Origin of the sequence: Citrobacter sp. Cpo148 (assembly GCF_030332375.1) — a bacterium.
Lineage (GTDB): Bacteria > Pseudomonadota > Gammaproteobacteria > Enterobacterales > Enterobacteriaceae > Citrobacter > Citrobacter portucalensis.
The window spans coordinates 1-54,964 of record NZ_JAOWHY010000034.1; the positions used below are offsets into that span (position 1 = coordinate 1).

Below are 54,964 nucleotides of genomic sequence, written 5' to 3' on the forward strand. Positions count from 1 at the left end.
TCCTCGTATTTTTATACCCGCGAAAAATGAAATTTAACCAGGAGTGTCGCTTATGGCTGGAACGGCGGGGCGTTCCGGGCGTCGTCCCAAGCCAACGGCGCGCAAGGAGCTGGCAGGAAACCCCGGCAAACGAGCCCTGAATAAAGAGGAACCTGTATTCACACCGATTAAAGGTGTGGCACCACCTGACTGGTTTTCTGAGGATGAAGGTTTGCCAATGGCAGCCATCATGTGGGAACTGACCACGAAAGAATTATGTGGACAGGGACTACTCTGTGTTACCGATCTTGCCGTACTTGAGCGCTGGTGTGTTGCCTATGAGTTCTGGCGCAGAGCGGTTAAAAATATCGCCAGAGAGGGGCTGTCTATCACTGGTGCTATGGGGGGGAAGATAAAAAACCCTGAGTTAACCGCAAAGAAAGAGCAGGAATCGGAGATGAGTTCTACCGGATCCATGCTTGGCCTTGACCCCAGCAGTCGTCAACGACTGATCGGCCTTGCCGGACAGAAGAAAACCTCTAACCCCTTCCTGAAGATGATCAACTCATGAGCCGGAAATCGTACCCCAACGTAAACGCCGCGAATCAATACGCCCGCAACGTTGTGCGGGGGAAAATTCCGGCGTGCCAGTTTGTCATTCAGGCCTGCCAGCGTCATATCGATGACATGGCGGCTGAAAAGAGTAAGAAATTTCGTTACCGCTTCGATAAAGACATGGCAGAAAAGGCCGCGAAATTTATCCAGTTGTTGCCACATACAAAAGGAGAGTGGGCATTCAAGCGGATGCCGATCACTCTGGAGGCATGGCAACTGTTTATTGTGTGCTGCGCCTTTGGCTGGGTCCAGAAAGGGTCGAAGCTTCGACGATTTCGCGAGGTTTACACGGAAATACCGCGTAAAAACGGGAAATCAGCTATTTCGGCGGGTGTGGCGCTGTACTGTTTTACCTGTGATAACGAGTTTGGCGCTGAAGTATATTCCGGGGCCACAACAGAAAAGCAGGCTTGGGAAGTATTCAGACCAGCTCGCCTGATGTGTAAGCGCACACCGCTGCTGGTGGAAGCATTCGGGATCGAGGTTAATGCGTCCAACCTGAACCGACCAGAAGATGGCGCGCGTTTTGAGCCGCTGATTGGTAATCCAGGGGACGGCGCTTCACCGCACTGTGCAATTGTTGACGAGTATCACGAACATCCCACAGATTCGCTCTACACCACAATGCTGACTGGTATGGGGGCGCGGCGACAGCCGCTGATGTGGGCGATAACGACGGCGGGTTACAACATTGAGGGGCCATGCTACGACAAACGGCGTGAAGTGATTGAGATGCTTAACGGCACGGTACCGAATGAGGAATTGTTCGGAGTGATATACACCGTCGACGAGGGGGATGACTGGACCGATCCTAAAGTGCTGGAAAAGGCTAACCCGAATATGGGCGTGTCGGTCTATCGTGATTTTCTCCTCAGCCAGCAACAGCGGGCTATTAATAACGCCCGTCAGGCAGGTGTGTTTAAAACTAAACACCTCAATATATGGGTTGCAGCCCGTGCCGCTTTCTACAACCTGGTTTCCTGGCAGAACTGCGAGGATAAGACACTTACGCTGGAGCAATTCGAAGGACAGCCATGTGTTCTGTCTTTCGACCTGGCGCGTAAGCTGGATATGAACAGTATGGCGCGGTTGTTCACCAGGGAAATTGACGGCAAGACACATTACTACAGCGTTGCACCCCGCTTCTGGGTTCCCTACGACACAGTATTCAGCGTTGAAAAGAATGAAGATCGTCGTACTGCGGAGCGATTTCAGAAATGGGTTGAAATGGAACTGCTTACAGTTACTGATGGCGCTGAAGTGGATTACCGCTACATCCTTGAAGAGGCCAAAGCGGCAAACAAACTCAACCCGGTCAGTGAGTCACCGATTGACCCATTCGGCGCGACGGGGCTTTCACATGATCTGGCTGATGAAAGTCTTAATCCGATCACTATCGTTCAGAACTACACCAATATGTCAGACCCAATGAAAGAGCTGGAAGCAGCCATTGAGTCTGGGCGTTTTCATCACGACGGTAACCCGATCATGAGCTGGTGTATCAGCAACGTGGTCGGGAAGTATCTGCCGGGTAATGACGACGTTGTAAAACCCATTAAAGAGCAGAACGAAAACAAAATTGACGGCGCTGTAGCGCTGATTATGGCGATTGGGCGGGCAATGTTGAAAGAGCCTGGCGATTTCCTCTCATCTCTAGATCCGGACGATGACCTCTTAATCCTATGAAATCACTTATAACCGATCTTATTGGGCTTGCCGGTTTCGGTTTGCTCACGTCAGGGGTTTATCTGCGTTTTGGCCTTGCCCCTGCGCTTATGTTCGCGGGCGGCTTGATGTTGCTGGGCGCCCTGGCGATGGCCAGAAGGGGGAAGCGTGCTGCTTGATGCCTTATTCAGAAGCGAATCACTGGAGAATCCGACCACACCGATAACGGGTGATGCGATAGATACCGATGGCCTGTTCAGGGCTGATGTATATGTGAGCCCTGAAACGGCTATGAAATTGGCCGCGGTATACGCCTGCATTTATGTACTGTCCTCAAATCTTGCCCAGATGCCGCTGCACGTCATGCGAAAGCACAACGGCAAGGTTGAGCCTGCGCGTGATCATCCGGCGTTTTACCTGGTTCACGATGAGCCAAACACCTGGCAAACCAGCTACAAATGGCGAGAGCTAAAACAGCGCCACATCCTCGGCTGGGGTAATGGATACACCTGGGTTAAACGTAATCGCCGCGGGGAGGTTACCACCCTTGACTGCTGCATGCCCTGGGAAACCACGCTGATTAATACCGGTGGCCGATACACCTACGGTCTGTATAACGAGGAGGGCGCGTTTGCCATCAGTCCAGATGACATGATTCACATCCGTGCGCTGGGCAATAACCAGAAGATGGGCCTGAGTCCAGTGATGCAGCATGCCGAAACAATTGGCATGGGCATGAGTGGGCAGAAATACACCGAGAGCTTCTTTAGCGGTAACGCGCGCCCTGCCGGGATTGTTACTGTTAAAGGCGAGATTAAATCTGAAGGATGGGAAAGGCTCAAGAAGGTCTGGCAGAAAGCGGCGCTTGCACTGCGTAGCCAGGAAAATAAAACGATGCTGCTTCCTGCGGACCTGGACTACAAAGCGCTGACCGTATCACCGATCGACGCTCAAATAATCGATATGTCCAAGCTCAATCGCTCGATGATCGCCGGAATATTTAACGTGCCGGCACACATGATCAACGACCTCGAAAAAGCCACCTTCAGCAACATCACGCAGCAGGCGATTCAGTTCGTTCGCTACTCAATGATGCCGTGGGTGACGAACTGGGAGCAGGAGCTAAACCGACGCCTGTTTACTCGGGCGGAGTTAGCCGCAGGCTACTACGCCCGCTTTAACCTGACGGGCCTGCTGCGCGGCACCCCACAGGAGCGTGCGCAGTTCTATCACTTCGCCATTACTGATGGCTGGATGAGTCGCAACGAAGCCCGCGCTTTCGAAGACATGAATCCGGTCGATGGCCTGGACGAAATGCTTGTCAGCGTCAACGCCGCCAACCCGGCAGACAGTTTCAAAACCACCAAAACCGAAGAGGAAAAAACCGATGAGTGATCGCGAGACTCGCTGTTACAGCGGTGAGGTCCGTGCCGAACAGCAGGGGGAGCAGCCCACGCGCATTATCGGTTACGGATCGGTGTTTAACAGCCGATCAGAACCCCTCTGGGGTTTCCGCGAAATTATTAAGCCCGGCGCTTTCGATGACGTGCTGGGTGACGATATCCGCGGGCTGTTTAACCATGATCCGAACTTTATCCTCGGGCGCAGCGCTTCCGGTACGCTGAGCGTCAGCGTCGATGATAAAGGGCTTCGCTACGACATCGCGGCCCCTGACACCCAGACCATTCGTGACCTGGTGCTGGCGCCTATGATGCGCGGTGATATCAACCAGTCATCTTTCGCATTCCGTATCGCCCATGACGGCGAGAACTGGTACCAGGACGATGAGGGGATCGTCATTCGCGAAATTAACCGTTTTTCACGCCTTTTTGATGTCAGCCCGGTGACCTATCCGGCGTATCAGGAGGCTGATTCTGGCATCCGATCCATGAAAGCCTGGCAGGAGGCGCGCGACAGCGGCGCGCTGGCGCAAGCCATTAACCAACGAATGGCGCGCGAGCGCCTGCTGACTCTTCTTAACGCGTAAGGAAAAACCATGAAATTGCACGAACTGAAGCAGAAACGTAACACCATCGCCACCGACATGCGTGCGCTGCACGACAAGATTGGCGATGCCAACTGGACTGATGAACAGCGTACCCAGTGGAACGCTTCAAAATCTGAACTGGACTCGCTCGATGAGCGTATCACCCGTGAGGAAGAGCTGCGCCGTCACGATCAGACTTTTGTTAATGAGCAGGAGCCTGAACAGCGCCAGCATCAGGAAAGCCCGGAGATGCAGGCCGAAGGGCGCCGCGCCGCTGCATTTGATCGCCTTCTGCGCCACGGCTTCAGCGAGCTGACCGCCGAAGAACGCCAGGCTGTTAAAGAGCTGCGTGCTCAGGGCACCACCCCTGATGATAAGGGTGGCTATACCGTACCTACCCAGATGCGTAACACCATCATCGATGCGATGAAGGCTTACGGCGGGATCGCGAGTGTTGCCCAGATTCTCAATACATCGAACGGTCAGGATATTACCTGGTCCACTTCTGACGGTACCGCTGAAGAAGGCGAACTGCTCGCTGAAAATTCTGCAGCCACTGAAGGTGATGTGACGTTCGGCACGGCGACCCTGGGTGCCAAAAAGCTGTCATCCAAAATCATCCGCGTTTCTAACGAACTGCTGCAGGACAGTGGCGTTGACATCGAAGCATACCTGGCTGGCCGTATTGCACAGCGTATTGGCCGCGGCGAGGCTAAATATCTCGTTCAGGGAACTGGTGCCGGCGCACCACTTCAGCCTAAGGGCCTGGCTGCTTCAGTAACGGGCACCACTCCGTCTTCAGCTGCGGCGGCGTTCAACTGGAAGGATATGAATTCGCTGATTCACTCCCTCGATCCGGCGTATCGTGGCGGTCCATCTTTCCGCTGGGCATTCAATGACGCGACGCTGCAGAGCATCGAACAAATGGAAGATACACAGGGCCGTCCACTGTGGCTGCCAGATATTACCGGCGGCTCTCCGGCGACCGTTCTGGGTATTCCGTATGTTATCGATCAGGCCATCGACAATGCGGCCGCCAGCAAAAAATTCATCTACCTGGGGGACTTCAACCGCTTCGTGGTGCGCCGCGTTGCCTACATGACGCTGAAGCGTCTGGTTGAACGCTACGCCGAATATGATCAGACCGCGTTCCTTGCCTTCCACCGCTTCGACTGTGTGCTGGAAGATACCGCAGCCATTAAAGCGCTGGTGGGTAAAGCGCCGTAATAAAGACCACCAGGGAAAGATGCCGCGTAAGCGGTTTTTTTATGCCCGTCATCCGGCGGGCATGGAGATTTATATGTTGCTCAAACTGAGTGAAATTAAGCTCCAGCTGCGGCTTGAGGACGATTACACGGAAGAGGATGAGTTGCTGACGGTGATAGGGAATGCGGTTCAGGCCAGAACGGTGAGCTTTCTTAATCGGACTCTGTATGCAGCAGATGCTGGCGTCCCGGATACCGATCCTGACGGGCTTGTTATGACGGACGATATCCGGCTGGGGATGCTGCTGCTGGCCACCCACTTTTACGAAAACCGCTCATCTGTTTCAGAAGTCGAAAAAACAGAGATGCCGCAGTCATTCACCTGGCTTGTCGGCCCCTACCGGTTCATACCGCTATGAAACTTCGCCAGGCGCAAACCAGCGCGACCTACCTGCTGCCCGATCCGGGTGAGCTGGATAAACGGGTGCTGCTCCGGAAAAGGGTCGATGTACCAGCGGCTGATCTCGGTACCCGTCCTGATTACCCCGAGTCTTTTCCGGTCTGGGCAAAGGTTGTCCAGACCAGTGCAACCACTTACCAGGAAACGGCTCAGACCGACAACGCGATCACTCATTACATCACTGTCCGCTGGCGCCGCGGGATCACCACCGACTTCGAGGTTGTGCTTAACGATCTGGTGTACCGGGTCAAGCGGGCGCGGGACCTGAACAGTAAGAGGCGATATCTGCTGCTTGAGTGTACAGAACTGGGCACGGAACCAGCCTCAACAGGAGGGAACGGTAATGGCAACTCCCTTTTTACACGTTGATTTTCAGCAGCCGACCGAAATGCGCTTCAACCGCGCGCGCGTTCGGCGTGCTTTTGTCACCATCGGCCAGCGCCATATGCGCGACGCGCGCCGTCTGGTGATGCGCCGTGGTCGTTCTGAACCTGGTGAAAACCCCGGTTACCAGACAGGCCGCCTGGCTAAATCCATCGGTTACATGGTGCCTAAAGCAAGCGGGCGGAGGCCGGGGTTTATGGCACGTATTGCACCGAACCAGAGGAATGGGCAGGGGAATCGGCTCATCACCGGCGATTTTTACCCGGCATTTCTCTTCTACGGTGTCCGCGGTGGAGCAAAACGTCGGCGTAGTCATCACCGTGGCGCTTCTGGTGGTAGCGGCTGGCGTCTGGTACCGCGTAATAATTTTATGGTTGAGACACTCAACAAAAACAACCCGTGGACGCGTTACTACCTGACGCGTGAACTGCGGCTATCACTCAAACCGGAGAGGCGACGCTGATGAAACTGGCCCCGATTATTGCAGCACTACGGGCGCGTTGCCCGGATTTTCAGAATCGTGTGGCGGGTGCTGCGCAGTTTAAGGATCTGCCCGACGTCGGGAAGATGATTTTGCCCGCCGCGTATGTCGTGCCGGGTGACGATTCACCGGGTGAGCAGAAAAGCATGACGGATTACTGGCAAGCGATACGTGAAGGTTTTTCCGTCATCGTGTTTGTCAGCAACAGCCGTGATGAACGCGGCCAGTTTGCATCATTCGATGTTGTTCACGATGTTCGTCAGGCGCTCTTTAAAGCGCTGCTGGGCTGGAACCCGGAAGAGGGATGTAATCCGATAGTGTATGACGGCGGCACACTCCTTGATGTGAACCGCCACGAGCTCAGTTATCAGTTTGATTTTGTTGTTGAGACTGAACTTGGTGAAGAGGATACACGCCAGTTCGACGAGCTGAACGCGCTTGACGAGTTCAAAACATTGTCCATTGATGTCGACTTTATCGATCCCGGCACCGGGCCAGACGGTAAGATCGAGCACCACACCGAAATCACTCTCCCCACCTGAGGAAACCATGTTTGTACAACCCATGAAAGGGCGGGCTGTTCATGACCCGGCCCGCGGCGACCTTTTACCCGAAGAGGGGCGAAATGTCGACGAAAGCCAGTACTGGTACCGTCGGGAGATTGACGGTGATATCAAAATTGTTCAGCCAGACACCGACGCTGAACCGGTAAAAAAGGCGATCGCTAAATGACTGTCTCCATGAATACTATTCCCTCCGATCTCCGCGTTCCGCTGTTTTACGCTGAGATGGACAACAGCGCGGCGAATACTGCGCAAACCAACGCGCCATCGCTGCTGATTGGCCACGCTAATACTGGCGCCAGCATCGCAACGAACCAGTTGATCATCATGCCGTCGAAAGACTACGCCATTCAGCAGTGTGGCGCTGGCAGTCAGCTGGCGCGGATGGTCGAGGCATACCGTGCAACCGACCCATTTGGTGAACTCTGGGTGATTGCTGTTCCGGATACGGGTACGGCGGCAACATTTAAAATGGCGGTGACAGGGGCGGCCACTGAATCAGGTGTGGTCAGTCTTTATGTCGGCCCCCGACTTATTAAGACCGTGGTGACTGCTGGCGATACTGTGTCTGATGTAGCTACTGCGATTGCAGCGGCTATTACAGCGGATGGGCAGACCCCATTCACTGCGGCCGCAGCTGCCGGGGTGGTGACTCTGACGGCGCGGCACAAGGGGACCTGGGCAAACGACATTCCTGTCAGTATCAACTATCGCGGTTTCAGTGGTGGTGAAAAACTGCCTACTGGTGTGCAAATCGCTGTTGACCTGGATACGCCGGGGGCAGGAGCACCGACGCTGACTGGTGCTATTGCAGCAATGGGGGATGAGCCCTTCGACTATATCGGACACCCGTTCAACGATACGGCTTCAATTAATACCTTCACGCAGGAAATGAACGATACCAGCGGTCGCTGGAGCTGGTTGCGGCAAATCTATGGACACGTTTACACCGCAAAAATTGCGGGACTCAGCGACCTGATCACTGTTGGTGACATGCTTAACGATCAGCATCTCACCCTGGCGGGTTATGAAAAAACTGTACAGTCGAATCCTGATGAACTGGCGGCCAGTCGTACGGCGAGGGCGGCGGTGTTCCTGCGCATCGATCCGGCCCGACCAACGCAGACTGGCGAACTGATTGGTATGCTGCCACCGCCGACAGGCAAGCGCTTCATCACCTCAGAGCAACAGTCTCTGCTGACGCATGGTATCGCCACGTCGTACACCGAAAGCGGCACTCTACGCATCCAGCGTGATATCACCACTTATAAGAAAAACGCTTATGGTGTGACGGATAACAGCTATCTCGACAGTGAAACGTTGCACACCAGCGCCTATGTTCTGCGCCGCCTGAAGTCGATCATCACCAGTAAGTACGGTCGCCATAAGCTGGCGAACGATGGTACCCGCTTCGGCCCCGGTCAGGCGATTGTTACTCCAGCGGTAATTAAGGGTGAACTGCTGGCGACTTACCGCCAGATGGAGCGTGAAGGCATTGTTGAAAATTACGATCTGTTCAAGAAGTATCTGATCGTAGAGCGAGACGCCAACACCCCGACGCGCATCAATGTGCTGTATCCGCCTGATTATATCAACCAGCTCCGCGTGTTTGCTGTGCTTAACCAGTTCCGCCTTCAGTATCAAGAGGAGTCCGCATAATGCCGCGCATTGCAGGTACTTGTTATTTCAAAATTGATGGTCAGCAATTATCCATGACCGGCGGTATTGAGGTACCGATGAACACTAAGGTCAATGATGATGTTATTGGCCTTGACGGCTCGGTGGATCGTAAAGAAACGCACCGCGCGCCGTATATCAAAGGCACCTTCAAAGTGCCGAAAGATTTTCCGGTCAGCAAGGTCACTACATCAGACCAGATGACCATTACCGCCGAACTTGCAAACGGTCAGATTTACGTTCTGTCCTCAGCCTGGCTGCACGGCGAAGCAAACCATAACGCCGAAGAAGGTACGGCAGATCTTGAATTCCACGGTGAAGAAGGGGATTACCAGTAATGAAAGAGCTTGAACTGAAGCATCCAGTAACTGCGCATGGTGAAACGATCAGCGTCCTGGAGTTTAACGAACCGACTGGTAAAGACGTTCGCGAACTTGGTTATCCATACCAGATGAATCAGGACGAATCCATCAAACTGCAGGCGCATATTATCGCGAAGTACATAGTCCGTCTGGCAAATGTACCACTGAGTACGGTAGATCAGATGAAACCCGGCGATCTGAATAGTGCAGGCTGGCTTGTTGCAGGTTTTTTCCTCCAGGACTGACAGCCGATTATCTCACTGACCGTTTTTTTGACTGCGCCAGTTACTGGCGCATTAATCCATTTGAACTGCTGAAAATGCCAATCAGTGAGATTCCTCTGCTGGTCAGTCAGGCTAACAGGATAGAACAGGAGAAGAAACGTAATGGCTGAGTTTGAGCTTAAAGCGCTAATCACTGGTGTGGATAAATTATCTCCAGCACTTTCACGGATGCAGAAAAACATCCGTGGTTTCAAGCGTCAGGCAGAGGAAGCTTCAAAGGGTGGATTAGCATTGGCTGGTGGTTTGGCTGCTGGATTGACTGTATCGCTGAAAGCCTATGCGGATCAGGAGAATGCGGCTACTGGGCTGAAGGTCGCGATGATGCAGGCCAACGGAGAAGTCGGCAATAGTTTTGAAAAAATAAACAAACTGGCTGTTGGACTTGGGAATCAGTTACCTGGCACGACTGCTGATTTTCAGAACATGATGCAGATGTTGGTTCGCCAGGGTATTCCGGCAGAAAATATTCTGGGTGGAGTGGGCAAAGCGACAGCATACCTTGCTGTACAGCTTAAAAAAACACCTGAAGCTGCAGCTGAGTTCGCCGCTAAAATGCAGGACGCAACTGGAACTGCGTCAGATGACATGATGGGATTATTCGATACTATCCAGAAGGCATTCTATCTGGGGGTTGATGATACTAACATGCTGTCGTTCTTCACAAAGACCAGCTCAGTTCTGAAGATGGTTAATAAGGATGGATTGAAAGCTGCTCAGGGACTTGCTCCGATCAGCGTAATGATGGATCAGATGGGCATGCAGGGCGAGTCAGCCGGTAACGCCCTTCGCAAAGTTATACAGTCCGGTTTAGACATCAAGAAAGTTAATGGCGTCAATAAAGTACTGCAACGTCAAAAGCTCGGCGTGAATCTTGATTTTACCGATGGTAAAGGCAGTTTCGGCGGTATTGATAAAATGTTTATGCAGTTATCGAAACTCAGAAAATTAACTGATGTGAAGCGAACTGGGGTGTTAAAAGCTCTGTTTGGTGATGATGCGGAAACACTCCAAGTAGTTAACGCCCTTATAGATAAGGGAAAAGACGGCTATGACCAGGTTCAACAGAAAATGAACCAGCAGGCCAGCCTTAATAAGCGCGTCGAAGCGCAGCTTGGAACCCTAGCTAACCTCTGGGAAGCGATGACCGGTACAGCAACTAATGGCCTCGCTGCCATTGGAAGCGCTTTCTCAGGTGACACAAAAAATCTGACGGTCTGGCTTGGTGACTTAGGTGAAAGATTCACAACCTTTGCAGACCAGAACCCTAGAGTTATTCGTAGTGTGGCTGGTCTTGCTGCTGGGCTTGCTGTGCTTAAGTTGGGAATTATGGGGGTTGGTCAGGCTATTACTCTCGCCAGTAGACTGGCAGCGATGACGCCTCTTGGTATGATCCTTACCGGGATCGCGCTGGCAGCGGGCTTAATTATTTCTAATTGGGATAGTGTTGGACCATACTTCAAATCCTTCTGGGAGACTATCTCACCTTATTTCGAAATGGGATGGGAGTTACTTAAAACAGTGTTCGGATGGACCCCATTAGGACTCGTTATTAACAACTGGGGGCCAGTTGTTCAGTGGTTTCAGGATATGTGGGCAAAATTGAAACCCATAATTGAATGGTTCTCTGATGGCGCGAGCGATACGGTTGCAGCTGCGAATGCAGCTCAATGGGGGGCTGGCGGTTACGGTGCTTATGGTTCCGGAGTGGCAAGTACAGGATATAACCCTTACCAGATAAAACAGGGGGTAAATACTAAACCTCAGGCCGCCGTCACGGTTCAGTTTGAGAACGCACCACAGGGAATGAAAGTGACTGAGACACATGCTTCCGGTATAGACGTAAATCATGATGTCGGCTATACCCGCATTGGGCGTACTGGAATAGGTGGGTAAGAGTTGAGTATTTTGGTATATGCTAACTTCCAGATGTTAATGGGAGGAAAGGATGAAAAAGGCACTATTAATTATTGGAATTCTCGGCGGTTTTACTTCAAATGCCGTGTTAGCGCTAAATAATGAGCAAAGTCATTACATAGCAGAGTTCAATAAACTTGTTGCTAATAATGGCAAGGACAGTGAAAACAAACCGGTTACTTCTACGTTATTTTTACTTTGTGATGAGATCAAGCAGAAGCTAACTATTGATGGTGTTTCAGGGAAGGTTATAACGGAAGTTAATGGCGTTAAATATAGTACAATTATGAGTAGCCCATCATTCCCTGATGATATGGTTTTACCTGACGATGTGAGCGATGCTGATGGTTGGGACTATTATTTTCAGAGTGCAAGCGGATATTTGACAATACTCACTAAAAATAATGGCAGTGTCAGAATGAGGGTAAAAACTTACAGTAATGGGAAAGAGACTGAAATAGAAAGGCCTTGTAAAGGTATTTCTAAAAGTTAGCCAAACCTCATCAACCCGCTTCGGCGGGTTTTTTTATGCCCGGAGTTACTATGGCGTGGAAAGATCGGCTGGTGGATGCCTCGTTTCGTGGCGTTCCGTTTAAAACTCAAGATGAGAGCGCAACAGCGGGGCGACGTGTAGAAACACACGAATTTGTGAACCGTGATAAACCCTATACAGAAGATTTAGGCAAGATCACGCTTCGTCCGAAGATTACAGCATATGTCATCGGCGATGACTGCTATGAACAACGAGACAGATTGATAGAAGCGCTTAATAAACCGGGGCCGGGGACACTTGTTCATCCGGCATATGGTGAGATGAGCGTCTGTGTTGACGGTGAGATCAACGTAAGCACATCAAGCAGTGAAGGGCGCATGGTGCGCTTTGATCTTCGTTTCGTTGAGGCTGGTGAACTTACTTATCCGACATCAGGAGCCGCGACGGCCAACACGCTTGTTTCCTCCTGTTCTGCCCTTGATGACTGTATTAGCGATAACTTTGAGAAGTTCGGTATGGATGGCATGCCTGATTTTGTTCAGAACGGTGTGATTGACGATGCAACCAACATGCTTGGCTATGTCTCTGACAAAATGGCGATGGTCGATTCTGGTATTTCCGCCGCCGCACGTCTCATGCAGGGGGATATCTCTGTTTTGCTCCCGCCGCCATCTTCAGGCAAAGGCTTTGTTGACCAGTTGCAGACAATGTGGCGTTCAGGGAATCGGCTCTCAGGTAATGCCAGCGACTTGTTCACAATGATTAAAAATTTTTCCGGCATATCTCTGGGCAGCGATCTGGCTCCGCGTGGAGTATGGAAAACAGACAGCAGGACGACGCAGAACCAGAAGCAGCAAAGTAATTATGTTGCCAGTGCTATTCGCACAACAGCAATAAGCGAAGCGGCTTATGCTGTCACAACGTTACCCGCGCCAGTTATCACCACAAGCGAACAAAGCCAGCAGTCCACTGGCTGGCCTTCTGTTACTCATCCTGAGCTGAATAACGCACCAGATGAAACGGCGGCGGTTGATGTGCCTACGTGGGATGACCTCGTTGATATCCGCGACACGCTGAATACTGCTATTGATAAAGAACTATCCCGCACGACCGATGACCGTTTGTTTCTGGCTTTGCGCCGGATGAAATCTGACCTTAACAACGACATAAAACACCGCCTGGTACAGACCCAAAAGACCGTTGTCAGAACGCCTGATGAGGTAACTCCGGCACTGGTTCTGGCAGCAACCTGGTTCGATAATGCTGCACGGGAGTCTGACATTGTCAGGCGCAATGCTGTGGCTCACCCGGGCTTTGTGCCGGTAGCTCCGCTGAGGGTTCCTGTACGATGAACGATAACGTGACTCTCCGTGTTAACGGTCGAGAGTGGGGGGGCTGGACGTCAATTCGTATTGGTGCCGGGATTGAGCGTTTGGCCCGAGATTTTAGTGTAGAGATCACCCGCCAGTGGCCAGGTGGTGATGGTGTTTCGTCACTTCAGCCCAGGGTTAAAAACGGCGACAAGGTTGAGGTTCTAATCGGTGATGACCTGGTGGTTACCGGTTGGGTTGAAGCAACGCCAGTTCGCTATGATGCGCGATCAATTAGTGTCGGAATTAGCGGTCGCAGTCTGACCGCCGATCTGATTGATTGTGCTGCGGAGCCGACTCAATTCAATGGACAATCACTCGTTCAGGTAGCCTCGGCGCTTGCCAGACCTTTTGGCGTTACGGTGATAAACGCTGGCGCGCCGGGTGGTGTTATTCCAGGCGTGCAACCCGATCACGGTGAAACGGTTATTGAAGTCCTGAACAAGATGCTTGGACAGCAGCAAGCGCTTGCCTACGACGATCCGCTCGGAAGGCTGGTTATCGGCGGCATTGGTACCACGCGCGCGCATACAGCTCTGGTGCTGGGGAAAAACGTTATTTCCTGCGATACCGAGAAAAGCATCCGTGAACGTTTTTCAACGTACCAGGTATCGGGGCAGCGAGCCGGAAATGATGATGATTTTGGTGCTGCTACCACAACGGCTCTTCGTGCAAAAACAACAGATGCCTCAATTGGCCGTTACCGCCCTATGGCAGTACAACAAACAGGGCAGTCCACTGGCGCCAGTTGCATTGCGCGCGCTGAATTCGAGGCGCGGCAACGCGCTGCACGTACCGATGAAGCCACGTACACGGTGTGGGGCTGGCGACAGGGGGATGGTTCTCTGTGGCAGCCCAACCAGCGGGTTATTGTTTTCGATCCGATCTGCGGCTTCAACAACCGCGAACTCCTCATTTCTGAAGTCTCATTAACTAAAGACAATAAAGGAACCCTGACAGAGTTACGTGTCGGGCCGCCGGATGCCTATCTTCCTGAGCCCGGAGAGAGCAGTCAGAAGCGTGCTAAAAAGCGCAAAGTCAAAGAGGACCCGTTCTGATGGGAGTAATGCAAAGCCTTCAGAGGCAAGTTCTGGGACTCATTGGGCGCGCTGTTGTGAAGAGTATCAACGCGGCTTCTAAGTGCCAGCTGATAGATGTTGAGTTACTGGCCGGGCAGCAAAAAGCGGGTATTGAGCACCTTGAACCCTATGGCTTCACTTCTCGTGCACAAGCGGGGGCTGAGGCTGTTGTTCTGTTTCCTGATGGTGACCGTTCTCACGCCGTTGCGATCACCGTGTCTGATCGTCGCTATCGGATGAAGGGGCTCAAAACGGGGGAGGTTGCTCTCTACGATGACCAGGGGCAGTCAGTCACGCTGACACGCGCCGGTATTGTTGTTGATGGTGGTGGCAAGGTGATTACGTTCAAAAACGCGCCTAAAGCCCGCTTTGAAATGCCCATCGAATCGACAGGACAGATAACGGATCTCTGTGACTCAACAGGCCAGACGATGGCCGCGATGCGTGTTGCCTACAACGGGCACAAGCATAAAGAGAACGGCAACACCACTGATGTGCCTGATACGAAAATGGAGGCGTGATGGAACTCTGGCTTACGGTAAACGGAAAACAGGTTAGCGCCAGTTCTCAACTTGACCCACTTACGCGCGCAGTGGTGATTTCGATCTTCACTCATCGGCGCGCAGACCCTGACGACAATGCTGATGTACCTATGGGGTGGTGGGGAGATACCTGGCCGATGGTGGCCAACGATCGCTATGGGTCAAAGCTATGGCTTTTACAACGGAGCAAGCTCACAAATGCGCTGGTGAATACGGTGCGAACGTATCTCCGGGAATCCCTTCAGTGGATGCTCGATGACGGTGTTGTGTCCAGGATAGATATCGATATACAGCGAACCGGTATTAACGAACTGGGAAACAGCATTGCTCTGTGGCGCCGGGATGGTCCGGTAACAATTTCTTTTAACGATTTCTGGAGCGTGATTGCAAATGGCGGACAGTGAATTTCAGCGGCCAACGCTGGCCGAAAACATCAGCATGATCCGCACAGACCTTTTTGCACGCCTTGACATCAATGATGAACTTCGCCGCATGGATGAAGATGTCAGGGCCAAGGTTTATGCGGGGGCGCTGCATACGGTTTATGGCTATATCGATTATCTGGCGATGAATATGCTGCCTGACCTGTGCGATGAGTCATGGCTTTATCGGCATGCGGCGATGAAACGCTGTCCGAGAAAAGATGCCGTGGCCGCATCAGGTTTTATGCGATGGGATGGCGTAACGAACGGACTGAAGGTGAGTGCTGGCTCGGTCATCCAGCGTGACGACCTTGTCCAGTACATCGTTCAGGCAGACGTAACGAGTGCCGGTGGCGTGCTTCGCGTTCCCGTCGCCTGCAGCGTGACAGGCACGACCGGAAATATGGATGATGGTGAGGCGCTCTCACTGGTTACGCCGGTTAACGGACTTCCTTCTGGTGGCATGGCCGATACGATCGCTGGCGGTTTTGATACTGAAGACCTTGAGGTCTGGCGTGCCCGTGTTATGGAGCGCTACTACTGGACCCCGCAAGGTGGCGCTGACGGAGATTATGTTGTCTGGGCAAAAGAAGTACCCGGCGTAACGCGCGCGTGGACTTACCGTCACTGGATGGGAACGGGAACCGTTGGCGTTTTGATTGCCAGTAGTGACCTGATTAACCCGATTCTTGATGATGCAACAGTGGCTGCAGCTCAGGCACATATTGAACCGTTGGCACCCGTAGCGGGTTCAGACCTCTATGTATTTAAGGGAACGCCAAAAACAGTCAACTACACCATTGACCTGACCCCGGATACTCCTGAAATACGTGCCGCAGTTGAGGCCGAGCTTCGTTCATTCCTGCAGCGTGACGGCTATCCGGAAGGGGCGCTTGAGCTGTCCCGTACAAACGAGGCGATTTCTATAGCTGCAGGTGAGCACAGCCATAAGCTACTATCTCCAACAGTTGATACGCCAGTTGCAAAAAATGAACTGGCTGTACTGGGGGTAATAACGTGGGCGTGAGTAATGACGATTATGTCCAGTTACTGAGTGCGCTGCTTCCACCAGGGCCTGCATGGTCAGTTGACGATGTTGCAATAAGTGGCGTAGCTCCTTCTTTGTTCTGGGCGCATCAGCGTGTTGATGAACTCATGCTGGAACTTGATCCGCGTACCACAGCAGAACTTATTGACCGATGGGAGCGGTGCTGCGGTCTGCCTGATGAATGCATTCCTTCAGGAACCCAGACGTTACGGCAGAGACAGCAGCGGCTGGACGCAAAAGTTAATCTTACCGGAGGAATCAACGAAGATTTCTATCTTCGTCAGCTGGCTGCACTGGGCAAGCCTGGCGCCACCATCACACGCTATAACAAGGGAACTTTCAAGTGTACGTCGTCGTGTACGGATGCGACTCATTCAACTGAATGGCGTTATTACTGGCAGGTTAATATGCCTGCTTCAACGGATGCCTACTGGATGACCTGCTCGGACAATTGTGAAACACCGATTCGTTACTGGGGTGATACGGTAGCTGAATGCGTGATCAATAAACTCTGTCCGTCCCATACCTACGTAATCTTCAAATATCCGTAACCGGAGACATTATGCATCGTATTGACACACCTACTGCGCAGAAAGATAAATTCGGCGCGGGCAAGAACGGCTTTACCCGTGGAAACCCGCAAACAGGAACGCCTGCCACTGATTTGGATGACGACTATTTCGACATGTTGCAGGAAGAACTGGCGGGAGTGGTCGAATCAAGCGGCGTTAACCTGGAAAAATCAAAACATAACCAGTTACTTACTGCCCTGAAAGCACTGCTGCTAAGCCGCGCACATCCTTTTGCAGATATTAAAGCAGACGGAGCTGCAGCAATTGCAGAGGCTCTCTCAAACCTTGGTTTGTCTGACCGTCTTGTTTTTGATATTTCGGGAACATCTATCCAGTCTCCGAATGGGCGATATACTGTTTTTGCTAATGATGATGGTACATGGGGTGCATGGGATAATGTAGGTAAGCGCCAGGTTCCGCTTGATTTAACCAGAGGGGGATTTGGAGGTATTAATGCAGCGGAAGCCAGAACTAACTTAGGACTGAAAGCGGCGGCGCAAAGAGATGTGGGAACCGGCGCGGGTCAGATACCCGATATGTCGTCGTTTGGAGCCACTAAGAATGGCACTGGTACGTTCTATTTGCCTAACGGAATTATTGTTAAATGGGGAACGGCTCAGTCAACAGGCACCAAAGGAAACGCGCCATATCCAACACCATTCCCTAACGATACGTATGCAGCAATAATTTGCCACGCGTCAGCCAGTGATTCCGCTCACTACACTGCCGGGGTAATGAACCCATCGAGACTAGGCTTTGATTTCAGCACTGCGCCGACACAATCCACGGGTGCCAGCTTTTACTACATTGCGATAGGGTATTAATATGAAATTATGGTTATGGAGTGCTTCCAATAACGCTTTTTTTGAGCCTGAGCAACGTGAACGATTTGAGCAGGCGAAGTGGGATTTAAGTGATGTCGTTGAGGTGCAGGAGTCGCTGTTCGCAGAATTTACAACCCCTCCAGCAGGGAAAGTGCGGGTGGTGGTAAATGGGATGCCTGCATGGGCTGACATACCTCCTCCCAGTGCTGACGAGTTAGCGGCTGCGGCAACAAGAAATATAGCGTCATTGCGTGCAGAGGCGGATGCTTTTATTGCACCTCTGAAAGATGCGCTGGATGGCGGCTATATCGCTGATGAAGACAAACTGGTATTAGCGGAGTGGCAGAAGTATCGCTATGCGCTGACGAAAGTTAACCCGGCTAAACCTGTTTGGCCCGTCAAGCCAGAATAGGAACGTTTACGAAAATGAATATCCGCCACAGCGTAATCAATACGTAACTGTGGCGGGCATTGAAAATCTTTACTCACTCACTAACCAGAATTCAGCCTCTTCAAACATTTCCTGAACAGTACGGCTTATCTGTTCCTTCTCATGCTTGCTGGCGTCAGTGTTGATCGCCGGCAGTGTCATCATCGGTTTAACCCGAACATCAGCATCAGGGAAGATACGGTGAACCCTCTTGGTCAACTCGCCCAGAATGATATCTTTTGCACCGGGCAGACCATCAAAATTCCTTTTGTCATAAACGAGTTCCACGAACATTGCTTATTGCCTCTTTACTGGATGTATATACAGTATTTATACTGTGTTTTTATCCGGTATTCAAGAGAGGGCGTGATGATGCCACGACGCAGCGATATTGAAATAGCCTGGTATGCTTCGATACAGCAGGAACCAAATGGCCGGAAGACCGTCACCACGCAACGGTTTGTCCAGGAACTGAGCAAGGTTAACTGGAACTGGACGATGAAGCAGGCCAACGAATGGATCGAGTGGTATGTGACAACATTCCGCGATGTATCAACGCAGGAAGGCGAGAACCGTACCTTCCAGCTGTTCAATCCAAACGGAGGACTCTAGCCATGGGCTTTCCTTCACCTGCGGCAGATTACGTTGAAACACGGATATCCCTCGACCAGCAGCTAATCAGTCAGCCCGCAGCGACTTATTTCATGCGGGCATCGCGTTCACATTTCAGGGAAGGGATAATTCAGGGGGCGCTGCTTGTTGTTGATGCGTCACTTTCTCCCTGTGATGGCTCGCTGCTGATATGCGCGATAGACGGGGAATTCAGGATCAAGCGATATCGGACTCATCCTCAGCCCCACCTGGTTAATCTGGAGAACGGGAGAAGGGAGGCTCTGCCAGCAGATGATGACGGTTACAGTTCTGCACCCGCTATATTCGGAGTGATCACGTACATCATTAATGATGCCAGGAACGCGGAGTTTGATGACTGCCCGGTGATGTAACGATTTTAATGAGCCAAGGAATGGCCTCAAAAGTATGTGTACATATATGAGTACATAAAAATCATTTTAATTTCAAATAAACTTATATTTTTTAGCGAGTTACGATTTTACATAACTATATCCATTTAACTAAGGGGACGAAGCGGCACGAGTATAGCGTTTTTTACTCACAACGGTAAGTCTCAGGCCGCCCGACTGCTCAAACAGTCACCATTCAGGCCTGTTTTTTCTGCGTTTGCTCATCACGCTTTGCTTGCAACCTGGCTTCTTCCTTGCGTTTGTTGCTCATATCATTGCGGATCTGCGCATGGCTCATCAGCGCGAAAATAAACGTTCCGCCACAGATATTCCCGGCGAGCGTTGGTAGCGCAAAGGGCCAGAAAAAATCACTCCAGTGCAGCGTGCCATTAAAGACCAAATAGAGAATTTCCACCGAGCCGACGACGATATGCGTGGTATCACCTAACGCAATCAGCCAGGTCATCAGAATAATGACCACAATTTTTGCCGCTCCGGCGGCGGGGAACATCCACACCATGGTGGCAATTAACCAGCCGGAAATGATGGCGTTGGAAAACATCTCTGTTGGCGTATTTTTCATCACATCCATACCAATTTTCACGAAGGCATCGCGGGTCTCTTCATCAAAAATCGGCATATGTTCAAACGCCCATGCTGCAACCCCGGTGCCAATAATATTACCCAGCAGAACCACGCTCCACAGGCGCATCAACAGGCCAAAATTGCCGAGGGTAGGGTTTTGCATCACCGGCAGTACGGCGGTGACGGTATTTTCGGTAAAAAGTTGCTGGCGGGCCATAATGACAATAATAAAGCCGAAGGTATAACCGAGGTTCTCGAGTAAAAATCCCCCTGGCACCCCTTCCAGCTGTACGTGAAAAATCCCTTTTGCCAGTAGCGAGGCGCCCATCGATAGTCCTGCTGCGATGGCTGACCACAGTAGGGCCATCGCGTCGCGCTCCATCTCCTTCTCCCCATCCTGGCGAATATGTTCATGGATTGCCATGGCGCGGGAGGGGAGTCTGTCCTCATCAAGCTCTATCTTTTTTCCTGTTAGCTTTTCATCGCTTTCCACCTCGAGTTCGTCGCTGTGTCGATCAATCTTATCTTTCTTGATGTCATTCATGGCCGAATCCTGAATAAGCACGTATTGCTAAAGCGTAGCGGCTTTTGTCTGAAAATCAGCGGGAGAAAGTCTGAGATAGCAAAAATAGTAACGTTTGTTTTTATCGGGTTAGTTAGAATAGAACCGCCGCGGAGTGCGCATTACCAGGCTATGATCAAATCAGTAAGACAGGGTATATAGACATCATTTGACGTGCTGTTACAATCGCTCACATCTAAACAGGCGGATACGTCATCGTTCCGTCATGGATGGCAATCAGCGATAGCCATAAAACACAGGGAGACACTTATGAAGCTTCGCCTGTCGGCGCTTGCGCTGGGAACCACACTTTTGGTGGGGTGTGCGAGCTCCGGTACTGAACAGCAGGGGCGTTCCGACCCATTTGAAGGGTTCAACCGCACCATGTACAACTTCAACTTTAATGTTTTAGATCCATACGTTGTTAGACCCGTAGCTGTTGCCTGGCGTGACTATGTTCCGCAGCCGGCGCGTAATGGTTTAAGCAACTTTACGGGGAACCTTGAAGAGCCGGCCGTCATGGTCAACTATTTCCTGCAAGGCGATCCTTATCAGGGGATGGTGCACTTTACCCGTTTCTTCCTGAATACCCTGTTAGGTATGGGCGGCTTTATCGATGTGGCAGGTATGGCTAATCCGAAGTTGCAGCGCGTTGAACCACACCGCTTTGGCAGTACGTTAGGCCACTATGATGTTGGTTACGGGCCGTATATGCAGCTTCCGTTCTACGGTAGTTTCACGCTGCGTGATGACGGTGGTGATATGGTCGATACACTGTATCCGGTACTGTCCTGGCTGACCTGGCCGTTGTCGATAGGCAAATGGACGGTTGAAGGGATTGAAACTCGCGCGCAATTGCTCGACTCTGACGGTCTGCTGCGTCAGTCTTCCGATCCTTACATCATGGTGCGTGAAGCTTACTTCCAGCGTCATGACTTTATTGCGAACGGCGGGAAACTCAAACCAGAAGAAAACCCGAACGCGAAAGATATTCAGGATGATTTAAAAGAGATCGATTCTGAGTAAGGAATTGGGCAAATAAAAAGGTGAGCTAAAAAGCTCACCTTTTTTACGTCTGAAGAAAATCAGAATGCGTAGTTCAAGTTCATACCGTACAACCAGGCTTTCCCTTCAGATTCAAAGGAGTATGGGCCTTCTTCGAATTTCACTTTCTGACCGTGCATATAAGAGATGCCAACATCCAACGATGCATCCTTATTAAAGGCGTAGGTTGTACCCGCACTCAGCCAGAAGCGGTCCTGATCCGGAATAGAGATGGAACGACGGTTTGCCGGAACCGGGCTATCATCAAAGGCGATACCGGTACGGAACGTCCAGGTATCATCATAGTAATAGGTAGTACCGAGCGCGATGCGATAAGAGTCTTTGAAGCCTTCTTCTTTATAGAACAAGGTTTGGCCGTTGTTGCCTTTTGCTTTCAGCTCCTGGAACTGACTCCAGCTGGTATAAGCCATGCTGTAGTGAACCGCCCACTGTGGTGCAACGCGGTTATAGCCTGAAAACTCCCACATTTCTGGCAGGTTCAGATCAAGTGAACCATCGATCGTACTGCCGTTGGTTCCTGCTGGCAGGCTGGCGAACACCGGACGCAACTGCGCAGGAATACGGTCCATTGATGGCAGATTGCTGCGGTAATCACCGTTGAAGTCAATTTTTACTTCAGAACGGTAGGTGAAACCGTAGCGGTTATCTTTATCTACTTCATAAAGAAGGCCAGCATTCCAACCGAAGCCCCACTCGTCACCTTTCAGGCGCGCAATCTGTGTATCTGCCGGATATTGCGCGGCCAGTGATGGAGGAATTCTGCCCCCGGAGCCTGCAACGATCTGCTGTGGTAAATCGCCAGCATAGCGTTCAAGCTTCGCTTTTGCATAGACGGCGTTTAAACCGAGACCGAAGCTAAAATGATTGTTCAGGCGATAAGCACCGCTCAGGTTTAGATTGAGCGTTTCCAGATCGGTTTTTCCGCCCATCGAGCCTGCTGTGTAATTATTGTTAAACTCCGTAGCCAGGCCGTAGTTAGAGGTGACTGAGGCCCCCCAACCAAACTGATCGTTAATCGGAGCAACAAAATGCACGTTTGGTATCCAGGCTGTTGGGGCGATATTATCCTGGCTGGCGTCATTGCCAATACGCGAGCGACCGGAAATATCTACATCTGGGTCAACGAAAATTGCACCTGCTGAGAAAGTAGGGCGATCGAACATCATAATTAGTGCCGGGTTACGACTGGCGTTACCTGCATCATCTGCAATTGCGCCTTCACCCGAATATGCCCGGCCAAGGCCAGAGGAAGAAAATTCGTTTAACTGAAAGCCTGCAGACCAGGCCTGTGTGGAGATAATTGCCACTGCGACTGCGAGAGCAGACTTTGTAAACAGGGTTTTCTGGCTCATGACCATAACCTCATAGATTTATTTTTATACAAACAATGTTACATGCCGTAACAGGAGCGCGAAGTGTAGGGTCTGAGGTACGACTTAGAAATCAGACCAGTGGCGTGAGTATAGGTCGGACCAGCTGGAATGTTGCAAGTATGTTTATAAATATTTTCAAATTTGATCAGAGAAACGCGATCCAGCTGGCAAAATTGCGGGGGTGCGCACTCACCTGTTTGGGCGATTTTTGTTTTAGATCATTTTTAAGTGTGATTTCGGTCACTTATCGCATTTCATACAATTAACGACTGGAGAGGCGAATAATGGGAGCGTAAAATATCCCTATCGTTTATCTGGCACCTCAGGTGCGAATACAGAGGAAATCTACAATGAGTAAATGCAGTGCTGATGAAACCCCGGTTTGCTGCTGTATGGATGTTGGCACCATCATGGACAACTCCGATTGCACCGCGTCCTACAGCCGTGTGTTCGCGAACCGCGCAGAGGCAGAAGAAACGCTGGCCGCTCTGACCGAAAAGGCGCGTGGCGTGGAATCTGAGCCTTGCCAAATCACCTCGACCTTTACTGAAGAGTCAGAAGGTGTGCGTCTGGATATCGACTTTGTTTTTGCTTGTGAAGCTGAAACGCTGATCTTCCAGCTGGGCCTGCGTTAATCCCCCTCTGCAAAAGCCCTTGCTATCAGATAGCAAGGGCTTTTTCGTAACTGTCAGTGATTATTCACTGTGTCTTAGCTCCCACTTTCTTTTCTCTCCGCTTGGCTAAATGTAAAAAATTGGTTAAGACTATGATCAGGTCAGACCACTTATTTTATTTTTTTACAGGGGAGTGTTATGAGTCAGGCTTTACCGCTGGTTACCCGCCAGGGCGACCGTATTGCCATTGTAAGTGGGTTGCGTACGCCATTTGCTCGTCAGGCTACCGCGTTTCATGGCATTCCCGCCGTTGATTTAGGAAAAATGGTCGTCGGTGAGCTGCTGGCGCGCAGCGAAATACCTGCTGATGTGATTGAGCAACTGGTTTTTGGTCAGGTGGTGCAAATGCCTGAAGCGCCAAATATTGCTCGTGAAATCGTGCTGGGAACCGGCATGAATGTGCATACGGATGCCTATAGCGTAAGCCGAGCCTGCGCGACCAGTTTTCAGGCAGTGGCGAATGTCGCGGAAAGCCTGATGGCGGGGTCTATTCGTGCGGGAATTGCGGGTGGTGCGGACTCCTCGTCAGTCTTGCCTATTGGCGTTAGTAAAAAGCTGGCGCGGGTGCTGGTGGATGTCAATAAGGCCCGGACTACCGGTCAACGCCTTAAACTCTTTTCCCGACTGCGTTTACGTGACCTGATGCCTGTGCCGCCAGCCGTCGCTGAGTATTCCACCGGTTTGCGTATGGGGGATACGGCTGAGCAAATGGCCAAAACCTATGGTATTACCCGAGAACAGCAGGACGCTCTGGCGCACCGCTCTCATCAGCGTGCCGCTCAGGCGTGGGCTGAAGGAAAGCTGGCAGATGAGGTAATGACTACCTACGCGCCACCGTTTAAAGATCCTTTTTCAGAAGATAACAATATTCGCGGTAACTCTACGCTGGCCGATTACGCCAAACTACGTCCGGCGTTTGACCGCAAGCACGGCACTGTCACCGCAGCAAACAGTACCCCGCTAACGGACGGTGCAGCCGCCGTGATCATGATGACGGAGTCGCGTGCGAAAGAGTTGGGGCTGGTGCCGCTGGGATACTTGCGTAGTTTTGCTTTTACCGCCATCGATGTCTGGCAGGACATGCTGCTGGGACCAGCGTGGTCAACGCCGCTAGCCCTGGAGAGAGCGGGTCTGACCATGGCAGATTTAACGCTAATCGATATGCATGAAGCCTTTGCCGCACAAACGCTGGCGAATCTTCAGTTGTTGGGTAGCGAACGTTTTGCCCGCGACGTGCTGGGCAGAGCACATGCCACTGGCGAAGTTGATGACAGTAAATTTAACGTGCTGGGTGGATCGATTGCCTATGGACACCCCTTCGCCGCTACCGGTGCGCGCATGATTACCCAAACCCTGCATGAGTTACGACGTCGTGGCGGTGGTTTTGGTTTAGTGACCGCCTGTGCAGCTGGTGGTTTGGGTGCAGCCATGGTTCTGGAGGCGGAATAATGGAAATGGCATCGGCTTTTACACTAAACGTACGTCTGGATAACGTTGCTGTTGTCACCATTGATGTGCCCGGAGAGAAAATGAACACCCTGAAAGCGGAGTTTGCTTCTCAGGTACGGGCCATTCTGAAACAAATTCGCGATAACAAAGCATTGCGTGGTGTGGTGTTTATTTCGGCTAAACCCGATAACTTCATTGCCGGGGCAGATATCAACATGATTGGTAGCTGTCGCAGCGCGCAGGAAGCCGAAACGCTGGCCCGTCAGGGGCAGCAGATGATGGCGGAAATTAATGCCTTGCCGATCCCGGTTATCGCCGCGATTCATGGCGCATGCCTCGGCGGTGGCCTGGAGATGGCGCTGGCGTGCCACAACCGTATTTGTACCGATGATGTTAAAACCGTTCTGGGTTTACCGGAAGTACAACTTGGCTTGTTGCCCGGCTCCGGTGGTACGCAGCGGCTGCCGCGCTTGATTGGCGTAAGTACCGCACTGGATATGATCCTCACCGGAAAACAATTACGCGCAAAACAGGCGCTGAAAGTTGGTTTAGTGGATGAAGTTGTACCGCATTCCATTTTGCTGGAAGCAGCCGTTGAACTGGCTAAAAAGGACAGTTCTGCGCATCGAACACTGCCCGTGAGAGAGCGAGTGCTGGCGGGGCCGCTGGGGCGGGCGCTGTTGTTCCGCATGGCCAGTAAAAAGACGGTGCAAAAAACGCAAGGTAACTACCCTGCAACAGAACGTATCCTTGAGGTTATAGAAACCGGGCTAGCGCAAGGCAGCAGTAGCGGTTACGACGCTGAGGCACGTGCGTTTGGTGAACTGGCGATGACATCCCAGTCTCAGGCGCTACGGCACATCTTTTTTGCCAACACCGATGTGAAAAAAGATCCCGGAAGTGATGCGAAACCTGGCCCGCTAAACAGCGTAGGTATTTTGGGGGGCGGTCTGATGGGCGGTGGTATTGCCTACGTGACGGCCTGTAAAGGCGGCTTGCCTGTGCGCATCAAAGATATAAACGCTAAGGGAATCAACCACGCGCTGAAGTACAGCTGGGATCAGCTTGAAACGAAGGTTCGCCGCCGTCATATCAAAGCCAGCGAACGCGATAAACAACTGGCGCTGATTTCGGGATCAATCGACTACCGTGGCTTTGCGCATCGCGATCTAATTATTGAAGCCGTGTTTGAAGATCTGTCGCTAAAACAACGGATGGTGGCAGAAGTTGAGCAAAATTGCGCACCTCATACCATTTTTGCTTCTAACACCTCATCTTTGCCCATTGGCGATATTGCTGCGAACGCTGCAAGGCCCGAGCAAGTGATTGGTTTACACTTTTTTAGTCCGGTGGAAAAAATGCCGTTGGTCGAAGTGATCCCGCATGCCACGACCTCTGAGCAGACGATTGCAACTACCGTTAAGTTAGCGAAAAAACAGGGCAAAACGCCGATAGTGGTCAGAGATAAGGCCGGCTTTTACGTTAACCGCATTTTAGCGCCTTATATTAACGAAGCGATTCGCATGTTGACCGAAGGCGAGCGGGTCGAAACCATAGACGCCGCGCTGGTTAAGTTTGGTTTTCCAGTTGGGCCAATCCAACTTTTGGATGAGGTCGGAATTGATACGGGCACTAAAATTATACCAGTGCTTGAGGCTGCATATGGAGAACGTTTTAGCGCGCCTGCAAATGTTGTTGCTTCAATTTTGAATGACGATCGCAAAGGTAGAAAAAATGGTCGGGGTTTCTATCTTTATGGTGCGAAAGGGCGTAAAAGCAAAAAACAGGTCGACCCTGCAATTTATACGCTTATTGGCGTCCAGGGTCAGGGCCGACTTACCGCTGCGCAGATAGCAGAGCGGTGCGTTATGTTAATGCTCAATGAAGCAGCCCGTTGTTTCGACGAGCGGATAGTCCGCAGCGCACGTGATGGCGACATCGGCGCTGTATTTGGTATTGGTTTTCCGCCATTCCTCGGCGGCCCGTTCCGGTATATGGATTCTCTCGGCGCGGGTGAAGTGGTTGCGGTTCTGCAACGGCTGACCACGCAGTACGGCTCGCGGTTTACACCGTGTGAGCAGTTATTGCAGATGGCGGAACGCAGTGAAAGATTCTGGAATATTGGGGAAACTGACCTGAATTCATGAGGTCAAAGGTAGGATGAATCCGCACTGAATGTATGGGTCGCGCTCAAAATGTAAACAGAGATTGACTATACTTACGCCGTTGAGGTAAAAAACAGCGTTTCATTCGGTGAATGGATAAGGCACAATGCCGGCCACCATATCGTTACCACAGCCAATAGGGGCTGTGAATAAAGGTAGTGGTGATTCTGGTTAACAAAAGCGGTGCAATATGCAAGTTTTTATCATGCGTCACGGCGACGCGGCCCTCGATGCCGCCAGTGATTCGGTTCGTCCCTTAACCTCCTGTGGTTGTGACGAATCTCGCCTGATGGCGAACTGGCTGAAAGGTCAAAAAGTGGATATCGAACGTGTTCTGGTGAGCCCGTTCCTACGAGCCGAACAAACGCTGGATGTGGTGGGGGAGTGTATGAACCTGCCAACCGGTGTTGATGTTTTGCCGGAGCTGACTCCCTGCGGCGATGTCGGTCTGGTCAGCGCCTATTTACAGGCTCTGGCCAATGAAGGTATCGCCACCGCACTGGTTATCTCTCACTTGCCTTTAGTGGGATATCTGGTGTCTGAGCTTTGCCCAGGTGAAACACCGCCGATGTTTACCACATCAGCGATTGCCAGCGTTACGCTTGATGAGAGCGGGAAGGGTACTTTTAACTGGCAGATGAGCCCGTGTAACCTGAAAATGGCAAAAGCGATTTAAACAGGCCGGATAAGGCGCAGCCGCCACCCGGAAAATCAAAGAGCCGCAAATGCGGCTCTTTTTGTTTTTCTGCATCACGGAAGTTCGGGCGGTAGCCACTCTTCCACTTCAATCAGCACCAGCAGCGCGGCGTCGCCACCGTACTCTTTCGGTGCCTGATGAAAGGCCATTACGTGCGGATGCTGGGCCAGCCAGAGCGGCGTCTGCTGTTTCAGAATATGTTTTCCGTGGCCATGCATCACGCAGGCGCAAAATACATGCTCACGGCGACAGGCGGCAATCAGGGCGCCTAACTCTTGTTTGGCCTGTTGCTGGGTCAGCCCATGCAGATCGAGAAACAGCTCCGGAGAGTAATCGCCACGGCGCATTTTCTTCAGTTCGAAATGGCTGACGTCGGCACGCAGGTATCTTACCGGACCGTCCGTATTCAGCAGCGGCTGAAACTCATCCGAGAAATAGTGGCTGGCATCAGCCTGCTCCTGTAGCAGTCTTTTAACCGGAACCTCGGCAATTTTTTTACGTGGAGGTCGGTGAACGATGGTGTCCTGTTTAATTTTACGCGTGCCGGTCATCAGCTGGCGAAACAGCGTCTGATCCTCTTCGCTGAGCGATGTTTTCTTTTTCATTCGAGAGTCTCAACTTTTATTTTCCGTTAGTTTAACCCGACTCGGCGGGCATCCGATCGCTTAAAACGCAATTTTCGCGTTCAGGCCCCGTGTGAATGCTGATTTATCGCCGTCTTCGTGGCAAACTAGCCGCCGAAATTAATACGAGCATGCCCTGGAGGAATACGTGGATAAAATTTTCGTCGATGAAGCAGTGAGTGAACTGCATACCATTCAGGACATGTTGCGTTGGGCGGTCAGCCGTTTTAGCGCGGCGAACATCTGGTATGGCCATGGCACGGATAACCCATGGGACGAGGCCGTACAACTGGTGCTGCCGTCACTTTATTTGCCGTTGGATATTCCAGAAGATATGCGTACCGCGCGTCTGACCTCCAGCGAGCGTCATCGTATTGTTGAACGCGTGATTCGCCGCGTCAACGAGCGCATTCCGGTTGCTTATCTGACCAACAAAGCCTGGTTCTGCGGGCATGAGTTTTATGTTGATGAACGCGTGTTGGTTCCGCGTTCACCGATTGGCGAGCTTATCAATAACCGCTTTGCGGGCCTTATTAATGAGCAACCGCAGCATATCCTCGATATGTGTACCGGCAGCGGCTGTATTGCCATTGCCTGCGCGTATGCCTTCCCGGAAGCCGAAGTCGATGCGGTGGATATTTCCACTGACGCGCTGGCGGTGACCGAACACAATATTGAAGAACACGGCCTGATCCATCACGTCACGCCGATCCGTTCCGATCTGTTCCGCGATCTGCTGAAAGTCCAGTATGACCTGATTGTGACCAACCCGCCGTATGTCGATGCAGAAGATATGTCCGATCTGCCAAACGAATATCGTCACGAACCTGAGCTGGGTCTGGCGTCCGGCAGCGATGGGCTGAAACTTACCCGCCGCATTCTGGGGAACGCCCCGGACTACCTGTCAGATAACGGTATTCTGATTTGTGAAGTCGGAAACAGCATGGTACATCTGATAGAGCAATATCCGGATGTACCGTTCACCTGGCTGGAGTTCGACAACGGCGGTGACGGCGTATTCATGCTGACCAAAGAGCAGTTAGTTGCTGCTCGCGAGCACTTCAGCATTTATAAAGACTAATTACACGCGCACATACACAACACGCATAAACGGAGCCGTGATGGCAGGAAACACAATTGGGCAACTCTTTCGCGTAACCACTTTCGGCGAATCACACGGGCTGGCGCTCGGTTGTATTGTCGATGGTGTTCCGCCGGGCATTTCTCTGACAGAAGCTGACCTGCAGCACGATCTCGACAGACGCCGTCCAGGCACATCGCGCTACACTACGCAGCGTCGTGAGCCGGATCAGGTGAAAATCCTCTCCGGGGTGTTCGAGGGCGTTACCACAGGTACCAGCATTGGCCTGCTGATCGAAAATACCGATCAGCGTTCACAGGATTACGGCGCGATTAAGGACGTTTTTCGTCCGGGACACGCCGACTATACCTATGAGCAAAAATATGGCCTGCGCGACTACCGTGGCGGCGGACGTTCATCCGCACGTGAAACGGCGATGCGCGTGGCGGCCGGAGCGATTGCCAAAAAATATCTGGCGGAAAAATTCGGCGTTGAGATCCGCGGCTGCCTGACGCAGATGGGTGATATTCCGCTGGAGATCAAAGACTGGTCCCAGGTGGAACTTAACCCGTTCTTTTGCCCGGACCCGGATAAACTCGAAGCGCTGGATGAACTGATGCGCGGGCTGAAGAAAGAAGGTGACTCCATCGGAGCGAAGGTGACCGTTGTTGCACGCGGTGTACCTGCGGGTCTCGGCGAACCTGTATTCGACCGCCTGGATGCCGACATCGCCCATGCGCTGATGAGTATTAACGCCGTTAAGGGCGTTGAGATTGGTGATGGATTTGACGTTGTTGCGCTGCGCGGCAGCCAGAACCGTGACGAAATCACCAAAGAAGGTTTCCAGAGTAACCATGCGGGCGGCATTCTGGGCGGGATCAGCAGCGGGCAACAAATCATTGCTCATATGGCGCTGAAACCGACGTCCAGTATTACCGTTCCTGGGCGCACTATTAACCGCTTTGGTGAAGAAGTCGAAATGATCACTAAAGGTCGCCACGATCCGTGCGTTGGGATCCGCGCCGTACCGATCGCCGAGGCGATGCTGGCGATCGTATTGATGGATCACCTGCTGCGTCAGCGGGCGCAAAATGCGGACGTGAAGACCGATATTCCACGCTGGTAAGAGATGAAAAAAACGGCACTTGCGGCGCTGGCTCTGTTTGCCAGTACCGCCTGTCTGGCGGCGACGCCCTGGCAGAAAATTACCCATCCGGTTGCGGGCAGCGCGCAGTCTATCGGCGCGTTTTCCAATGGCTGTATTGTTGGTGCAGATACGCTGCCTGTACAGTCAGAACACTATCAGGTGATGCGCACCGATCAGCGTCGTTACTTTGGCCATCCGGATCTGGTGAGGTTTATCCAGCGTCTGAGTTATCAGGCCAATAGTCAGGGACTGGGCACGGTGTTAATCGGCGATATGGGTATGCCGGCCGGTGGGCGATTCAATGGCGGTCACGCCAGCCACCAGACGGGACTGGATGTGGATATTTTCCTGCAACTGCCGAAAACGCGCTGGACTCAGTCGCAACTGCTGCGGCCGCAGGCGTTAGATCTGGTCTCACAGGATGGTAAACGTGTTGTGCCGTCACTGTGGAGACCGGAGATTTTCAGCCTGATCAGGCTGGCTGCAAAAGATAATGAAGTAACGCGTATTTTCGTGAATCCGGCGATTAAGCAACAACTTTGTCTGGATGCAGGGACCGACAGGGACTGGTTGCGTAAAGTGCGGCCGTGGTTCCAGCATCGTGCGCATATGCACGTGCGGTTACGTTGCCCTGCCGACAGCCTTGAGTGCGAAGATCAACCGTTACCGCCACCGGGTGACGGCTGTGGCGCAGAGCTGCAAAGCTGGTTCGAACCTCCAAAACCTGGAACCACCAAGCCTGAGAAGAAGACACCGCCGCCGTTGCCGCCTTCCTGCCAGGCGCTACTGGACGAGCATGTACTCTAATGGATCATTTTGCCTCTCTGTTTATGGTGTCGCCACTGCTGTTAGGTGTGCTTTTTTTTGTGGCGATGCTGGCAGGTTTTATTGATTCTCTGGCCGGAGGTGGTGGTCTACTCACCATCCCGGCATTGATGGCGGCCGGGATGCCACCTGCGCAAGCGCTGGCAACCAATAAGCTGCAAGCCTGCGGGGGATCTATCTCTTCCTCCCTCTATTTTATTCGTCGGGGTGTGGTTAATCTGGCGGATCAGAAGCTCAACATCTTCATGACCTTTATCGGCTCAATGAGTGGCGCGCTGTTGGTTCAGCACGTGCAGTCAGATGTTCTGCGCCAGATCCTGCCAGTATTGGTTATCTGTATTGGCCTTTACTTTCTGTTGATGCCGAAAATCGGGGAAGAGGACCGACAGCGCCGACTGCACGGTTTGCCTTTCGCGCTGGTGGCCGGGGGCTGCGTCGGCTTTTACGATGGCTTTTTTGGTCCGGCGGCAGGGTCATTCTACGCGCTGGCCTTTGTCATGCTGTGCGGATACAACCTGGCGAAATCGACGGCCCACGCCAAAGTATTAAATGCCACATCGAATATCGGTGGGTTGTTGCTGTTTGCCCTCGGCGGCAAAGTGATTTGGGCGACAGGTTTTGTGATGCTCATTGGCCAGTTTATTGGCGCACGGATGGGCTCTCGACTGGTACTCAGCAAAGGACAAAAACTCATTCGGCCAATGATCGTTATTGTCTCCGCCGTGATGAGCGCCAAGCTACTTTATGATAATCATGGACAGGAGATTCTCCACTGGCTGGGGATGAACTAATGAATAATACGCATCACTACGAACAGTTAATTGAGATTTTTAACGGCTGCTTTGCCGATGAATTTAATACCCGTCTGATTAAAGGCGACGACGAACCGATCTATCTTCCAGCGGATACGGAATTACCGTATCACCGTATCGTTTTTGCGCATGGTTATTACGCCAGTGCGTTACACGAAATTTCACACTGGTGCATCGCCGGTAAAGCCCGTCGTGAACTGGTCGATTTCGGTTACTGGTACTGCCCGGACGGACGCGACGCGAAGACACAATACCAGTTTGAAGATGTGGAAGTGAAGCCGCAGGCGTTTGACTGGTTGTTTTGCATGGCGGCGGGCTACCCGTTTAACGTCAGTTGCGACAATCTGGAAGGAGACTTTGAACCGGATCGCGTGGTATTCCAGCGCCGTGTTCATGCTCAGGTGATGGAGTACCTGGAAAAAGGGATCCCTGAACGTCCGGCGCGTTTCATTAACGCGTTACAGAATTATTATCACACGCCTGAACTTACGGCGGAACAATTCCCGTGGCCCGAAGCGCTCAACTGAAGCCGCTGCCACGTTTACAATGAGGAAATAAGATGATCGCGGAGTTTGAATCACGCATTCTGGCATTAATCGACGATATGGTAGAGCACGCCAGCGATGATGAGTTGTTTGCCAGTGGCTATTTGCGTGGGCACCTGACGCTGGCTGTGGCTGAGCTGGATGCTGGCGAGGACCATTCCGCTGAGGCATTGTACGCCAATGTGACCAGCAGCCTGGAAAAAGCCATCAGCGCAGGCGAACTCTCGCCGCGTGACCAGGCGTTAGTGAAAGAGATGTGGGACACACTGTTCCAGAAGGCAACGCAATAATAATTGCAGTGGATTGTGCCGGATGGCGACGCGAAGGCGTCTTATCCGGCCTACGCGGACGGGGGGTGTAGGCCGGATAAGCGTAGCGCCATCAGGCAATGGCGAGATGGTATCTTATTTCACCGCTTTACCCTTCAATAACTTCCTTACCCACAGACGATTCGGATTCAGCGCTGCCAGCGTGTTGGCATCCATTGGTATGGGTTCATTGCTCATTTGCGATGCCAGAATTTCTGCACACAGCGGGGCAGTACACAGCCCACGCGAGCCCAGCGCACCTAACATAAATAAATCGGAATACACCGGGGCGTTTACGGCGTGCACTCTGTCTTCGGCAAGAGTGGCATACTGGCTGAGCGTGGCGTCATAATCAGCGACGTTGCCGACCATTGGCATGTGATCACGCGTGGCGCAGCGCACTCCACAACGGGCAGCATTGCCACTAACGTCTACTTCTTTTGCCCACGAGGCATTCGGGAAACAATCTATTAAGCGCTGACGGTTTTGCTGCTGATCGTCCGCGCGATACACCGTTTCTTCACTTCCGCGATGATAGCTGGCGCCAATGCAGTGCTGCTGGTTTTGCGGGTTGTGCGGCGTGAGGTAGCCGTCATAGCACAGCACCTGACGCAGCGCTGAAAGCGAAGGCGTGGTAGGAATGTGACTCACCTGACCGCCTACGGAGTAGACCGGTAGCGACTGCGTCTGCTCAACGCCGTTAATGCGATGCCCGTTAGCCAGAACCACCGCAGCGTGAGTGGCGGTTTCGTCACTGGCAAACGTCAATTGCCAGTGTTCTGTCTGCCGAGACAGCGAGGCCAGCGTATGTTGATACCGGGTGCGTAATCCCAGCGTTGCGGCGTAGTCGAATGCGGCGGCGGTTAATTGTGCCGGACACAGCCATCCTCCGGCAGGGTACTGAATCCCGCCGCATCCGGTTTCTACGCCGGTCGTTTGTAAAACCTGCTCTGCGTTAACGCTGACGGCGAGCGCATCAGGCAATTCAAGGGACAGCATTTGAGCGATTTTCTGCTGGCTTTTTTCATCCCACGCCAGTTGCGTCACACCGCACCAGTCATGCGCGAACGCAACCGGAAGGGCGTCATACAGGCGGCGGGCGAAGGTAAACGCGGTAGGGAAAAAGAGGTTAATGGCCGCGTCATGCTTGCTGAGCAACGGATAGAGCGCGCCCTGACGGTTACCCGATGCGCCTTCGGCAGGTTTCGCATCTGCACAATAGAGCGTGACCTGCCAACCGCGGCGCAGTAACGCCAACGACAGCAATGCGCTGGCGATGCCTCCGCCAATAATGGCGGCTTCGCGCTTATCTGTGCCCGTGCGCGTGAACCACGGAGCCGATGAAGGGAGCGCCAGAGTCTGTTCCATGACGCCACAAAGCATTTCGCGTTTGCGACCAAAGCCTTTGCATTTTTGCATCGTAAACCCGGCTTCCTGCAACCCCCGACGCACAAAGCCCGCTGAGGTGAAGGTCGCCAGCGTACCGCCCGGACGAGCCAGACGGGCCATTGCGTTAAACAGCGTTGGCGTCCACATATCCGGATTTTTTGCCGGTGCGAAACCGTCCAGAAACCAGGCGTCCACTTTTTGATTCAGGGAGTCATCGAGCTTACTGGTCAGTTCGTTAATATCGCCAAACCACAGATCCAGCGTGACGCGTCCTTCATCAAGGAGCAGGCGATGGCATCCCGCCAACGGCAGCGGCCATTGCTCTTGCAGCGCCGTGGCCCATGGGGCAAGTTCTGGCCAGTGCTGATGGGCTAAGGTGAGATCTTCACGCGTTAGCGGATATTTTTCAAAACTGATGAAATGTAATCTTTCCAGGGTAGCTTCAGGATGGGTATCGCGAAAATCGGTAAATGCCTGCCAGAGCGTCAGGAAGTTAAGTCCGGTGCCAAACCCGCTTTCTGCCACCACGAAGAGGGGACGTGAATGCGCAGGGAATCGCTGGGCGAGATGATTCCCGCCGAGAAAGACGTAACGTGTCTCTTCCAGCCCGTTATCATTAGAAAAATAGACATCGTCAAAATCTCGGGAAACAGGTGTACCCTCAGCGTTGAATTCAAGGTTTGCAGGTTGTATAGCGTATTGTTTCACGTAAGTTACTCGTCTGGCAGGCTGTGCCCCGATCTTAGCGATGAGTGCCTGGCTGCGCAAATTTCCACATTAAATGGCTGATCGGACTTGTTCGGCGTACAAGTGTACGCTATTGTGCCACTCGAAACTTTAAAATAGTGCGACTTACAGAGGTATTGAATGAAACGTGCAGTGATTACTGGCTTGGGCATCGTTTCCAGCATCGGTAATAACCAGCAGGAAGTCCTGGCATCTCTGCGTGAAGGACGTTCAGGGATCACTTTCTCTCAGGAGCTGAAGGACTCCGGCATGCGTAGCCACGTTTGGGGCAACGTAAAACTGGATACCACTGGCCTCATTGACCGCAAAGTAGTGCGCTTTATGAGCGACGCATCCATCTATGCATTCCTTTCTATGGAACAGGCAGTGGCTGATGCCGGCCTTGCAGCAGAAGATTACCAGAACAACCCGCGCGTTGGCCTGATTGCAGGTTCCGGCGGCGGTTCCCCGCGTTTTCAGGTGTTCGGTGCTGACGCAATGCGTAGCCCGCGTGGTCTGAAAGCGGTTGGCCCGTATGTGGTCACCAAAGCGATGGCGTCCGGCGTTTCTGCCTGCCTCGCAACGCCGTTCAAAATTCACGGCGTAAACTACTCTATCAGCTCTGCCTGTGCGACATCTGCGCACTGTATCGGTAACGCGGTAGAACAAATTCAGCTGGGCAAACAGGACATCGTTTTTGCTGGCGGCGGCGAAGAGCTGTGCTGGGAAATGGCGTGTGAATTCGACGCCATGGGCGCGCTGTCTACCAAATACAACGATGCACCGGAAAAAGCTTCCCGTACCTATGACGCACACCGTGACGGTTTCGTTATTGCAGGCGGCGGCGGTATGGTCGTGGTTGAAGAGCTGGAACACGCGCTGGCACGTGGCGCGCATATCTACGCGGAAATCGTCGGTTACGGCGCAACGTCCGATGGCGCAGACATGGTTGCTCCGTCTGGTGAAGGCGCAGTACGTTGCATGCAAATGGCGATGCACGGTGTAGACACCCCGATCGACTACCTGAACTCTCACGGTACCTCTACCCCGGTAGGCGACGTGAAAGAGCTGGGTGCAATTCGTGAAGTGTTTGGCGACAACAGCCCGGCAATCTCTGCGACTAAAGCAATGACCGGCCACTCCCTGGGCGCAGCTGGCGTACAGGAAGCTATCTACTCTCTGCTGATGCTGGAACACGGCTTTATCGCGCCGAGCATCAACATTGAAGAGCTGGATGAGCAGGCGGCAGGTCTGAACATCGTGACCAAACCGACCGAGCAGGCGCTGACTACCGTGATGTCCAACAGCTTCGGCTTTGGCGGCACTAACGCAACGCTGGTTATGCGTAAGCTGAAAGCATAAGACAGTGTGCCGGATCTTATATCCGGCTCATGCTGTACAGTAAAGGGAGCCGTCAGGCTCCCTTTTTTATATCGTTGACAATCGATCGGGTTTACAGGCAGACTCCAGCTTCAACATTATCCTCTTGATAATGCGTAAGCGTTTAACGTTATCCAACGCACCTTAATCCTGATAGTCAGGTAGAGGGGGCGTGGACATTCCTCGCCTTACTCTGCATTTTGGAGTAACGCATGACAGCTGTAACCCAACAAGAAAAAACACCTTCGGCGAACTTTTCGCTGTTTCGTATCGCTTTTGCAGTTTTCCTGACCTATATGACGGTCGGTCTCCCTTTGCCCGTGATTCCTCTGTTTGTGCATCAGGAACTGGGCTATGGCAACACCATGGTCGGTATCGCCGTAGGTGTACAGTTTCTGGCAACGGTATTAACGCGCGGCTACGCCGGGCGCTTAGCCGATCAATATGGTGCTAAACGCTCGGCACTACAGGGGATGTTTGCCTGTGGGCTGGCGGGCGCGGCGTGGCTTTTAGCCGCGCTATTGCCTGTTTCTGTCCCTGTAAAATTTGCGTTGTTAATCGTCGGGCGTTTGATCCTCGGTTTTGGCGAAAGCCAACTGCTCACCGGTACGCTGACCTGGGGGTTGGGGCTGGTCGGCCCAACACGCTCCGGTAAGGTGATGTCGTGGAACGGAATGGCGATTTACGGTGCGCTGGCTGCTGGTGCACCGCTGGGCCTGTTGATCCACAGCCACTTTGGCTTCGCGGCGCTGGCGGGAACGACGATGGTATTACCGCTGCTGGCATGGGCATTCAACGGCACCGTGCGTAAAGTGCCTGCGCATGCAGGAGAACGTCCTTCTTTATGGAGCGTAGTCGGGCTTATATGGAAACCGGGCCTGGGCCTGGCGCTGCAGGGCGTTGGCTTTGCGGTGATCGGTACCTTTATTTCACTCTATTTTGTCAGCAACGGCTGGACGATGGCGGGGTTCACCCTGACTGCGTTTGGTGGGGCATTTGTGCTGATGCGCATTCTGTTTGGCTGGATGCCGGACCGTTTCGGCGGTGTGAAGGTCGCCGTTGTCTCTTTGCTGGTGGAAACTGCGGGGCTGATTTTGCTGTGGCAGGCCCCATCGGCCTGGATTGCGCTGCTCGGGGCGGCATTAACCGGGGCCGGGTGTTCGCTTATCTTCCCGGCATTGGGCGTCGAGGTGGTGAAGCGAGTGCCCGCGCAGGTTCGCGGTACGGCGCTGGGCGGTTACGCCGCGTTTCAGGATATCTCCTACGGCATAAGCGGTCCGGTCGCCGGGGTGCTGGCCACCGCGTACGGTTATCCCTCAGTGTTCCTTGCCGGGGCGATATCCGCCGTGGTGGGGATTATTGTAACGTTGCTTACGCTGCGTAAAGGTTAAGCGACCAGCCAGAAAATGGCTAACGCAATTATCAACGCAACAAACAGCAGTCCCGGTCGTGCCGACAGAGATTTAACCGTTTCAATCATCGGCGCGAACGGGCTGTAAATGGGCTGCAGATGACGCGGATCGCTGAGCTCACGTTCTCGTTCCACGCGACGCAGGAAAATTTGATTGAGCAAGTCCTGCACCTGCACCGTGGTCAGAATCGATTGTGGTTGGATCTGATACGTCTGCTGTGCGTATTCTTTTATCGCTGTCAGCTCATTCGGCTCTAATGGCAGCTTCAGCGCCGCCTGGAGCGTTTGTAGCGTCGGTGCGCTTTGCAGGCTGAGCGTCTGGCGCGCCTGCAGCCAGGTGACCAGGTGCGTAAACTGTTTGGCAGGGATCAGCTCACCGCTTTTTACGCCAGACAACTCCAGCATCGACTGCCAGATCATCTTCCCGGATTCTCCCGTGGCCGCCGCCAGTTTGGTAACTAACTGGTTCAGCGTATTGTGCTCTGCGGGGAGCAAAGGGCGATCGGTAGCCGGGCGCTGCTGCGGCTGCGGTATCGACAGCTGTCCTTGTTGCAGCAGCGTGAGCACGTTCTTCAACTGCTCAGGCGTGAGCTGGCTGAGCGCCGTTTGCCCATACTGCTGACGGATAAAATCACTCACCGCCTGGCGATTATTTCCCTGGCTCAGTAATTCAGTGAGCTGCGAAAGCACCTGACGATTAACATGATTTTGCTGAGCAACCCCCAGTCGTTGGTTAAGGTTTTGCTCAGCGGCAGGAAAGTGACGAGACTGCAGCGGCGTATCACTTTTGACGCCCAGATCGTGCTTCATTCCGGCCCACACCTCAGCGCTTTGCTGCTGGGTGAGTGAAATCAAACGGGTAATTAGCCGTTCCAGCACAGTACGTTGTTGCGTGGATAGCGGTTGTTCACCCGCAGCGGAAGGGGCATTTTGGCCTTCGCCGGGAGGGCGTGCGGGCGTACCTGAAATGGGCTGCATCATCTCTGTTCCTTAAATCTGTGCTGACCAGGTCTCGCAGTATGCCTGGCGGCGAGATTATGGCACACTTGCCCGGTTAACTCTCGTTCTCAAACAGGTGCGAAAGACGTGAAAATCCTCGTTGATGAAAATATGCCCTATGCCCGCGAACTGTTCAGTCGTTTGGGGGAGGTCAAAGCGGTTCCCGGTCGTCCGATTCCCGTTGCTGAACTGGATGATGCGGATGCTTTAATGGTGCGCTCGGTGACGAAAGTAAATGAATCACTGCTTGGCGGAAAACCGGTTAAATTTGTCGGTACGGCAACCGCTGGCACAGACCATGTGGATGACGCCTGGCTTGCGCAGGCGGGGATCGGTTTTTCCGCCGCGCCCGGTTGTAACGCAATAGCGGTCGTAGAATATGTTTTTTCAGCGTTGCTGATGCTGGCGGAGCGCGACGGGTTTGCGTTACGCGATCGCACCGTAGGCATTGTGGGTGTGGGCAATGTGGGCGGGCGTTTGCAGGCGCGTCTGGAAGCGCTGGGGATCCGCACGCTGTTGTGCGATCCACCGCGAGCCGATCGCGGTGACGAAGGCAATTTCTGCTCGCTGGATGAACTGGTTGAGCAAGCCGATGTGCTGACTTTCCATACCCCGCTGTTTAAAGACGGGCCGTACAAAACACTGCACATGGCGGATGACGCGCTGATTAGCCGGTTGAAGCCGGGCACCATTCTGATCAACGCCTGCCGTGGGGCGGTCATCGACAATACGGCATTGCTGAACCGATTGAATGCCGGTCAGTCGCTGAGCGTTGTGCTGGATGTCTGGGAAGGAGAGCCGGATCTCAATGTGGCGTTGCTGGAGAAAGCCGATATCGGCACGGCGCACATTGCCGGGTATACCCTCGAAGGAAAAGCGCGTGGCACCACGCAGGTCTTTGAGGCCTATAGTAAGTTTATTGGTCACGAGCAGCACGTTGCGCTCAGTACCCTGTTACCCGCGCCGGAATTTGGTCGTATCACCCTACATGGCCCGTTAGATCAGCCAACGCTGAAAAGGCTGGTGCATTTAGTGTATGATGTGCGCCGCGATGATGCGCCGCTGCGCAAAGTCGCTGGAATTCCGGGTGAGTTTGATAAACTGCGTAAAAATTACCTTGAGCGTCGTGAATGGTCGTCTTTATATGTGATGTGTGACGACGCAACGGCTGCTGCCTTATTGTGTAAGCTGGGTTTTAACGCTGTTCATCATCCGGCACATTAATGTCTTCTTAATGCTCCCTGTCGAATAATGCGACAGGGACGCTTACGTATTTCTTGGAGTAAATCACCATGTCTGAAGGCTGGAATATTGCCATTCTGGGCGCAACGGGCGCCGTAGGCGAAGCCCTGCTCGATACGCTGGCTGAACGCCAGTTCCCGGTCGGTGAAATTTATGCGCTGGCGCGTAATGAAAGCGCCGGTGAACATCTGCGTTTTAACGGTAAATCGGTCATAGTGCAGGACGTTGCAGACTTTGACTGGACGCAGGCACAGTTGGCATTTTTTGTTGCGGGCGCTGAAGCCACCGCCGCCTGGGTAGAAGAAGCCACTAATGCGGGTTGCCTGGTGATCGACAGCAGCGGTCTGTTCGCGCTTGAGCCAGACGTTCCGCTGGTGGTTCCGGACGTTAACCCGTTCGTGCTGGCGGATTACCGTAACCGCAATGTGATTGCGGTGCCTAACAGTCTGACCAGCCAACTGCTGTCTGCACTGAAACCGTTGATTGATGACGGTGGGCTTTCGCGTATTACGGTGACCAATATTATCTCAGCTTCCGCTCATGGCAAAAAAGCGGTGGATGCGCTGGCCGGACAGAGTGCAAAACTGCTTAACGGTATCCCGATTGACGAAGATGATTTCTTTGGCCGTCAGTTGGCATTCAACATGCTGCCGCTGCTGCCCGATCGTGAAGGTAGCGTGCGTGAAGAACGTCGTATCGTTGATGAAGTGCGCAAAATTATGCAGGATGACGGTCTGCTCATCTCTGCCAGCATCGTGCAGTCCCCGGTATTTTATGGCCACGCGCAGATGGTGAATTTTGAGGCCCTGCGCCCGTTGGCGGCGGAAGAAGCGCGCGATGCGTTTTCACGCGGTGAAGACGTGGTGTTGTCGGAAGAGACCGATTTCCCGACCCAGGTTGGCGATGCATCGGGCACGCCGCACCTTTCTATTGGCTGCGTGCATAATGATTACGGTATGCCAGAGCAGGTTCAGTTCTGGTCTGTGGCGGACAACGTACGCTTTGGCGGCGCGTTAATGGCGGTGAAAATAGCGGAAAAACTGGTGCAGGAGTACCTGTACTAATGTCTGACCAGCAACAGCCGTCAACCCATAAAATTGCGCTGGGCATTGAGTATGACGGCAGCAAATATTATGGCTGGCAGCGCCAGAACGAAGTGCGTAGCGTTCAGGAAAAACTGGAAAAAGCGCTCTCTCAGGTGGCGAATGAACGCATCAATGTTTTTTGTGCAGGACGCACGGATGCGGGCGTTCATGGCACTGGGCAGGTCGTGCATTTTGAAACCACTGCCCAGCGTAAAGATGCGGCCTGGACACTGGGGGTAAATGCGAATTTACCTGGTGACATCGCCGTGCGCTGGGTTAAAGCTGTACCCGATGATTTTCATGCCCGATTTAGCGCCACGGCTCGCCGTTATCGCTACATCATCTACAATCATCGGTTGCGCCCTGCGGTTTTGGGTAAAGGGGTAACCCATTACTATGAACCGCTGGACGCTGAGCGTATGCATCGTGCGGCCCAGTGTCTGATTGGCGAAAATGATTTTACCTCGTTTCGAGCGGTGCAGTGTCAGTCGCGCACGCCGTGGCGAAACGTGATGCACATTAACGTCGAACGTTTCGGTGCATATGTGGTGGTGGATATTAAAGCGAATGCCTTTGTACATCATATGGTCAGGAATATTGTCGGCAGCCTGATGGAAGTTGGCGCCAACAACCAGCCGGAGAGCTGGATAGCAGAACTGTTAGCAGCAAAGGACAGAACGCTGGCAGCGGCAACGGCGAAAGCGGAAGGACTGTATCTGGTTGCGGTAGATTACCCGGACCGGTTCGACCTGCCAAAACCGCCTATGGGCCCGCTATTTCTGGCGGACTAATTTGAGTCGTATAAAGGCAAAACTATGGACCTGATTTACTTTCTTATCGATTTTATCCTGCACATTGATGTGCACCTGGCGGAGCTGGTTGCGGAATACGGTATCTGGGTATACGCCATTCTGTTTCTGATCCTGTTTTGTGAAACCGGGCTGGTGGTGACACCATTCCTGCCAGGGGACTCGCTGCTGTTTGTTGCGGGTGCGCTTTCTGCGCTGCCAACCAACGATCTTAATGTTCATCTGATGGTGGCACTGATGATTGTGGCGGCGATTGTGGGCGATGCGGTGAACTACACGATTGGCCGATTGTTCGGGGAAAAACTTTTCAGTAACCCGAACTCCAAAATTTTCCGCCGCAGCTACCTGGATAAAACCCATGCGTTCTACGAGCGTCATGGCGGTAAGACGATTATCCTGGCGCGTTTCGTGCCTATCGTGCGTACATTTGCGCCGTTTGTTGCCGGTATGGGACATATGTCCTACCGTCACTTTGCGATGTATAACGTCGTAGGTGCATTGCTGTGGGTATTGTTGTTCACCTACGCAGGCTACCTATTCGGCGATTTGCCGATCGTCCAGGAAAACCTGAAATTATTGATTGTGGCGATTATCGTCCTTTCCGTATTGCCGGGGGTGATTGAAGTAATTCGCCATAAGCGTGCTGCGTCACGGGCTGCAAAATAGAAAGTAACTCAGCGGTTCGACCACTTTTTTATCCAAAGTTTCGGGCTGTTATGTTTTAATGTGCAACATTCATGGTCTGTTAGGGGCAAAAATGGCATTATGCGCCCCTTATAACAAAGCTGACTAGGGTTCAGGCAGAAAGGTCACCAATGAGCTGGATTGAACGAATTAAAAGCAACATTACTCCCACCCGCAAGGCAAGCATTCCTGAAGGGGTGTGGACCAAGTGTGATAGCTGCGGTCAGGTTTTATACCGTGCTGAGCTGGAACGTAATCTTGAGGTCTGTCCGAAGTGTGACCATCATATGCGCATGTCGGCGCGCAATCGCCTGCATAGCCTGTTAGATGAAGGTTCTCTTGTGGAACTGGGTAGCGAGCTTGAGCCGAAAGACGTGCTGAAGTTTCGTGACTCCAAAAAATACAAAGACAGACTGGCTTCTGCGCAGAAAGAAACCGGCGAGAAAGATGCGCTGGTGGTGATGAAAGGCACACTTCACGGTATGCCGGTCGTTGCTGCGGCATTCGAGTTCGCGTTTATGGGCGGCTCCATGGGCTCTGTGGTCGGCGCGCGTTTTGTCCGTGCCGTTGAGCAGGCGCTGGAAGACAACTGTCCGCTGATCTGCTTCTCCGCTTCTGGCGGGGCGCGTATGCAGGAAGCGCTGATGTCTTTGATGCAGATGGCGAAAACCTCTGCTGCGCTGGCGAAAATGCAGGAACGCGGTTTACCGTATATTTCTGTACTGACCGACCCAACAATGGGTGGTGTTTCCGCAAGCTTCGCGATGCTGGGCGATCTCAACATTGCCGAACCGAAAGCGTTGATCGGCTTTGCGGGGCCGCGTGTTATCGAGCAAACCGTACGTGAGAAACTGCCGCCGGGATTCCAGCGCAGCGAGTTCCTGATTGAAAAAGGCGCTATCGATATGATCGTCCGCCGTCCGGAAATGCGCCTGAAACTGGCAAGCATCCTGGCGAAGCTGATGAATCTTCCTGCGCCGAATCCGGATGAGCCGCGTGAAGGCGAAGTGGTACCTCCGGTTCCCGATCAGGAACCAGAGGCCTGATAGTTTACGCTATGGGTTTCGGGTTGCAGGCAGGCGACAAGAGTGTTAATCCCGATGAACTTACACCGTTAAGTGATTCGGGAGAGCGAGTACAGCCAACACATCTGCAACGTGGAAAACGACGTGTAAAAAAGGGCAGGCCGGTTGGCGCTGCCCTTTTGCTTTTCTCAACGTAAAGAATCTACAGGCATCATGGACAATAAACGTATCCCTCAAGCCGCGTCGCCCCTGGCGTCGTGGCTTTCTTATCTTGAAAACCTGCACAGTAAAACCATCGATCTGGGCCTTGAACGCGTCAGCCAGGTGGCGCGTAAACTGGGTGTGTTGAAACCTGCGCCATTTGTTTTTACGGTGGCAGGAACCAATGGGAAAGGCACAACCTGTCGTACGCTGGAATCTGTGCTGACTGCGGCAGGCTATAAAGTTGGGGTGTACAGTTCGCCTCATCTGGTGCGCTACACGGAACGCGTATGCGTGCAGGGGCGTGAACTGCCGGAATCAGCTCATACCGCCTCGTTTGCTGAGATTGAAGACGCACGTGGTGACATTTCCCTGACTTACTTTGAATACGGTACGTTATCGGCACTCTGGCTGTTTAAACAGGCCCAACTGGATGTTGTTATTCTGGAAGTGGGGTTAGGCGGCCGCCTTGACGCCACCAATATCGTCGATGCCGATGTCGCAGTAGTCACCAGTATTGCGCTTGACCATACTGACTGGCTGGGCCCGGATCGCGAAAGTATTGGTCGTGAGAAGGCAGGGATTTTCCGCGCAGATAAACCGGCCATCGTCGGCGAACCGGAAATGCCTTACACCATCGCGGATGTCGCTCAGGAGAGCGGGGCGATTTTGCAACGTTGTGGTGTGGACTGGCGCTATGCGGTCACGGAGAACGACTGGTCGTTTACTGATGCTCATGGAACGCTGGCGCACCTGCCGTTGCCGCAGGTGCCACAACCTAATGCTGCAACCGCACTGGCTGCACTGCGCGCAAGCGGTCTTAACGTCAGCGAGCAGGCCATTCGTGACGGTATCGAACAAGCGATTTTACCGGGACGCTTCCAGATTGTGAGCGAGTCGCCGCGTGTGATTTTTGATGTTGCCCATAACCCGCATGCGGCGGAGTATCTGACCGGACGTCTGAAAAAGTTAGTGAAAAGCGGGCGTGTACTTGCGGTTATCGGTATGCTACATGATAAAGATATTGCCGGTACGTTGGCCTGGCTGAAAAGCGTGGTTGACGACTGGTACTGTGCGCCCCTGGAAGGGCCGCGTGGTGCAACGGCAGAACAGCTGCTGGAGCACCTGGGCAAAGGCAACGCTTATGACAGCGTGGCGCAGGCATGGGCTGCGGCACTTGCTGAGGCGAAGCCAGAAGATACCGTGTTGGTGTGTGGATCGTTTCACACTGTCGCACATGTCATGGAAGTAATAGACGTGGGGAGAAGCGGTGGCGAGTAAGTTTCAGAATCGATTAGTCGGCACAATTGTGCTGGTCGCGCTCGGGGTGATTGTGCTTCCCGGGCTGCTTGACGGCCAGAAAAAGCATTATCAGGATGAATTTGCAGCGATCCCACTGGTGCCTAAACCCGGCGATCGCGATGAACCAGACATGATGCCTGCAGCAACGCAGGCGCTGCCGACTCAGCCGCCGGAAGGGGCGGCAGAAGAGGTGCGTGCGGGTGATGCTGCCGCGCCATCGTTGGATCCATCACGTTTGACGACGGCAAACAGCGCGGAGTTAGATCCTGTCCCTGCGCCTGTGGAACCACCTAAACCTAAACCGAAACCGCAGCCTGTTGCCGTCGCCCCGACGCCAACGCCGGCACCGACTCCAGCGCCGAAACCGGCCGCTGAGGAAGCGCCAGCCCCAACCGGCAAAGCGTACGTAGTACAGCTCGGTGCGCTGAAAAACGCGGATAAGGTCAATGAGATCGTGGGTAAACTTCGTGGCGCGGGCTTCCGGGTATATACTTCCCCGTCAACGCCGGTGCAGGGTAAAATAACCCGCATTCTCGTAGGGCCTGACGCCTCCAAAGATAAGCTGAAGAACTCGCTGGGCGAGCTGCAGAAGATCTCTGGTTTGAGCGGGGTGGTGATGGGGTATACCCCTAACTAAGGGATTGCGTTACGTTGCTCTGATGTAGGCCGGACAAGGTGTTTACACCGCCATCCGGCAGTGCCCGAAGAGGCATAAAATCGTATGGCGTTGAAGATTTTTTCAGCGCCATTTTTATTTACGCGTGGAAAGGAAATCCCTACGCAAACGTTTTCTTTTTCTGTTAGAATGCGCCCCGAACAGGACGACAGGGCGTAAAATCGTGGGACACATATGGTCTGGATTGATTACGCCATTATCGCGGTGATTGGTTTTTCCTGTCTGGTTAGCCTGATCCGTGGCTTTGTTCGTGAAGCATTATCGTTGGTGACTTGGGGTTGTGCTTTCTTTGTCGCCAGCCATTACTACACTTACCTGTCTGTCTGGTTTACGGGCTTTGAAGACGAACTGGTTCGAAATGGGATTGCTATCGCGATACTGTTCATCGCGACACTTATCGTCGGCGCTATCGTTAACTTTGTGATAGGCCAACTGGTAGAGAAAACAGGACTGTCGGGTACCGACAGGGTGTTGGGGATCTGCTTCGGTGCTTTGCGTGGAGCGTTGATCGTCGCCGCCATACTGTTCTTTCTCGATACCTTTACCGGTCTGTCGAAAAGTGAAGACTGGGGTAAGTCACAGCTGATCCCGCAGTTCAGTTTCATCATCAGATGGTTCTTTGACTATCTGCAAAGCTCGTCAAGTTTCTTGCCCAAAGTATAAACTTTGGGTCGTTGCTGAACGAGGAAAAGACGTATGTGCGGTATTGTCGGTATCGCCGGTGTTATGCCGGTAAACCAGTCGATTTATGACGCGTTAACGGTGCTCCAGCATCGTGGTCAGGATGCTGCGGGCATCATCACCATTGATGCCAACAACTGCTTCCGCTTGCGTAAAGCAAACGGAATGGTGAGCGATATTTTTGAAGCGCGCCATATGCAGCGTTTGCAGGGCAATATGGGCATCGGTCATGTGCGTTACCCAACGGCTGGCAGCTCCAGCGCCTCCGAAGCTCAACCTTTTTACGTCAACTCACCGTATGGCATTACGCTTGCCCACAATGGCAACCTGACCAATGCGCATGAGTTGCGTAAAAAGCTGTTTGAAGAAAAGCGCCGCCACATCAATACCACTTCAGATTCTGAAATTCTGCTGAATATTTTCGCCAGCGAGCTGGATAACTTCCGCCATTACCCGCTGGAAGCCGACAATATTTTTGCGGCCATTGCGGCAACCAACCGCCAGATTCGCGGCGCCTATGCCTGTGTGGCGATGATTATCGGTCACGGTATGGTTGCCTTCCGCGACCCTAACGGTATCCGTCCGCTGGTGATGGGCAAACGCGATATTGGCGATGGCCGTACCGAGTACATGGTGGCGTCTGAGAGCGTAGCGCTGGATACGCTGGGCTTTGAATTCCTGCGCGACGTAGCACCTGGCGAAGCGGTGTACATCACCGAAAAAGGCCAGCTGTTTACCCGTCAGTGTGCCGATAACCCGGTGAGCAATCCATGTCTGTTTGAATACGTTTACTTCGCACGTCCTGACTCCTTTATCGACAAGATTTCCGTCTACAGCGCCCGTGTGAATATGGGGACTAAGCTTGGCGAAAAAATTGCCCGTGAGTGGGAAGATCTGGACATCGACGTAGTAATCCCAATCCCGGAAACCTCCTGTGATATCGCGCTGGAAATTGCTCGTATTCTCGGTAAGCCGTACCGCCAGGGGTTTGTGAAAAACCGCTATGTGGGCCGTACCTTTATCATGCCGGGCCAGCAGTTGCGCCGTAAATCCGTGCGCCGTAAGCTGAACGCTAACCGTGCGGAATTCCGTGATAAAAACGTGCTGCTGGTGGATGACTCCATCGTGCGCGGCACCACTTCTGAGCAGATTATCGAGATGGCGCGTGAAGCCGGAGCGAAGAAGGTGTATCTGGCCTCTGCCGCCCCGGAAATTCGCTTCCCGAACGTTTATGGCATCGATATGCCTACGGCGACGGAGCTGATTGCGCATGGTCGTGAAGTGGACGAGATTCGCCAGATAATCGGCGCAGATGGTCTGATCTTCCAGGATCTGAACGATCTGATTGAAGCTGTCCGTGCTGAGAACCCGGATATTCAGCAGTTTGAATGTTCAGTGTTTAACGGGGTGTACGTTACCAAAGACGTCGACCAGCAATATCTCGATTTCCTCGACTCCCTGCGTAATGACGATGCCAAAGCGGTATTGCGTCAGAACGAAGCGGAAAACCTTGAGATGCACAACGAAGGTTAATGTTTGCTCGCAAGCAAGGGCACAATCTGCGCCCTTGCTTGCAACTCACCGTAATTTCCTGCAAAGTCGGCCCTGAGCAAGTAAGGGCGATTACACATGAAACGACTCATCATTGGTATTTCTGGTGCAAGCGGGGCAATTTACGGCGTGCGCCTGTTGCAGGTATTGCGTGACGTCACTGATGTGGAAACCCACCTGGTGATGAGTGCCGCTGCCCGACAGACGCTGGCGCTGGAAACGGACCTCTCTGTGCGCGACGTGCAGGCGCTGGCAAATGTGAATCATGATACCCGTGATATCGCCGCCAGTATCTCCTCCGGCTCTTTTCAGACCGCCGGAATGGTTATTCTGCCTTGTTCAATCAAAACGCTTTCTGGCATCGTCCACAGTTACACCGATGGGTTGCTTACCCGTGCGGCAGATGTGGTGTTGAAAGAACGTCGTCCGTTGGTGCTGTGTGTACGCGAAACGCCGCTGCATCTGGGGCATTTGCGATTGATGACGCAGGCGGCAGAAATTGGGGCGGTAATTATGCCACCTGTCCCGGCGTTTTATCATCGTCCCCAAACGCTCGATGATGTGATTAATCAAACGGTTAATCGCGTGCTTGACCAGTTTGATATTACCCTTCCACAGGACCTGTTCACCCGCTGGCAAGGGGCGTAAGCCGTTCCATCAGCGTGCAAAGAATCATCCGTTGCCCTGTTTCAGGGCAATTTTGTAACCGCGATCATATCCTCAACATTTAATTCGTTAAAACTCAACGAAACGCTGCGGTTCAACCTCCAGACCTGCTATCTTCAAAATCAGGACATTATTGCAACGTTTTATTAACATATTTAACGTCGAATATCCTCATCGACGCGAAAATGGCATAAGACATGCATGAAAAAGTCTGCAAACACACAACACAACGTAAAACATAATAAAATTACGCCACTTGAGGGTTATGTATGAAGAAGACGGTTCTTGCTTTGTCTTTGCTGGTAGGACTCTCCGCCACCGCGGCCAGCTACGCAGCACTTCCGCAGACGGTTCGTATTGGTACAGATACAACGTACGCTCCTTTTTCCTCTAAAGATGCCAAAGGCGACTTTGTCGGCTTCGATATCGATCTGGGAAATGAGATGTGTAAGCGCATGCAGATCAAATGCACCTGGGTTGCCAGTGACTTTGATGCGCTGATCCCATCGCTGAAAGCGAAAAAAATTGATGCCATCATCTCCTCGCTTTCTATCACCGAAAAGCGTCAGCAAGAGATTGCGTTCTCAGACAAACTTTACGCTGCAGACTCACGTCTGATCGCCGCGAAAGGTTCCCCAATTCAGCCGACTCTGGATTCCCTCAAGGGTAAACACGTTGGCGTCCTGCAAGGCTCTACTCAGGAAGCCTATGCCAATGACAACTGGCGCAGCAAAGGCGTGGACGTGGTGGCCTATGCGAACCAGGACCTCATCTATTCTGACCTGACGGCAGGCCGTCTGGACGCGGCATTGCAAGATGAAGTCGCGGCCAGCGAAGGCTTCCTGAAGCAGCCTGCTGGTAAGGATTACGCTTTTGCCGGTCCGTCGGTGAAAGATAAAAAATACTTTGGTGACGGAACCGGGATTGGCTTGCGCAAAGATGATGCAGAGCTGAAAGCCGCTTTCGACAAAGCGCTGGGCGAACTGCGTAAAGACGGCACCTACGACAAAATGGCGAGCAAATATTTTAATTTTAATGTCTACGGCGATTAATACAGCGGCGTGGGGAATTGACTGCACCATTGCGGGTAACCATTTCGGTGCATAATAAATTCAGTGCACTGTTTTGGTGCTTTTATCGCTGACTTAATAAGCATGAGTGCATACTTAAGCGCTTTTCATGCAAATAAATACCGCCGACAGGGTAGAATGCTTTGCCTTGTCGGCCTGATTAATGGCACGATAACTGCACCTGGTCCTGTAAAGATCCCCTATAAAAGACAGTCTGTTGAGGATAGTTATGAAAAAACTGGTGTTGTCTCTTTCTCTGGTTCTGGCTTTCTCCAGTGCTACCGCAGCATTTGCAGCCATTCCGCAAAAAATTCGTATCGGTACCGATCCTACTTATGCGCCGTTCGAATCGAAGAATGCGCAGGGTGAATTAGTCGGTTTTGATATCGATCTGGCTAAAGAGCTGTGCAAACGTATCAATACGCAATGTACCTTCGTGGAAAACCCGCTGGACGCGCTGATCCCTTCGCTAAAAGCGAAGAAAATCGATGCCATCATGTCCTCGCTTTCCATTACTGAAAAACGTCAGCAGGAAATCGCATTTACCGACAAGCTTTATGCAGCCGATTCGCGTCTGGTTGTCGCTAAAGATTCTGCTATTCAGCCGACCATTGAGTCGCTGAAAGGCAAACGTGTTGGTGTGCTGCAGGGCACTACCCAGGAAACCTTCGGCAACGAACACTGGGCGCCAAAAGGTATTGAGATTGTCTCTTATCAGGGACAGGACAATATCTATTCTGACCTGACTGCCGGGCGTATTGACGCCGCGTTCCAGGATGAAGTCGCGGCTAGCGAAGGCTTCCTGAAACAGCCAGTCGGTAAAGATTACAAATTCGGCGGCCCGTCTGTGAAAGACGAGAAGTTGTTCGGCGTGGGTACCGGTATGGGGCTGCGCAAAGACGATAATGAACTGCGCGAAGCGCTGAATAAAGCCTTTGCCGAAATGCGAGCTGACGGTACTTACGAGAAGCTGGCGAAAAAGTACTTCGATTTTGATGTTTACGGCGGTTAATTACCGCAGGTGCTGATAAAGCCCGTAGATTTTTGACGCGTTGAATTTATGCCCGATGGCGCTGCGCTTATCCGGCCTACGGTGATTTTGTAGGCCGGATAAGGCAAGGCCGCCATCCGGCATTTAACGGTTAGTCTGAAATCAAAAGAGGCTTACTACTCCACCACACACGACAGGACAGGCAGCATGTTGTATGGCTTTTCAGGTGTTATTTTACAGGGCGCAATTGTTACGCTGGAGCTGGCACTCAGCTCGGTGGTACTGGCGGTTCTGATAGGTCTTGTCGGCGCAGCAGCAAAGCTGTCGCAAAGCCGGGCAATGGGACTTATTTTCGAAGGGTACACAACGCTAATCCGCGGCGTGCCCGATCTGGTCTTAATGCTGCTCATCTTCTACGGATTACAAATCGCGCTGAATACCATTACCGATGCCATCGGTATCGGCCAGATTGATATTGATCCGATGGTTGCGGGCATTATCACCCTTGGATTTATCTACGGTGCCTACTTTACCGAAACTTTTCGCGGTGCGTTTATGGCTGTACCAAAAGGCCATATTGAAGCCGCGACGGCGTTTGGCTTTACCAGCTCACAAATATTTCGTCGCATTATGTTCCCGGCGATGATGCGATATGCCTTACCGGGAATCGGCAATAACTGGCAGGTTATTCTTAAGGCTACGGCGCTGGTATCGTTGCTTGGACTTGAAGACGTGGTGAAAGCGACTCAGCTTGCCGGGAAGAGCACCTGGGAGCCGTTCTATTTTGCCGTCGTGTGCGGGGTCATCTATCTGGTGTTTACCACTGTTTCTAATGGTGTGCTGCTATACCTTGAGCGCCGCTATTCCGTGGGTGTGAAGAGGGCTGACCTGTGATCGAGATTATTCAGGAATACTGGAAGTCCCTGCTGTGGACCGACGGATATCGCTACACTGGCGTCGCTATCACCCTGTGGCTTTTGATTTCGTCAGTAGTGATGGGCGGAATACTGGCTCTCTTTTTGGCGATTGGTCGCGTTTCCAGTAATAAATTTATCCAGTTTCCCATCTGGCTGTTCACCTATATTTTTCGTGGCACGCCGCTGTACGTTCAGCTACTGGTGTTTTATTCCGGGATGTATACGCTGGAGATAGTCAAAGGAACGGACTTCCTCAACGCGTTTTTCCGCAGCGGGCTGAATTGCACCGTGCTGGCGCTGACGCTGAATACCTGCGCCTATACCACGGAGATTTTCGCCGGGGCTATCCGTTCCGTGCCTCACGGTGAGATTGAGGCTGCGCGCGCATACGGTTTCTCGTCATTCAAACTGTATCGATGCATTATTTTACCTTCCGCGCTGCGTATTGCGCTGCCGGCATACAGCAATGAAGTCATTTTAATGCTGCACTCCACGGCGCTGGCATTTACGGCCACGGTGCCAGATTTGTTGAAAATCGCTCGCGATATCAACTCGGCAACGTATCAGCCGTTTACCGCCTTCGGTATTGCCGCTGTGCTGTATTTGATTATTTCGTATGTCCTGATCAGTCTGTTCCGTAAAGCGGAAAAACGCTGGTTGCAGCATGTATCCTCTAAATGATTCGAGTAACACGATGTCTGAAAATAAATTAAACGTTATCGATTTACATAAGCACTACGGCGAACATGAAGTGCTGAAAGGGGTATCGCTGCAGGCCAACGCGGGTGATGTTATCAGCATTATTGGCTCGTCAGGTTCCGGTAAAAGTACCTTCCTGCGCTGCATTAACTTTCTCGAGAAACCGAGTGCCGGGTCGATTGTCGTCAGCGGTCAGAACATTGGTCTGGTGCGCGACAAAGACGGCCAGTTGAAGGTTGCGGACAAAAATCAGCTACGCCTGCTGCGTACGCGTCTGACGATGGTCTTTCAGCACTTTAATCTGTGGAGTCACATGACAGTGCTGGAAAACGTCATGGAAGCGCCGATTCAGGTGTTGGGGCTGAGCAAGCAGGAAGCTCGCGACCGTGCGGTGAAGTATCTGGCTAAAGTGGGCATTGATGAGCGCGCACAGGGCAAATATCCGGTGCACCTGTCCGGTGGTCAGCAGCAGCGTGTTTCCATTGCCCGTGCGCTGGCGATGGAACCGGAAGTGTTGCTGTTTGATGAACCTACGTCGGCGCTTGATCCTGAGCTGGTGGGTGAAGTGCTGCGCATTATGCAACAGCTGGCTGAAGAGGGGAAAACCATGGTGGTGGTGACCCACGAAATGGGGTTTGCTCGTCATGTTTCCACGCACGTGATTTTCCTGCATCAGGGGAAAATTGAGGAAGAGGGCGACCCGGAGCAGGTATTCGGTAATCCGCAAAGCCCGCGTTTGCAGCAGTTCCTTAAAGGATCGCTGAAGTAAGTCAACAGCCCGGAGGCGCTACGCTTTCCGGGCTTACAATTTTAGCGCGTCGCGCTCCAGCCGAAACACCCAGTCGTCGTAGGCGATGCCGTCAATCTCATACGCCTTTTCCAGTACCTGCGTACGTACAAAGCCTGTCTTTTCCAGAATACGGATTGAACCCTTGTTATCCGCCAGCGCGTATGCGTTTATCGCCGTCACACCTGCATGCTCGAAGGCATACTGGCACACCGAGCGCACGGCTTCGCTGGCAATACCTTTCCCCTGAGCCTGTGGCATGATGGCGTAGCCGAGGTCGGCTTCCTGCGGGTAAAGATGGCTGATTTGCAGACCAATATCGCCAAGTGGCGTCGGGCTGTTATGTTCGCGGATGACGAAAGTGTGCTGTGCGGCCAGACGTCTGGCGAATAACAGCCGCGTATCTTTCGCCGGGGCGATGTTGCCCATATAGCGCATGACTTCAGGACATTCACGGAGTTTCTGGAAAAATGACCAGTCAGAAAATTGAAACAAAGAGAGGGTAAGTCGGGGAGTCGATATTATCGCCATAACGTCGCCATTGCGGAAATCTGGTCTATAACCTTACCACCACAACGGCGACTGTGAATAGTGCATTGGGGTTATCGGATGACATCCGCCAGCGCTTCTTCTAAATCGTACCAGCGAAACGTAAAACCGGAAGCTTCCAGGCGTTTGGGCAATGCGCGTTGTCCACCAAGGACCAGTACTGACGATTCCCCCATCAGCATTCGCATAGCGGTGGCGGGAATGCGCAGAATGGCAGGGCGGTTCAGAGCGTGACCCAGCGCGTGGGCAAACTGCTCATTGTGCACCGGGTATGGCGAAACCATATTGAAGGGACCGCGTAGATCGTTATTCAGCAGCCAGATAATTCCGTTGACCATATCATCAACATGGATCCAGGCCATATACTGGCGTCCATTACCGATCGGGCCGCCTAAGCCAAGACGAAACGGCGGGACCATTTTTGCCAGAATGCCGCCTGCTGAGGCCAGTACCACGCCGGTACGCAGCATACACACGCGGGTTTTGTCGCTTTGCGCAGTGCTGGCAATTTGCTCCCAGCGGGCGCACAGCTTGTGGGTAAATTCGTTATGCGGTGGCTCTTCTTCCGTAACCACAACTTCGCCCAAATCGCCGTAGTAACCGGTAGCGGAACCGGAGATTAACACTGAGGGCGGCGTCTCGCTCGCATTGATTAAATCGACCAGTTTCTGCGTAATGCCCCAACGGCTCTGGCACAAGCGTTCCTTTTGCTGTGCGCTCCAGCGCTTATCTGCAATAGGCTCTCCGGCAAGGTTAATCACGGCATCAATATTATTGAGATGTTGCCGCTCTTCCAGTCCTTTCCATAACGTGACCCGAGAGTCGAGAATCTGAC

General features: G+C 52.6%; 61 protein-coding genes and 2 pseudogenes (1 of these 63 cut by a window edge). 54 read left to right on the forward strand and 9 right to left on the reverse strand.

Features of this window, described 5'->3' with window-relative positions; genetic code table 11:
- The first annotated feature begins 52 nt into the window (after positions 1–52).
- The 25 genes and pseudogenes from OGY10_RS01835 (at position 53) to OGY10_RS01950 (ending at position 18,338) form a co-directional block, all read left to right on the forward strand.
- Positions 53–550 (forward strand): phage terminase small subunit P27 family, encoded by a 498-nt coding sequence (locus tag OGY10_RS01835; protein ID WP_279275601.1) that lies wholly within the window; start codon positions 53–55, stop codon positions 548–550.
- Positions 547–2,280 carry a terminase large subunit gene (locus tag OGY10_RS01840; protein ID WP_259818498.1) on the forward strand — a complete coding sequence of 578 codons (1,734 nt, stop codon included), beginning with the start codon at positions 547–549 and terminating at the stop codon, positions 2,278–2,280. Before OGY10_RS01835 ends, OGY10_RS01840 begins: the two co-directional genes overlap by 4 nt.
- Entirely contained in the window at positions 2,277–2,438 is a 162-nt protein-coding gene (locus OGY10_RS01845; RefSeq protein WP_179154432.1) for a hypothetical protein, read from the forward strand. The genes OGY10_RS01840 and OGY10_RS01845 overlap by 4 nt, the downstream gene beginning before the upstream one ends.
- Positions 2,428–3,654: a phage portal protein gene (locus OGY10_RS01850; RefSeq protein ID WP_167790512.1), complete on the forward strand. Its 1,227-nt coding sequence runs from the start codon at positions 2,428–2,430 to the stop codon at positions 3,652–3,654. Before OGY10_RS01845 ends, OGY10_RS01850 begins: the two co-directional genes overlap by 11 nt.
- Complete coding sequence (locus OGY10_RS01855; protein WP_045888755.1) at positions 3,647–4,246, forward strand: HK97 family phage prohead protease; 600 nt, start codon at positions 3,647–3,649, stop codon at positions 4,244–4,246. The genes OGY10_RS01850 and OGY10_RS01855 overlap by 8 nt, the downstream gene beginning before the upstream one ends.
- A gap of 9 nt (positions 4,247–4,255) precedes the next feature.
- Positions 4,256–5,473, forward strand: coding sequence for a phage major capsid protein (locus tag OGY10_RS01860; protein WP_286576119.1), 1,218 nt, complete (start codon positions 4,256–4,258; stop codon positions 5,471–5,473).
- Between the two features lie 73 nt (positions 5,474–5,546).
- Positions 5,547–5,870 (forward strand): head-tail connector protein, encoded by a 324-nt coding sequence (locus OGY10_RS01865; protein WP_139935487.1) that lies wholly within the window; start codon positions 5,547–5,549, stop codon positions 5,868–5,870.
- The gene (locus tag OGY10_RS01870) at positions 5,867–6,280 is read left to right on the forward strand and encodes a phage head closure protein (protein WP_139935486.1); all 414 of its coding nucleotides are present in this window, start codon (positions 5,867–5,869) and stop codon (positions 6,278–6,280) included. The genes OGY10_RS01865 and OGY10_RS01870 overlap by 4 nt, the downstream gene beginning before the upstream one ends.
- A complete protein-coding gene (locus OGY10_RS01875; protein WP_167790515.1) occupies positions 6,255–6,758 on the forward strand; it encodes a hypothetical protein in 504 nt (167 codons plus the stop codon). Before OGY10_RS01870 ends, OGY10_RS01875 begins: the two co-directional genes overlap by 26 nt.
- Positions 6,758–7,318: a phage tail terminator protein gene (locus OGY10_RS01880; RefSeq protein ID WP_167790516.1), complete on the forward strand. Its 561-nt coding sequence runs from the start codon at positions 6,758–6,760 to the stop codon at positions 7,316–7,318. The genes OGY10_RS01875 and OGY10_RS01880 overlap by 1 nt, the downstream gene beginning before the upstream one ends.
- 7 nt (positions 7,319–7,325) lie before the next feature.
- Positions 7,326–7,508: a DUF2635 domain-containing protein gene (locus tag OGY10_RS01885; RefSeq protein WP_137031085.1), complete on the forward strand. Its 183-nt coding sequence runs from the start codon at positions 7,326–7,328 to the stop codon at positions 7,506–7,508.
- Entirely contained in the window at positions 7,505–8,998 is a 1,494-nt protein-coding gene (locus OGY10_RS01890) for a phage tail sheath subtilisin-like domain-containing protein (protein WP_286576125.1), read from the forward strand. The genes OGY10_RS01885 and OGY10_RS01890 overlap by 4 nt, the downstream gene beginning before the upstream one ends.
- Entirely contained in the window at positions 8,998–9,354 is a 357-nt protein-coding gene (locus OGY10_RS01895) for a phage tail tube protein (RefSeq protein WP_086550241.1), read from the forward strand. Before OGY10_RS01890 ends, OGY10_RS01895 begins: the two co-directional genes overlap by 1 nt.
- A complete protein-coding gene (locus OGY10_RS01900) occupies positions 9,354–9,623 on the forward strand; it encodes a phage tail assembly protein (RefSeq protein WP_115207187.1) in 270 nt (89 codons plus the stop codon). The genes OGY10_RS01895 and OGY10_RS01900 overlap by 1 nt, the downstream gene beginning before the upstream one ends.
- A gap of 141 nt (positions 9,624–9,764) precedes the next feature.
- Positions 9,765–11,555, forward strand: a complete 1,791-nt coding sequence (locus OGY10_RS01905) for a phage tail tape measure protein (RefSeq protein ID WP_286576129.1) — start codon at positions 9,765–9,767, stop codon at positions 11,553–11,555.
- A 52-nt stretch (positions 11,556–11,607) separates the two neighbouring features.
- Entirely contained in the window at positions 11,608–12,069 is a 462-nt protein-coding gene (locus tag OGY10_RS01910) for a hypothetical protein (RefSeq protein ID WP_286576131.1), read from the forward strand.
- Between the two features lie 50 nt (positions 12,070–12,119).
- A complete protein-coding gene (locus OGY10_RS01915; protein ID WP_286576132.1) occupies positions 12,120–13,421 on the forward strand; it encodes a DNA circularization protein in 1,302 nt (433 codons plus the stop codon).
- Positions 13,418–14,497 (forward strand): phage baseplate assembly protein, encoded by a 1,080-nt coding sequence (locus OGY10_RS01920; protein WP_286576134.1) that lies wholly within the window; start codon positions 13,418–13,420, stop codon positions 14,495–14,497. Before OGY10_RS01915 ends, OGY10_RS01920 begins: the two co-directional genes overlap by 4 nt.
- The gene (locus OGY10_RS01925) at positions 14,497–15,039 is read left to right on the forward strand and encodes a phage baseplate assembly protein V (protein ID WP_286576136.1); all 543 of its coding nucleotides are present in this window, start codon (positions 14,497–14,499) and stop codon (positions 15,037–15,039) included. The genes OGY10_RS01920 and OGY10_RS01925 overlap by 1 nt, the downstream gene beginning before the upstream one ends.
- The gene (locus tag OGY10_RS01930) at positions 15,039–15,464 is read left to right on the forward strand and encodes a phage GP46 family protein (RefSeq protein WP_071684306.1); all 426 of its coding nucleotides are present in this window, start codon (positions 15,039–15,041) and stop codon (positions 15,462–15,464) included. Before OGY10_RS01925 ends, OGY10_RS01930 begins: the two co-directional genes overlap by 1 nt.
- Positions 15,451–16,509 carry a baseplate J/gp47 family protein gene (locus tag OGY10_RS01935; RefSeq protein WP_286576138.1) on the forward strand — a complete coding sequence of 353 codons (1,059 nt, stop codon included), beginning with the start codon at positions 15,451–15,453 and terminating at the stop codon, positions 16,507–16,509. The genes OGY10_RS01930 and OGY10_RS01935 overlap by 14 nt, the downstream gene beginning before the upstream one ends.
- Positions 16,500–17,081 (forward strand): YmfQ family protein, encoded by a 582-nt coding sequence (locus OGY10_RS01940; RefSeq protein WP_286576142.1) that lies wholly within the window; start codon positions 16,500–16,502, stop codon positions 17,079–17,081. Before OGY10_RS01935 ends, OGY10_RS01940 begins: the two co-directional genes overlap by 10 nt.
- 11 nt (positions 17,082–17,092) lie before the next feature.
- Positions 17,093–17,446: pseudogene (locus tag OGY10_RS23750) on the forward strand (gp53-like domain-containing protein); the annotation flags it as partial.
- A gap of 192 nt (positions 17,447–17,638) precedes the next feature.
- The gene (locus tag OGY10_RS23755) at positions 17,639–17,926 is read left to right on the forward strand and encodes a gp53-like domain-containing protein (RefSeq protein ID WP_502873675.1); all 288 of its coding nucleotides are present in this window, start codon (positions 17,639–17,641) and stop codon (positions 17,924–17,926) included.
- Between the two features lies 1 nt (position 17,927).
- On the forward strand, positions 17,928–18,338 hold the full coding sequence (locus OGY10_RS01950) for a tail fiber assembly protein (RefSeq protein WP_072667355.1): 411 nt from the start codon (positions 17,928–17,930) through the stop codon (positions 18,336–18,338).
- Between the two features lie 69 nt (positions 18,339–18,407).
- Here the strand turns inward: OGY10_RS01950 and OGY10_RS01955 are convergent, their stop codons facing one another.
- Positions 18,408–18,650 (reverse strand): DinI-like family protein, encoded by a 243-nt coding sequence (locus tag OGY10_RS01955; RefSeq protein ID WP_000497431.1) that lies wholly within the window; start codon positions 18,648–18,650, stop codon positions 18,408–18,410.
- 93 nt (positions 18,651–18,743) lie between these two features.
- Positions 18,744–18,863 (reverse strand): annotated as a pseudogene (locus OGY10_RS01960) (hypothetical protein); the annotation flags it as partial.
- A gap of 107 nt (positions 18,864–18,970) precedes the next feature.
- Between OGY10_RS01960 and OGY10_RS01965 the strand changes: the two are divergent.
- Positions 18,971–19,360 carry a HumD family translesion DNA polymerase gene (locus OGY10_RS01965; RefSeq protein ID WP_047357985.1) on the forward strand — a complete coding sequence of 130 codons (390 nt, stop codon included), beginning with the start codon at positions 18,971–18,973 and terminating at the stop codon, positions 19,358–19,360.
- Between the two features lie 214 nt (positions 19,361–19,574).
- Here the strand turns inward: OGY10_RS01965 and OGY10_RS01970 are convergent, their stop codons facing one another.
- Entirely contained in the window at positions 19,575–20,507 is a 933-nt protein-coding gene (locus tag OGY10_RS01970; protein WP_191226962.1) for a formate/nitrite transporter family protein, read from the reverse strand.
- A gap of 288 nt (positions 20,508–20,795) precedes the next feature.
- On the opposite strand from OGY10_RS01970, the gene mlaA reads away from it, so the two are divergent.
- Entirely contained in the window at positions 20,796–21,551 is a 756-nt protein-coding gene (gene mlaA, locus OGY10_RS01975) for a phospholipid-binding lipoprotein MlaA (protein WP_003028190.1), read from the forward strand.
- 59 nt (positions 21,552–21,610) lie between these two features.
- Here the strand turns inward: mlaA and fadL are convergent, their stop codons facing one another.
- Positions 21,611–22,942 carry a long-chain fatty acid transporter FadL gene (gene fadL, locus OGY10_RS01980; RefSeq protein WP_020996688.1) on the reverse strand — a complete coding sequence of 444 codons (1,332 nt, stop codon included), beginning with the start codon at positions 22,940–22,942 and terminating at the stop codon, positions 21,611–21,613.
- 371 nt (positions 22,943–23,313) lie between these two features.
- Here fadL and OGY10_RS01985 point away from each other — a divergent pair, with 371 nt between their 5' ends.
- From OGY10_RS01985 to sixA, 4 genes are all read left to right on the forward strand, one after another.
- A complete protein-coding gene (locus OGY10_RS01985) occupies positions 23,314–23,598 on the forward strand; it encodes a YfcZ/YiiS family protein (RefSeq protein WP_003834838.1) in 285 nt (94 codons plus the stop codon).
- Positions 23,599–23,775: 177 nt separating this feature from the next.
- Entirely contained in the window at positions 23,776–25,086 is a 1,311-nt protein-coding gene (gene fadI / locus OGY10_RS01990) for an acetyl-CoA C-acyltransferase FadI (protein WP_063940574.1), read from the forward strand.
- Entirely contained in the window at positions 25,086–27,233 is a 2,148-nt protein-coding gene (gene fadJ / locus OGY10_RS01995; protein ID WP_191226963.1) for a fatty acid oxidation complex subunit alpha FadJ, read from the forward strand. The genes fadI and fadJ overlap by 1 nt, the downstream gene beginning before the upstream one ends.
- 208 nt (positions 27,234–27,441) lie before the next feature.
- Positions 27,442–27,927: a phosphohistidine phosphatase SixA gene (gene sixA, locus OGY10_RS02000; RefSeq protein ID WP_003028179.1), complete on the forward strand. Its 486-nt coding sequence runs from the start codon at positions 27,442–27,444 to the stop codon at positions 27,925–27,927.
- Between the two features lie 74 nt (positions 27,928–28,001).
- Here the strand turns inward: sixA and smrB are convergent, their stop codons facing one another.
- Positions 28,002–28,553 (reverse strand): endonuclease SmrB, encoded by a 552-nt coding sequence (gene smrB / locus OGY10_RS02005; protein WP_003839296.1) that lies wholly within the window; start codon positions 28,551–28,553, stop codon positions 28,002–28,004.
- Between the two features lie 166 nt (positions 28,554–28,719).
- Here smrB and prmB point away from each other — a divergent pair, with 166 nt between their 5' ends.
- Genes prmB through OGY10_RS02035 form a run of 6 tightly spaced genes read left to right on the forward strand, consistent with a single transcriptional unit; the run spans position 28,720 to position 33,271 of the window.
- Entirely contained in the window at positions 28,720–29,652 is a 933-nt protein-coding gene (prmB, locus tag OGY10_RS02010; RefSeq protein WP_003028173.1) for a 50S ribosomal protein L3 N(5)-glutamine methyltransferase, read from the forward strand.
- A gap of 40 nt (positions 29,653–29,692) precedes the next feature.
- Complete coding sequence (gene aroC, locus OGY10_RS02015; protein WP_003834825.1) at positions 29,693–30,778, forward strand: chorismate synthase; 1,086 nt, start codon at positions 29,693–29,695, stop codon at positions 30,776–30,778.
- Between the two features lie 3 nt (positions 30,779–30,781).
- Entirely contained in the window at positions 30,782–31,606 is an 825-nt protein-coding gene (gene mepA, locus OGY10_RS02020) for a penicillin-insensitive murein endopeptidase (protein WP_008785366.1), read from the forward strand.
- Positions 31,606–32,415 carry a sulfite exporter TauE/SafE family protein gene (locus OGY10_RS02025; RefSeq protein ID WP_003834821.1) on the forward strand — a complete coding sequence of 270 codons (810 nt, stop codon included), beginning with the start codon at positions 31,606–31,608 and terminating at the stop codon, positions 32,413–32,415. The genes mepA and OGY10_RS02025 overlap by 1 nt, the downstream gene beginning before the upstream one ends.
- Positions 32,415–32,963, forward strand: coding sequence for an elongation factor P hydroxylase (locus OGY10_RS02030; RefSeq protein WP_191226964.1), 549 nt, complete (start codon positions 32,415–32,417; stop codon positions 32,961–32,963). Before OGY10_RS02025 ends, OGY10_RS02030 begins: the two co-directional genes overlap by 1 nt.
- Before the next feature lie 32 nt (positions 32,964–32,995).
- A complete protein-coding gene (locus OGY10_RS02035) occupies positions 32,996–33,271 on the forward strand; it encodes a YfcL family protein (protein WP_003028163.1) in 276 nt (91 codons plus the stop codon).
- A gap of 114 nt (positions 33,272–33,385) precedes the next feature.
- On the opposite strand, the gene mnmC is transcribed toward OGY10_RS02035, so the two are convergent.
- Positions 33,386–35,386 (reverse strand): bifunctional tRNA (5-methylaminomethyl-2-thiouridine)(34)-methyltransferase MnmC2/FAD-dependent 5-carboxymethylaminomethyl-2-thiouridine(34) oxidoreductase MnmC1, encoded by a 2,001-nt coding sequence (gene mnmC / locus OGY10_RS02040; protein WP_191226965.1) that lies wholly within the window; start codon positions 35,384–35,386, stop codon positions 33,386–33,388.
- A 159-nt stretch (positions 35,387–35,545) separates the two neighbouring features.
- On the opposite strand from mnmC, the gene fabB reads away from it, so the two are divergent.
- The gene (fabB, locus tag OGY10_RS02045) at positions 35,546–36,766 is read left to right on the forward strand and encodes a beta-ketoacyl-ACP synthase I (RefSeq protein ID WP_008785363.1); all 1,221 of its coding nucleotides are present in this window, start codon (positions 35,546–35,548) and stop codon (positions 36,764–36,766) included.
- A gap of 230 nt (positions 36,767–36,996) precedes the next feature.
- The gene (locus OGY10_RS02050) at positions 36,997–38,175 is read left to right on the forward strand and encodes an MFS transporter (protein WP_003834805.1); all 1,179 of its coding nucleotides are present in this window, start codon (positions 36,997–36,999) and stop codon (positions 38,173–38,175) included.
- On the opposite strand, the gene flk is transcribed toward OGY10_RS02050, so the two are convergent.
- A complete protein-coding gene (gene flk, locus OGY10_RS02055) occupies positions 38,172–39,173 on the reverse strand; it encodes a flagella biosynthesis regulator Flk (RefSeq protein ID WP_123267793.1) in 1,002 nt (333 codons plus the stop codon). The two genes, OGY10_RS02050 and flk, sit on opposite strands and share 4 nt — an antisense overlap.
- Positions 39,174–39,281: 108 nt before the next feature.
- Here flk and pdxB point away from each other — a divergent pair, with 108 nt between their 5' ends.
- The 15 genes from pdxB (at position 39,282) to hisP (ending at position 53,562) form a co-directional block, all read left to right on the forward strand.
- Positions 39,282–40,418: a 4-phosphoerythronate dehydrogenase PdxB gene (pdxB, locus tag OGY10_RS02060; protein WP_032944094.1), complete on the forward strand. Its 1,137-nt coding sequence runs from the start codon at positions 39,282–39,284 to the stop codon at positions 40,416–40,418.
- A 68-nt stretch (positions 40,419–40,486) separates the two neighbouring features.
- On the forward strand, positions 40,487–41,500 hold the full coding sequence (locus OGY10_RS02065) for an aspartate-semialdehyde dehydrogenase (RefSeq protein WP_008785360.1): 1,014 nt from the start codon (positions 40,487–40,489) through the stop codon (positions 41,498–41,500).
- On the forward strand, positions 41,500–42,312 hold the full coding sequence (truA, locus tag OGY10_RS02070; RefSeq protein WP_003028142.1) for a tRNA pseudouridine(38-40) synthase TruA: 813 nt from the start codon (positions 41,500–41,502) through the stop codon (positions 42,310–42,312). Before OGY10_RS02065 ends, truA begins: the two co-directional genes overlap by 1 nt.
- Before the next feature lie 24 nt (positions 42,313–42,336).
- Positions 42,337–42,996, forward strand: coding sequence for a DedA family protein (locus tag OGY10_RS02075; protein ID WP_003028140.1), 660 nt, complete (start codon positions 42,337–42,339; stop codon positions 42,994–42,996).
- Between the two features lie 149 nt (positions 42,997–43,145).
- Positions 43,146–44,060, forward strand: coding sequence for an acetyl-CoA carboxylase, carboxyltransferase subunit beta (gene accD, locus OGY10_RS02080; RefSeq protein WP_003834797.1), 915 nt, complete (start codon positions 43,146–43,148; stop codon positions 44,058–44,060).
- A gap of 192 nt (positions 44,061–44,252) precedes the next feature.
- Positions 44,253–45,521: a bifunctional tetrahydrofolate synthase/dihydrofolate synthase gene (gene folC / locus OGY10_RS02085; RefSeq protein ID WP_191226966.1), complete on the forward strand. Its 1,269-nt coding sequence runs from the start codon at positions 44,253–44,255 to the stop codon at positions 45,519–45,521.
- Entirely contained in the window at positions 45,511–46,179 is a 669-nt protein-coding gene (gene dedD, locus OGY10_RS02090; protein ID WP_003834793.1) for a cell division protein DedD, read from the forward strand. The genes folC and dedD overlap by 11 nt, the downstream gene beginning before the upstream one ends.
- Before the next feature lie 213 nt (positions 46,180–46,392).
- The gene (cvpA, locus tag OGY10_RS02095; protein WP_003028129.1) at positions 46,393–46,881 is read left to right on the forward strand and encodes a colicin V production protein; all 489 of its coding nucleotides are present in this window, start codon (positions 46,393–46,395) and stop codon (positions 46,879–46,881) included.
- Between the two features lie 33 nt (positions 46,882–46,914).
- The gene (gene purF / locus OGY10_RS02100; protein ID WP_003028127.1) at positions 46,915–48,432 is read left to right on the forward strand and encodes an amidophosphoribosyltransferase; all 1,518 of its coding nucleotides are present in this window, start codon (positions 46,915–46,917) and stop codon (positions 48,430–48,432) included.
- A 96-nt stretch (positions 48,433–48,528) separates the two neighbouring features.
- Positions 48,529–49,098 carry a UbiX family flavin prenyltransferase gene (locus tag OGY10_RS02105; protein WP_003028125.1) on the forward strand — a complete coding sequence of 190 codons (570 nt, stop codon included), beginning with the start codon at positions 48,529–48,531 and terminating at the stop codon, positions 49,096–49,098.
- 287 nt (positions 49,099–49,385) lie between these two features.
- Complete coding sequence (gene argT / locus OGY10_RS02110) at positions 49,386–50,168, forward strand: lysine/arginine/ornithine ABC transporter substrate-binding protein ArgT (protein WP_006683634.1); 783 nt, start codon at positions 49,386–49,388, stop codon at positions 50,166–50,168.
- A gap of 247 nt (positions 50,169–50,415) precedes the next feature.
- Positions 50,416–51,198, forward strand: a complete 783-nt coding sequence (gene hisJ / locus OGY10_RS02115; protein ID WP_003028120.1) for a histidine ABC transporter substrate-binding protein HisJ — start codon at positions 50,416–50,418, stop codon at positions 51,196–51,198.
- Between the two features lie 186 nt (positions 51,199–51,384).
- Positions 51,385–52,071 carry a histidine ABC transporter permease HisQ gene (locus tag OGY10_RS02120; RefSeq protein WP_003028118.1) on the forward strand — a complete coding sequence of 229 codons (687 nt, stop codon included), beginning with the start codon at positions 51,385–51,387 and terminating at the stop codon, positions 52,069–52,071.
- Positions 52,068–52,775, forward strand: a complete 708-nt coding sequence (hisM, locus tag OGY10_RS02125) for a histidine ABC transporter permease HisM (protein ID WP_003028116.1) — start codon at positions 52,068–52,070, stop codon at positions 52,773–52,775. Before OGY10_RS02120 ends, hisM begins: the two co-directional genes overlap by 4 nt.
- Positions 52,776–52,788: 13 nt before the next feature.
- Positions 52,789–53,562: a histidine ABC transporter ATP-binding protein HisP gene (hisP, locus tag OGY10_RS02130; protein WP_003028114.1), complete on the forward strand. Its 774-nt coding sequence runs from the start codon at positions 52,789–52,791 to the stop codon at positions 53,560–53,562.
- A 33-nt stretch (positions 53,563–53,595) separates the two neighbouring features.
- Here the strand turns inward: hisP and OGY10_RS02135 are convergent, their stop codons facing one another.
- Positions 53,596–54,111 (reverse strand): GNAT family N-acetyltransferase, encoded by a 516-nt coding sequence (locus tag OGY10_RS02135; RefSeq protein WP_191226967.1) that lies wholly within the window; start codon positions 54,109–54,111, stop codon positions 53,596–53,598.
- A gap of 71 nt (positions 54,112–54,182) precedes the next feature.
- Positions 54,183–54,964, reverse strand: the 3' portion of a protein-coding gene (locus OGY10_RS02140) for a TIGR01777 family oxidoreductase (RefSeq protein ID WP_191226968.1). Its footprint extends 112 nt past the window's final position; 782 of the gene's 894 nt are visible here — the last part of the coding sequence; the start codon falls outside the window, past its right edge; its stop codon occupies positions 54,183–54,185.

Excerpts from the sequence above, each read along its gene's own strand:
- OGY10_RS01835 (WP_279275601.1), top strand. The coding sequence starts at position 53 with ATGGCTGGAACGGCGGGGCGTTCCGGGCGTCGTCCCAAGCCAACGGCG.
- OGY10_RS01840 (WP_259818498.1), top strand. The coding sequence starts at position 547 with ATGAGCCGGAAATCGTACCCCAACGTAAACGCCGCGAATCAATACGCC.
- OGY10_RS01845 (WP_179154432.1), top strand. The coding sequence starts at position 2,277 with ATGAAATCACTTATAACCGATCTTATTGGGCTTGCCGGTTTCGGTTTG.
- OGY10_RS01855 (WP_045888755.1), top strand. The coding sequence starts at position 3,647 with ATGAGTGATCGCGAGACTCGCTGTTACAGCGGTGAGGTCCGTGCCGAA.
- OGY10_RS01860 (WP_286576119.1), top strand. The coding sequence starts at position 4,256 with ATGAAATTGCACGAACTGAAGCAGAAACGTAACACCATCGCCACCGAC.
- OGY10_RS01865 (WP_139935487.1), top strand. The coding sequence starts at position 5,547 with ATGTTGCTCAAACTGAGTGAAATTAAGCTCCAGCTGCGGCTTGAGGAC.
- OGY10_RS01870 (WP_139935486.1), top strand. The coding sequence starts at position 5,867 with ATGAAACTTCGCCAGGCGCAAACCAGCGCGACCTACCTGCTGCCCGAT.
- OGY10_RS01875 (WP_167790515.1), top strand. The coding sequence starts at position 6,255 with ATGGCAACTCCCTTTTTACACGTTGATTTTCAGCAGCCGACCGAAATG.
- OGY10_RS01880 (WP_167790516.1), top strand. The coding sequence starts at position 6,758 with ATGAAACTGGCCCCGATTATTGCAGCACTACGGGCGCGTTGCCCGGAT.
- OGY10_RS01885 (WP_137031085.1), top strand. The coding sequence starts at position 7,326 with ATGTTTGTACAACCCATGAAAGGGCGGGCTGTTCATGACCCGGCCCGC.
- OGY10_RS01890 (WP_286576125.1), top strand. The coding sequence starts at position 7,505 with ATGACTGTCTCCATGAATACTATTCCCTCCGATCTCCGCGTTCCGCTG.
- OGY10_RS01895 (WP_086550241.1), top strand. The coding sequence starts at position 8,998 with ATGCCGCGCATTGCAGGTACTTGTTATTTCAAAATTGATGGTCAGCAA.
- OGY10_RS01900 (WP_115207187.1), top strand. The coding sequence starts at position 9,354 with ATGAAAGAGCTTGAACTGAAGCATCCAGTAACTGCGCATGGTGAAACG.
- OGY10_RS01905 (WP_286576129.1), top strand. The coding sequence starts at position 9,765 with ATGGCTGAGTTTGAGCTTAAAGCGCTAATCACTGGTGTGGATAAATTA.
- OGY10_RS01910 (WP_286576131.1), top strand. The coding sequence starts at position 11,608 with ATGAAAAAGGCACTATTAATTATTGGAATTCTCGGCGGTTTTACTTCA.
- OGY10_RS01915 (WP_286576132.1), top strand. The coding sequence starts at position 12,120 with ATGGCGTGGAAAGATCGGCTGGTGGATGCCTCGTTTCGTGGCGTTCCG.
- OGY10_RS01920 (WP_286576134.1), top strand. The coding sequence starts at position 13,418 with ATGAACGATAACGTGACTCTCCGTGTTAACGGTCGAGAGTGGGGGGGC.
- OGY10_RS01925 (WP_286576136.1), top strand. The coding sequence starts at position 14,497 with ATGGGAGTAATGCAAAGCCTTCAGAGGCAAGTTCTGGGACTCATTGGG.
- OGY10_RS01930 (WP_071684306.1), top strand. The coding sequence starts at position 15,039 with ATGGAACTCTGGCTTACGGTAAACGGAAAACAGGTTAGCGCCAGTTCT.
- OGY10_RS01935 (WP_286576138.1), top strand. The coding sequence starts at position 15,451 with ATGGCGGACAGTGAATTTCAGCGGCCAACGCTGGCCGAAAACATCAGC.
- OGY10_RS23755 (WP_502873675.1), top strand. The coding sequence starts at position 17,639 with ATGTCGTCGTTTGGAGCCACTAAGAATGGCACTGGTACGTTCTATTTG.
- OGY10_RS01950 (WP_072667355.1), top strand. The coding sequence starts at position 17,928 with ATGAAATTATGGTTATGGAGTGCTTCCAATAACGCTTTTTTTGAGCCT.
- OGY10_RS01955 (WP_000497431.1), bottom strand. The coding sequence starts at position 18,650 with ATGTTCGTGGAACTCGTTTATGACAAAAGGAATTTTGATGGTCTGCCC.
- OGY10_RS01965 (WP_047357985.1), top strand. The coding sequence starts at position 18,971 with ATGGGCTTTCCTTCACCTGCGGCAGATTACGTTGAAACACGGATATCC.
- OGY10_RS01970 (WP_191226962.1), bottom strand. The coding sequence starts at position 20,507 with ATGAATGACATCAAGAAAGATAAGATTGATCGACACAGCGACGAACTC.
- mlaA (WP_003028190.1), top strand. The coding sequence starts at position 20,796 with ATGAAGCTTCGCCTGTCGGCGCTTGCGCTGGGAACCACACTTTTGGTG.
- fadL (WP_020996688.1), bottom strand. The coding sequence starts at position 22,942 with ATGAGCCAGAAAACCCTGTTTACAAAGTCTGCTCTCGCAGTCGCAGTG.
- OGY10_RS01985 (WP_003834838.1), top strand. The coding sequence starts at position 23,314 with ATGAGTAAATGCAGTGCTGATGAAACCCCGGTTTGCTGCTGTATGGAT.
- fadI (WP_063940574.1), top strand. The coding sequence starts at position 23,776 with ATGAGTCAGGCTTTACCGCTGGTTACCCGCCAGGGCGACCGTATTGCC.
- fadJ (WP_191226963.1), top strand. The coding sequence starts at position 25,086 with ATGGAAATGGCATCGGCTTTTACACTAAACGTACGTCTGGATAACGTT.
- sixA (WP_003028179.1), top strand. The coding sequence starts at position 27,442 with ATGCAAGTTTTTATCATGCGTCACGGCGACGCGGCCCTCGATGCCGCC.
- smrB (WP_003839296.1), bottom strand. The coding sequence starts at position 28,553 with ATGAAAAAGAAAACATCGCTCAGCGAAGAGGATCAGACGCTGTTTCGC.
- aroC (WP_003834825.1), top strand. The coding sequence starts at position 29,693 with ATGGCAGGAAACACAATTGGGCAACTCTTTCGCGTAACCACTTTCGGC.
- mepA (WP_008785366.1), top strand. The coding sequence starts at position 30,782 with ATGAAAAAAACGGCACTTGCGGCGCTGGCTCTGTTTGCCAGTACCGCC.
- OGY10_RS02025 (WP_003834821.1), top strand. The coding sequence starts at position 31,606 with ATGGATCATTTTGCCTCTCTGTTTATGGTGTCGCCACTGCTGTTAGGT.
- OGY10_RS02030 (WP_191226964.1), top strand. The coding sequence starts at position 32,415 with ATGAATAATACGCATCACTACGAACAGTTAATTGAGATTTTTAACGGC.
- OGY10_RS02035 (WP_003028163.1), top strand. The coding sequence starts at position 32,996 with ATGATCGCGGAGTTTGAATCACGCATTCTGGCATTAATCGACGATATG.
- fabB (WP_008785363.1), top strand. The coding sequence starts at position 35,546 with ATGAAACGTGCAGTGATTACTGGCTTGGGCATCGTTTCCAGCATCGGT.
- OGY10_RS02050 (WP_003834805.1), top strand. The coding sequence starts at position 36,997 with ATGACAGCTGTAACCCAACAAGAAAAAACACCTTCGGCGAACTTTTCG.
- flk (WP_123267793.1), bottom strand. The coding sequence starts at position 39,173 with ATGCAGCCCATTTCAGGTACGCCCGCACGCCCTCCCGGCGAAGGCCAA.
- OGY10_RS02065 (WP_008785360.1), top strand. The coding sequence starts at position 40,487 with ATGTCTGAAGGCTGGAATATTGCCATTCTGGGCGCAACGGGCGCCGTA.
- truA (WP_003028142.1), top strand. The coding sequence starts at position 41,500 with ATGTCTGACCAGCAACAGCCGTCAACCCATAAAATTGCGCTGGGCATT.
- OGY10_RS02075 (WP_003028140.1), top strand. The coding sequence starts at position 42,337 with ATGGACCTGATTTACTTTCTTATCGATTTTATCCTGCACATTGATGTG.
- accD (WP_003834797.1), top strand. The coding sequence starts at position 43,146 with ATGAGCTGGATTGAACGAATTAAAAGCAACATTACTCCCACCCGCAAG.
- folC (WP_191226966.1), top strand. The coding sequence starts at position 44,253 with ATGGACAATAAACGTATCCCTCAAGCCGCGTCGCCCCTGGCGTCGTGG.
- cvpA (WP_003028129.1), top strand. The coding sequence starts at position 46,393 with ATGGTCTGGATTGATTACGCCATTATCGCGGTGATTGGTTTTTCCTGT.
- purF (WP_003028127.1), top strand. The coding sequence starts at position 46,915 with ATGTGCGGTATTGTCGGTATCGCCGGTGTTATGCCGGTAAACCAGTCG.
- OGY10_RS02105 (WP_003028125.1), top strand. The coding sequence starts at position 48,529 with ATGAAACGACTCATCATTGGTATTTCTGGTGCAAGCGGGGCAATTTAC.
- argT (WP_006683634.1), top strand. The coding sequence starts at position 49,386 with ATGAAGAAGACGGTTCTTGCTTTGTCTTTGCTGGTAGGACTCTCCGCC.
- hisJ (WP_003028120.1), top strand. The coding sequence starts at position 50,416 with ATGAAAAAACTGGTGTTGTCTCTTTCTCTGGTTCTGGCTTTCTCCAGT.
- OGY10_RS02120 (WP_003028118.1), top strand. The coding sequence starts at position 51,385 with ATGTTGTATGGCTTTTCAGGTGTTATTTTACAGGGCGCAATTGTTACG.
- hisP (WP_003028114.1), top strand. The coding sequence starts at position 52,789 with ATGTCTGAAAATAAATTAAACGTTATCGATTTACATAAGCACTACGGC.
- OGY10_RS02135 (WP_191226967.1), bottom strand. The coding sequence starts at position 54,111 with ATGGCGATAATATCGACTCCCCGACTTACCCTCTCTTTGTTTCAATTT.